General features: G+C 35.3%; 38 protein-coding genes. 6 read left to right on the top strand and 32 right to left on the bottom strand.

Annotated elements, in window-relative coordinates; translation table 11 throughout:
• Window positions 1-314 precede the first annotated feature (314 nt).
• From H8707_RS13930 to H8707_RS13840, 19 genes are all read right to left on the bottom strand, one after another.
• Entirely contained in the window at window positions 315-1391 is a 1077-nt protein-coding gene (locus tag H8707_RS13930; RefSeq protein ID WP_262430758.1) for an NAD/NADP-dependent octopine/nopaline dehydrogenase family protein, read from the bottom strand.
• A gap of 75 nt (window positions 1392-1466) precedes the next feature.
• Complete coding sequence (locus tag H8707_RS13925; protein WP_262430757.1) at window positions 1467-2684, bottom strand: mandelate racemase/muconate lactonizing enzyme family protein; 1218 nt, start codon at window positions 2682-2684, stop codon at window positions 1467-1469.
• Window positions 2685-2753: 69 nt separating this feature from the next.
• Complete coding sequence (locus tag H8707_RS13920; RefSeq protein WP_262430756.1) at window positions 2754-3881, bottom strand: NAD/NADP octopine/nopaline dehydrogenase family protein; 1128 nt, start codon at window positions 3879-3881, stop codon at window positions 2754-2756.
• A gap of 41 nt (window positions 3882-3922) precedes the next feature.
• On the bottom strand, window positions 3923-4504 hold the full coding sequence (locus tag H8707_RS13915; protein WP_262430755.1) for an ABC transporter substrate-binding protein: 582 nt from the start codon (window positions 4502-4504) through the stop codon (window positions 3923-3925).
• Entirely contained in the window at window positions 4470-4658 is a 189-nt protein-coding gene (locus H8707_RS13910) for an ABC transporter substrate-binding protein (protein WP_262430754.1), read from the bottom strand. The genes H8707_RS13915 and H8707_RS13910 overlap by 35 nt, the downstream gene beginning before the upstream one ends.
• Window positions 4659-4961: 303 nt before the next feature.
• Window positions 4962-6089 carry an NAD/NADP-dependent octopine/nopaline dehydrogenase family protein gene (locus tag H8707_RS13905; RefSeq protein ID WP_262430753.1) on the bottom strand — a complete coding sequence of 376 codons (1128 nt, stop codon included), beginning with the start codon at window positions 6087-6089 and terminating at the stop codon, window positions 4962-4964.
• 92 nt (window positions 6090-6181) lie between these two features.
• Window positions 6182-7747, bottom strand: coding sequence for an ABC transporter substrate-binding protein (locus H8707_RS13900; protein WP_262430752.1), 1566 nt, complete (start codon window positions 7745-7747; stop codon window positions 6182-6184).
• A 50-nt stretch (window positions 7748-7797) separates the two neighbouring features.
• Entirely contained in the window at window positions 7798-9468 is a 1671-nt protein-coding gene (locus H8707_RS13895; RefSeq protein ID WP_262430751.1) for a dihydroxy-acid dehydratase, read from the bottom strand.
• Between the two features lie 60 nt (window positions 9469-9528).
• Window positions 9529-10500, bottom strand: a complete 972-nt coding sequence (locus H8707_RS13890) for an ABC transporter ATP-binding protein (RefSeq protein WP_262430750.1) — start codon at window positions 10498-10500, stop codon at window positions 9529-9531.
• 14 nt (window positions 10501-10514) lie between these two features.
• Complete coding sequence (locus H8707_RS13885; protein WP_262430749.1) at window positions 10515-11525, bottom strand: ABC transporter ATP-binding protein; 1011 nt, start codon at window positions 11523-11525, stop codon at window positions 10515-10517.
• 39 nt (window positions 11526-11564) lie between these two features.
• Window positions 11565-12476 carry an ABC transporter permease gene (locus H8707_RS13880; RefSeq protein WP_262430748.1) on the bottom strand — a complete coding sequence of 304 codons (912 nt, stop codon included), beginning with the start codon at window positions 12474-12476 and terminating at the stop codon, window positions 11565-11567.
• A gap of 22 nt (window positions 12477-12498) precedes the next feature.
• Window positions 12499-13437, bottom strand: a complete 939-nt coding sequence (locus H8707_RS13875) for an ABC transporter permease (RefSeq protein ID WP_262430747.1) — start codon at window positions 13435-13437, stop codon at window positions 12499-12501.
• 225 nt (window positions 13438-13662) lie between these two features.
• Complete coding sequence (locus H8707_RS13870) at window positions 13663-14559, bottom strand: dihydrodipicolinate synthase family protein (RefSeq protein ID WP_262430746.1); 897 nt, start codon at window positions 14557-14559, stop codon at window positions 13663-13665.
• Window positions 14560-14606: 47 nt separating this feature from the next.
• Window positions 14607-15968, bottom strand: coding sequence for an FGGY-family carbohydrate kinase (locus tag H8707_RS13865; protein WP_262430745.1), 1362 nt, complete (start codon window positions 15966-15968; stop codon window positions 14607-14609).
• A gap of 42 nt (window positions 15969-16010) precedes the next feature.
• Window positions 16011-16775 (bottom strand): HAD-IA family hydrolase, encoded by a 765-nt coding sequence (locus H8707_RS13860; protein ID WP_262430744.1) that lies wholly within the window; start codon window positions 16773-16775, stop codon window positions 16011-16013.
• Window positions 16776-16810: 35 nt separating this feature from the next.
• Window positions 16811-17665, bottom strand: a complete 855-nt coding sequence (locus H8707_RS13855) for a class II fructose-bisphosphate aldolase (protein ID WP_262430743.1) — start codon at window positions 17663-17665, stop codon at window positions 16811-16813.
• 163 nt (window positions 17666-17828) lie between these two features.
• Entirely contained in the window at window positions 17829-18680 is an 852-nt protein-coding gene (gene panB / locus H8707_RS13850) for a 3-methyl-2-oxobutanoate hydroxymethyltransferase (RefSeq protein WP_262430742.1), read from the bottom strand.
• A 75-nt stretch (window positions 18681-18755) separates the two neighbouring features.
• Window positions 18756-19520, bottom strand: coding sequence for an IclR family transcriptional regulator (locus H8707_RS13845; RefSeq protein ID WP_262430741.1), 765 nt, complete (start codon window positions 19518-19520; stop codon window positions 18756-18758).
• 254 nt (window positions 19521-19774) lie between these two features.
• Entirely contained in the window at window positions 19775-21154 is a 1380-nt protein-coding gene (locus H8707_RS13840) for a hypothetical protein (protein ID WP_262430740.1), read from the bottom strand.
• Window positions 21155-21369: 215 nt separating this feature from the next.
• Between H8707_RS13840 and H8707_RS13835 the strand changes: the two genes are divergently transcribed.
• From H8707_RS13835 to H8707_RS13815, 5 genes are all read left to right on the top strand, one after another.
• Complete coding sequence (locus H8707_RS13835; RefSeq protein ID WP_262430739.1) at window positions 21370-22515, top strand: nucleoside recognition domain-containing protein; 1146 nt, start codon at window positions 21370-21372, stop codon at window positions 22513-22515.
• A 105-nt stretch (window positions 22516-22620) separates the two neighbouring features.
• Window positions 22621-24042: an amidohydrolase gene (locus H8707_RS13830; protein ID WP_262430738.1), complete on the top strand. Its 1422-nt coding sequence runs from the start codon at window positions 22621-22623 to the stop codon at window positions 24040-24042.
• Between the two features lie 28 nt (window positions 24043-24070).
• A complete protein-coding gene (locus tag H8707_RS13825; protein ID WP_262430737.1) occupies window positions 24071-24802 on the top strand; it encodes a DUF5058 family protein in 732 nt (243 codons plus the stop codon).
• Between the two features lie 15 nt (window positions 24803-24817).
• Window positions 24818-25552: a hypothetical protein gene (locus H8707_RS13820; RefSeq protein WP_262430736.1), complete on the top strand. Its 735-nt coding sequence runs from the start codon at window positions 24818-24820 to the stop codon at window positions 25550-25552.
• A gap of 225 nt (window positions 25553-25777) precedes the next feature.
• Entirely contained in the window at window positions 25778-28615 is a 2838-nt protein-coding gene (locus H8707_RS13815) for a phosphodiester glycosidase family protein (RefSeq protein WP_262430735.1), read from the top strand.
• 43 nt (window positions 28616-28658) lie between these two features.
• Here H8707_RS13815 and mreB read toward each other — a convergent pair whose 3' ends face one another.
• The 12 genes from mreB to H8707_RS13755 all read right to left on the bottom strand — a co-directional run bounded on the left by mreB (window position 28659) and on the right by H8707_RS13755 (window position 40401).
• Window positions 28659-29687, bottom strand: a complete 1029-nt coding sequence (gene mreB, locus H8707_RS13810) for a rod shape-determining protein MreB (protein WP_449406489.1) — start codon at window positions 29685-29687, stop codon at window positions 28659-28661.
• 259 nt (window positions 29688-29946) lie between these two features.
• Window positions 29947-30201, bottom strand: coding sequence for a sporulation transcriptional regulator SpoIIID (gene spoIIID / locus H8707_RS13805; RefSeq protein WP_262430734.1), 255 nt, complete (start codon window positions 30199-30201; stop codon window positions 29947-29949).
• Window positions 30202-30250: 49 nt separating this feature from the next.
• Complete coding sequence (locus tag H8707_RS13800) at window positions 30251-31075, bottom strand: M23 family metallopeptidase (RefSeq protein ID WP_262430733.1); 825 nt, start codon at window positions 31073-31075, stop codon at window positions 30251-30253.
• Between the two features lie 75 nt (window positions 31076-31150).
• Window positions 31151-32194, bottom strand: coding sequence for a stage II sporulation protein D (gene spoIID / locus H8707_RS13795; RefSeq protein WP_262430732.1), 1044 nt, complete (start codon window positions 32192-32194; stop codon window positions 31151-31153).
• 203 nt (window positions 32195-32397) lie between these two features.
• Window positions 32398-33654: a UDP-N-acetylglucosamine 1-carboxyvinyltransferase gene (gene murA / locus H8707_RS13790; protein WP_262430731.1), complete on the bottom strand. Its 1257-nt coding sequence runs from the start codon at window positions 33652-33654 to the stop codon at window positions 32398-32400.
• Window positions 33655-33669: 15 nt separating this feature from the next.
• Window positions 33670-34452 (bottom strand): YwmB family TATA-box binding protein, encoded by a 783-nt coding sequence (locus tag H8707_RS13785; protein ID WP_262430730.1) that lies wholly within the window; start codon window positions 34450-34452, stop codon window positions 33670-33672.
• Between the two features lie 148 nt (window positions 34453-34600).
• A complete protein-coding gene (locus tag H8707_RS13780; protein WP_262430729.1) occupies window positions 34601-35260 on the bottom strand; it encodes a 3-oxoacid CoA-transferase subunit B in 660 nt (219 codons plus the stop codon).
• Entirely contained in the window at window positions 35260-35916 is a 657-nt protein-coding gene (gene atoD, locus H8707_RS13775; RefSeq protein WP_262430728.1) for an acetate CoA-transferase subunit alpha, read from the bottom strand. The genes H8707_RS13780 and atoD overlap by 1 nt, the downstream gene beginning before the upstream one ends.
• 64 nt (window positions 35917-35980) lie before the next feature.
• On the bottom strand, window positions 35981-37159 hold the full coding sequence (locus tag H8707_RS13770) for an acetyl-CoA C-acetyltransferase (protein WP_262430727.1): 1179 nt from the start codon (window positions 37157-37159) through the stop codon (window positions 35981-35983).
• A gap of 174 nt (window positions 37160-37333) precedes the next feature.
• Entirely contained in the window at window positions 37334-38245 is a 912-nt protein-coding gene (locus H8707_RS13765) for a fumarylacetoacetate hydrolase family protein (RefSeq protein ID WP_262430726.1), read from the bottom strand.
• A gap of 40 nt (window positions 38246-38285) precedes the next feature.
• The gene (locus H8707_RS13760) at window positions 38286-39563 is read right to left on the bottom strand and encodes an MFS transporter (RefSeq protein WP_262430725.1); all 1278 of its coding nucleotides are present in this window, start codon (window positions 39561-39563) and stop codon (window positions 38286-38288) included.
• A 37-nt stretch (window positions 39564-39600) separates the two neighbouring features.
• Window positions 39601-40401: a cyclase family protein gene (locus tag H8707_RS13755; protein ID WP_262430724.1), complete on the bottom strand. Its 801-nt coding sequence runs from the start codon at window positions 40399-40401 to the stop codon at window positions 39601-39603.
• A gap of 293 nt (window positions 40402-40694) precedes the next feature.
• On the opposite strand from H8707_RS13755, the gene H8707_RS13750 reads away from it, so the two are divergent.
• A complete protein-coding gene (locus tag H8707_RS13750; RefSeq protein ID WP_262430723.1) occupies window positions 40695-41435 on the top strand; it encodes a GntR family transcriptional regulator in 741 nt (246 codons plus the stop codon).
• A 26-nt stretch (window positions 41436-41461) separates the two neighbouring features.
• Here the strand turns inward: H8707_RS13750 and H8707_RS13745 are convergent, their stop codons facing one another.
• Complete coding sequence (locus tag H8707_RS13745; RefSeq protein ID WP_262430722.1) at window positions 41462-42640, bottom strand: acetyl-CoA C-acetyltransferase; 1179 nt, start codon at window positions 42638-42640, stop codon at window positions 41462-41464.
• Between the last annotated feature and the right edge of the window lie 142 nt (window positions 42641-42782).

The raw sequence follows: 42782 nt of genomic DNA, 5'->3' as shown, positions 1-42782 counted from the left end.
TTATCAGCCACAGAAGCATAGTATGTATATCTGTTTCTAGCTTGTGACTCTCCTGCAAATGCCTTCATTAAATTTACTGCTGTTTTTGTCCCCTTTAAGTTTTTCATTGTTTTCCTCCTAATTAAAGTTATTTTTTATTTCTTTAAGCATCTTGGACAGATGCCCTAAAATTAGTAAATTCTTTTTCATATTCGAATAAAACTAATACTACTACTTCTACTATAAGAAGAAAGTATAAATTATTTCCTATACTTCCTTCTTATCTGCATTATTATAGCTTGAACATCTAGTTTATATATACACCGCATAACTATTTATGATACCATCTCACAAATTTCCTCAACGGTTTTCCCTGCAAGTCCAAGTTTCTCTACTGTTCTTCCCTCTTTGTAGTAATTTCTATCACTCACGATACTTGCTATACATATAAATGCATTTAATGTTGGAGTCTTAATTCCAAGTTCTGCACCTAATGAAGCAAGAGGAACCATTCCAGATAAAGTATCCTCATAAAGAAATCTATGATTTATACTCTGAGGCGATTTAGTACCCCTATATGCCTCATTGCTCTGCAATATTTCATATAAACTCCCATCTTTTAATCCATATGATGTTTTTAGCCATTCTGATATAGAAGTTAGCGTTATCCCAAATGCCCTTCCTATATCCAATCTCTCTTTGTCTGCCTGCTCCATAATGTTTGCTATGCTAGGTGTAATCCCTTCCATATAATATTCAAAAGACTGCATCAAATCGATCTTATTTATGTTTAAAAGTGTTGGAATAGGATGTATTATTGATGCCATGTTATCTAAACTAGTATAAAGTACATTGGGTAATGCTTTAAACTGTGGGAATATTGATCCCAAAGTCTCTATTACATAATTTACATCTTTCGCTGGTAAGGTAGCTATTCCCATAACCTTTTTTATTCCTGAAACAAATATATCACCAATACTATTTGTCCTGCATCCATATAATAAATCCTGTGTCTCTGCAATAATTGGAGTTGATACACTATTGTTTTGTTTTAACACATTTTTGAATTCCAGTACACCTCCTGTATGCCCAGGATTTAATATAACCATCTGCTCATCTTTTAAATATGGCATCAACGAAACTGCAACATCCGCATGTGCATTTGTAGTCGTAATTACCATTATAACATCTACACCTTCTACAGCTTCACGTATATCAGTAGTTATTACATCTGGCCTTCCTATCCCAACTATTTTTCCTGATAATTTTATCTCCCCGATTTCCTTGAGTTTTCGAATCTTCTCGTCATCTATATCATAGAGCTTTACTGAATATCCATCTATTGCAAGTTTAGCGGCCATACCTTGTCCACCACTTCCTGCTCCTATAACAGCAAATTTCAATTTTTTCATATTATTCTCCTTTTTACAATCGCCTTTTTATAATCAAATTTATTAATTACATTGAATTCTTTACCCATTATTTATCTAATTTAATATATCCTTAAAATAGGTACGCATATACATTGATGTATAGTAAGGCATTTCTGTTTCCCGTTCAAATCCCTTTTCAAATATTTCTTTTACATAAAATTCATTATATTTTGCAAGACGCTCCTTATCTATAGTAACACCTATGCCAGGCGTTTCTGGCACTTCCATATAAGGAACTTCTTTCATTCTCATTGGTCCATCGGTAATAACATCATCAATCATTCCAGCATATTCCGACATTGAATTTGCCATTGAAAAGTTTGGGCAAGATGCTATTACATGAAGGCTTCCCGCCAAAGCAATACCCAATGTATAGAAAGAGTGATGAGAACATTGAATACCAGCAGCTTCTGCCATACCTGCACTAATACGAACTCCAGTATAACCTGCATCAAATCGACCATCCAACTTTACATAATCTACTGCGTTGCTTTTTATTACATTAATAAGATCATACATCGTCCAGTTGGCTTCATGCCCTAATATAGGTACGTTAACCGAATTTTTTACATCTAGTAACGCATCAATATTATACATTATGACTGGCTGTTCAACCCATTCAATTCCATACTGCTCCATTTTATTAATAGTATTTATTGCAACACCTGTAGACCATGCTTGATTTGCATCTACACGAATTTTAACATCGCGAGATGAAGCTCCTTTTCGTATAGCGGCAACTGCTGCAACATCATCTTCTGGATCCATCCCTATTTTTGTATAAAGTGTCTTATATCCTGCTTTAACCATCTGTGAAGCAACTTCAGTCATACCACTAAGTTCTTGTCTCTCAATTGTACCTTGCATTTCAATTTTCTTTCTGAAAGCTCCGCCCCAAAGTTGATACAAAGGCATATTAGCAGATTGCGCTGCTATATCCCATAAAGCCAATTCAATTCCAGAAAATGCCCAATTAGCTAGATGGATATGTAGATGTGTCAAATTATAACGCACATACAGTTTCTTAATTAGAAGATTAATATTTCTAGGATCTTCTCCAATAAGCAATGCTTTAGTAGAATTTACAATAGCTGTAGAAATATCAAGTCCTAACACGGCTGGAGTCTCTCCTATACCCACATATCCATCGTCTGTATATACTTGAACAATAACTGCAAGAACTACATTTGGTCCCTTACGCATTTTTGATTTTGTCATGGATGGTTTTAGTGGTACTGCAACAGGAGTTGCCTTAATATCTATAATTTTCACATTTATACCTCCTATATAATTCTAGTTCACTCTTAAATTAATACCATAACAAATTTATATATCCAAATCTTATTTCCCAGTCTCAATACGATTGATAATTCCTTCCCTATTTAAACCATCTAAACGTAAATTCTTTAATGATCGTCCGGTTACTCTATATTCTTCTTGATTAGCCTTCGAAGCAACGGTAATAAGTGCATCAATAGTAGGGGTTTCTACACCAACTGCACTTCCTAAAGCAGAAACAGCAACCAAAGCAAAAGGAATATCTTCACTTATATATCTATGTTGTAAATTCTGTGGAGCACTTGGTCCTTCTCCGCCATGTACTTCACTTACGCTAAAGAAATCATATATTGTTTTTCTTTCAGGATGACCATAATAAGCATGGTTTTGTTCTATGAAAGTAGGTAATTTGCATCCAAACTTCTCAGCTACAGCCAATCTCTCTTCATCCACCGCTTCAATATTTCGGCATACCCCCGGAGTAAGTCCTTCCCAATAAAAGTCATAATCTCCTTTGGTAAACTCAATACGTCCCATATTTAACAATGCTCCGGCAGGATGTATAATTAAATTATTGTAGTTTAAACCGGTATAAAGGATATTAGGCATTGCAACAAAACGATCCGGATAAAATTCATTTAATTTGCTTATGCAATGTTTTATTCTATCACTTGGAATGGAAGCTAGTTCCATCTCATTTTTAATAGCGGATATTCTAACTTTAGTAGGTCCAACACGACGACAAGCAAATATGTTTGATGCTCCTTCACAAATAGTAACATCTTCGTTGTTACCATTTTTCCTTAGAGTTTCCAAAAATTCCAGAGATCCCAGAACTTGACCAGGATTCAACATAACAATTTGATTTGCCTTCAAATATGGTGCAATTTGTTCGGCAATTGGTGCTATACCAAAACCCGGTACTACAACCATTATTACTTCTACTCCTTCAATTGCTTTCTGGATATCCGTCGTAACCATTGCAATTTCCCCAAAGCCTTCTTCCTCAGACTTATGCTCGGTCATATTCCCTCCGGCTATGATATCCATACCACCTCTCTCTGCAATCGGATCCAAATTACCTTTAAATCTTTCAGAATCCCAAAGATGAACTTCATGTCCTCTCTTTCCCAAGTATGCAGAATATGCACAACCTCCATTACCAGAACCTAAAATAGCAACTTTTCCCATTATACTTCCTCCTAATGAATTTTATTTATAAATAATAAGCTTTACCAGCTAAACCACTCATAACGATAAAAATTAAGCAGTGCAGCATAGGTCCCTTTCAGGTCCTTATTAACCACACAAGTTGTCGGAGCAAAAAAGCCAGGTAAATTTGGGCAATCATCCCAATAAATTTGTTTCATCTCTTCAAAATATTCTTCTCGCTTCTCCGGATCCAATTCAACTTTCTGTAAAGCATTTAATTCATCAAACCGTTCATTCTTATAAAAAGCACGGTTTGCACCATTTCCTCCCCAATAATGACTGTCATTAGCCATTGCCCAATTTGAACCGTCTAAGATAACATCAGTAGTCTGCTGCCAACCGAGTTGATAGTTCCCGGCAATCATATCATTAATCTGTGCATTTCTTTCCATAACTTCCACTTTGCAATTTACACCTATATCTGCCCAGTTAGCTTGTATTACTTCAGATGCAGGTTTTTGATAATCTCCCTCACGGCATGTTAACGTTACATCCATCCCATTTGGAAAACCTGCCTCAGCTAATAATTTCTTTGCACCTTCAGGATCATAAGTAGGCAATGGATCATCATTCCATTGAGGTGAATATGGAGATTTGTTCACGATTTATAGCCATATTTAAAGCTTTACGTACACGAACATCATCAAATGGAGCTTTCTGATTTTGTACCTGTATATATACAAATAAGGCTGAAGCTGTCTGTTCCCAACGAAGATTTTCATTTTGATCAACAACATCTTTAAAAGTAGGTTTCAAATCACATATAACATCTACTCACTAACAGAAATGAAACAATTGAAATAAGTCTTCTTCTCTTCATTATTGCTACCTCCTATTAATTTATTATATAAATATTAACCTCTTAAGATAGCACCTCTAAAAAATAAATCTATGTAATAGTCATTAAAAACTATATACCAATGTATTTTTATAAAAATATATTTAAATATTATACTAAAATTATCTATAGAGGGAGTCAATGACATTTAGCCACTGACTCCAAAATAATTTTAGTTCACTCTTAAATTAACACTATAAACAAATTTATATATCCAAATCTTATTTCCCAGTCTCAATACGATTGATAATTCCTTCCCTATTTAAACCATCTAAACGTAAATTCTTTAATGATCGTCCGGTTACTCTATATTCTTCTTGATTAGCCTTCGAAGCAACGGTAATAAGTGCATCAATAGTAGGGGTTTCTACACCAACTGCACTTCCTAAAGCAGAAACAGCAACCAAAGCAAAAGGAATATCTTCACTTATATATCTATGTTGTAAATTCTGTGGAGCACTTGGTCCTTCTCCGCCATGTACTTCACTTACGCTAAAGAAATCATATATTGTTTTTCTTTCAGGATGACCATAATAAGCATGGTTTATTTCTATGAAAGTAGGTAATTTGCATCCAAACTTCTCAGCTACAGCCAATCTCTCTTCATCCACTGCTTCAATGTTTCGGCATACCCCCGGAGTAAGTCCTTCCCAATAAAAGTCATAATCTCCTTTGGTAAACTCAATACGTCCCATATTTAACAATGCTCCGGCAGGATGTACAATTAAATTATTATAGTTTAACCCAGTGTAAAGAATATTAGGCATTGCCACAAATCGATCTGGATAAAATTCGTTTAGTTTACTTATACAATGTTCTATTCTATCACTTGGAATTGAAGCGAGTTCCATCTCATTTTTAATAGCAGATATTCTAACTTTAGTGGGTCCAACACGACGACAAGCAAATATATTTGATGCCCCCTCGCAGATGGTAACATCCTCGTTATTACCGCATTTTCTTAGCGTTTCTAGGAATTCTAAAGATCCTAGAACTTGCCCGGGATTCAACATGACAATCTGATTCGACTTCAAATATGGTGCAATTTGCTTAGCAATTGGCGCTATACCAAAACCTGGTACTACAACCATTATTACTTCTACGCCCTCGATTGCTTTCTGAATATCCGTCGTGACCATTGCAATTTTTCCAAAACCTTCTTCCTCAGACTTATGCTCGGCCATATTCCCTCCAGCTATGATATCCATACCGCCTCGTTCTGCAATTGGATCCAAATTATCTTTAAATCTTTCAGAATCCCAAAGATGAACCTCATGCCCTCTCTTTCCCAAGTATGCAGAGTATGTACATCCTGCATTTCCTGAGCCCAAAATAGCTACTTTACCCATTATACTACCTCCCTAATAAATTTTATTATTTAATAATATATAACTTTATTTATAAATGACAAATCATTGTATAAGCTGATCTATTCTGGTTGTTACCAGCTAAACCACTCATAACGATAGAAATTAAGCATTGCAGCATAGGTGCCTTTTAGGTCCTTATTAACCACACAAGTCGTTGGAGCGAAAAAGCCAGGCATATTTGGACAATCATCCCAATAAATCTGTTTCATCTCTTCAAAGTATTCTTTTCGCTTCCCTGGATCCAATTCAATTTTCTGTAAAGCATTTAATTCATCAAACCGTTCATTCTTATAAAAAGCACGGTTTGCACCATTTCCTCCCCAATAGTGGCTGTCATTTGCCATTCCCCATATTGAACCATCTAAGATAACATCAGTAGTCTGTTGCCAACCAAGCTGATAGCTTCCAGCAATCATATCATTAATCTGTGCGTTTCTTTCCATAACTTCCACTTTACAATTTACACCTATATCCGCCCAGTTAGCTTGTACTACTTCAGATGCAGGCTTTTGATAATCTCCCTCGCGACATGTCAACGTTACATCCAGTCCATTTGGGAAACCTGCCTCGGCTAATAACTTCCTTGCAGCCTCAGGATCATAAGCAGGCAGTAGATCATTATCACTCCACTGAGGTGAATACGGAGAAATACCATATGGAGCTAAACTTCCGCCACCACCTAAAGCTACAGCTTGAAGTTGTTCACGATTTATTGCCATATTTAAAGCTTTACGTACACGAACATCATCAAACGGAGCTTTCTGATTTTGTACCTGTATATACACAAACACGGCTGAAGCTGCCTCTTCCCAACGAAGGTTCTCATTCTGAGCAACAACATCCTTAAAGGTTGGCTTCAAATCACATACAACATCTACTTCGCCAGCCTCTAAAGCCATCAATGCAGAATTTGCATCATTAATCATTCGAATAACAAGCGTATCATAAGATGCAGAACCCATAAAGTAATCTTTATTTGTTTTCAAAACTATTCGATCTCCACGAGTCCAGCTCTCAAGAATAAATGGTCCAGTACCAATAGGTTTTTGCTTATATCCATCCACACCAACTTCAGCGATATAGTCTGCAGGCAAAATATTCATTGAATTTTGAGCAAAATATTTCATAAAATTAGGATCTCCCTCTGACCACTTTAAAATGCAATTGTATTCATCTACTATTTCAACGCCTTCGAAGTTAGCAACCCAACGAGAACACCATGGTTGATTAATAGCTTCCTCAAGAGTCCACTTAACGTCCTTAGTAGTTAACGGGTCACCATTACTAAATTTCACTCCTTCTTGAAGCTTAACTTTACATTCCTTATAGTCAGGTGATATTTCCCATTCCTCAGCAAGACACCCAGAAACACTTCCATCCACTGGGCTAATGCGCCACAATGGATCCACTATTTCACAGATTACATTTAGCGCCCAACTATCATCTGTATCCCACTGATAAAGTGATCCTACATCTGATGGAATTACAACAGTTAGAGTATCATGTTCCTGTGATGATTTCGATGATGTTGGTTCAGTATTCTCAAATTCATTACTTCCGCCAGAATTTGCACAACCCGTCAATATACTCAGCACTAGCAGAGACGCAATAATTGAAATAAGCCTTTTTTTCTTCATTATTTACTACCTCCTATTAATTTATTATATTAATAATATTTATATAAATATTAACCTCTTAAAACAGCACCTTTTAAGATAGATCCAACACATTTCTGGTAAATCCCTAAATATCCTTTTTTTGGATAAAGGATAATTTCTGCTGATTCAATTCTTTCCTTTAATTCTTCATCACTCAACTCAATATTAAGTTCACACTTATCAATATCAAAACTTATAATATCACCATCCTTAACAGCACATAAAGGTCCTCTTAGTGCTGCTTCAGGTGAAGCATACTGGAAGCATGCGCCAGCGGCAGCTCCGGACATTCTCCCATCCGTGATAACAGCAACCTTGTCCTTTAGGTGGCTTCCTTTAAGAGCTGAAGCAAATGCATAGGCAGTATTCGGTCCGGCTTTTACACCATGATAACGGATGATAACCACATCTCCTTCAGAAATTTCTTCATTATTTAATGCTTTAATTGCTATATGACTATCATTAAATACCTTAGCAGGTCCGTTGAACTTTATCATAGATTTAGGTACTGCTGAACGCTTTATAAATGCTCCTTCCGGAACAAGGTTTCCCTTACAAAGCACTAAACCCCCACCATCTCCAATTGGATCTGAAATAGGATGAATAACTTTATAATCTTTAATTTTATACATATCGGGATTCAACGACATATTTTCACCTAATGTTTTTCCTGTTACACTCATTGTATCTAAATCAAGCTTATTCTTTAATTCGTTTAATACTGCTCCAAGACCACCTGCATTATCAAACTGAGTCATATTATGCATTGGCATGTTAGGGCGAACACCTACAAGAAGAGGAATCTCGTTACTTGCTTGTGCATAGACAGGACTACATTCAATAGAAAGCTCTGCTTCAGTTGCAATAGCTGGAATATGAGCAATTGTATTTGAAGACCCTCCAACTGCCATACAAACCTTAATAGCATTTGTAATGGATTCATTGGTAATAATATCTCTTGCAGTAATTTCTTGCTCCCATAATTTCATTACTTGTACACCTGCATCATAAGCTATTTGTTTTAACTTAGGAGAAATAGCTGCTGTGGTTGAATTCCCAGGAAAACTCATCCCAATTGTCTCTGCCAAAATATTCATTGTGTTTGCAGTCCCCATCATGCCACAAGCACCTGGTCCCGGACAAGCATGTTCAACAACTTCTTCAAGTTCTTCTTCCGTCACAGTTCCTTCATTAAATTTACTTATAGTCATACCAATATCTATAAAGTCACAGTCATTCCCCTTAATGGAGCCTGTCTGCATATATCCACCAGTTACAATTATAGCCGGTAAATTAAGCCTCCCTGCTGCCATAAGCAGACCGGGAATAATCTTATCACATGTCCCAATTAGAACCATAGCATCCATTTTATTACCTTCAACTAAAAGTTCGATTTCATTTACAAGTAAATCACGACTTGGTAAAACATACCTCGAATCTGCTATACAGTCACAAACTGAAACACAATTAAATTCATAACCCATACCACCAGCAGCATATATACCTTTTTTTACTTCTGCAGCAACATCTCTTAAATGAATATGTCCAGGATTCATTTCACTCCAAGTATTGATAATTGCAACTCTTGGTTTTTTAAGATCTTCATATGAATATCCACATGCTCTAAGTAATGACAAGGCTCCTTGTTTTTCAAGACAATAATCTTCTCCAATTTCACTTCTTAATCTTCTTTTTTCCATAATTTATCCTCTTTTCATTAATTTATTTCTGACTTTATGTCCCTTTAAACTTATTTTCTATCAACTTAAGCTCTTTCCTTCCTCAGCTAATCTGCAAGCTACAAAATGTTTAGGCTTTACTTCTATAAAAGGTATATCCTCTCCCATACAATCTGTCCTAACATATGGACAACGCAATGCAAAACGACAACCGGGTTTAGGGTCTATTGGACTGCTAACCTCTCCTCTTAAAATATGAAGCGGAGTTTTCCTAGATTCAAGCGTTGGTTTAGGAATTGAATTCAAAAGGGCCTTAGTATATGGATGATACTGTTCCTCAAAAAGTTCATCTGATGAAGCAAGTTCTACACAATTTCCCATATACATAACTAAAATCTGATCAGAAATATGCTTAGCCACAGATAAATTATGTGTTATGAACATATATGAATATCCATGTTCATCACTAAGATCCATTAATAGATTTAAAATCTGAGCTTGAATCGAAACATCCAATGCCGACACCGGCTCATCACACACAATGAACTTCGGATTAAGTGCCAATGCTCGTCCAATTCCAATACGCTGTCTACGCCCTCCATCCATCTCATGAGGATACATATTAACGGTTCGATAACTTAGTCCTACAGTCTTCATAATATCGAAAACCTTATCTTCTATCTCAGACTTATTGCTGCAGATTTTATTTACAATTATAGGTTCAGCAATAAGATCCCTAACGGTCATACGAGGATTTAGGCTAGAATAAGGGTCCTGAAAGATAATTTGCATATCCCGACGTATCTTTTTCATTTCCTTATTCATAAACTGTAATATATCTTTTCCTTCAAATAGCACTTTTCCATCTGTTGCTTCATTTAATCGAAGTACCGTACGACCTAAAGTGGTCTTTCCACATCCTGATTCTCCTACTACTCCCAGCGTTTCTCCCTTAGCAATCTTAATATTTACATCATCTACTGCATGTAACATCCCCGATCCGGTTTTAAAATACTTTTTTAATCCTATAGTTTCAATTAATATATCACTCATATCTCATTTACTCCTCAATAATTAGTTTCAATATTTTCAGAACCTTCGGCATATAGATGACACTTTATACTATGCGTTCCATATATGTAAATATCAGGTTCCTGTTTCCTGCAAATCTCCATTGCTTGCGGACATCTATCGTGGAACTTGCATCCTTTTGGCAAATCAGCCGAATCAGGCATAAGTCCAGCAATAGGACTCAGTCTTTTTGTCTTTTTTGTCAAATCTGGAATTGATCCAAATAATCCCACAGTGTAAGGATGGTGATTGCTACCGCTATATATATCCTCGACTGTACCTTTTTCAATGATTTCTCCAGAATACACAATTGCTACCTTATCACATATCATTGCTACAATACCTAAATCATGTGTTATCATTATCATAGATGTCTGCAACTTCTGTTTTAAATCATTCATCATAGCAAGTATCTGTGCTTGAATTGTAACATCCAGTGCAGTAGTAGGTTCGTCTGCAATCAAAAGCGTAGGCTCGCAAGCAAGTGCCATTGCAATAACTACACGCTGTTTCATACCCCCAGAAAACTGATGAGGATACTCAACTTTACGACTGGGTTGAATACCAACAAGCTGTAAAATCTCATCTACTCTATTAGAAGCGTCCTCATTTGAATGATAGTTATGCACTTGCAACACTTCCATGATCTGTTTCTCCACAGTCATGAGCGGATTCAAACTAGTCATAGGGTCTTGAAAAATCATCGAAATTTTTGAGCCACGCAACTTCTGTAGTTCAGGCTCAGGCAATTTACATATATCTCGTTGATTGAAAACTATTTCACCTTCTGTAACAAGGCCTATATCTTTCGGCAATAAACCCATTATACTCAAAGCTAATGTAGTCTTTCCTGCACCTGTCTCTCCCACTAAACCGAGAGTCTCTCCTTGTCCTATCTCTAAAGACATGTTATTCACTGCATGGTACACAGTTTCATCTGTTCTATACTCAACACTCAGATTTTTTATTTTCAGTAGTTCATTCTCTTTTATAACGTTATCAGTCATACTCAGCCCTCCATTCCAGGTACTTTTATTTAATATTGCTTAGTTTTTTAATCTAGGATCTAGTGCATCGCGTAATCCATCCCCCAAAAGATTTAGGGATAATGCAGATAACACAATTGCCAAACCAGGAAACGCTACAAGGTTCATATTCGTACGCATAAAATCTCGGTTCTCAGCTAACAAAGTACCCCATTCAGGTATCGGTGGCTGAACACCCATTCCTACAAAAGATAGACCCGCTGCAGAAATAATTACTGTTGCTACCGCCATAGTAGCTTTTACGATAATTGGTCCGATAGCGTTAGGCAGAATATGTTTAAAAATAATGCGCATATCAGATGTTCCGCATGCTTTAGCTGCCATAACATATTCCTGGTCTACGACTGTAAGAACCGAAGAACGAATCAATCGTGCAAACTGTGGTATATTAGATATTGCCATAGCCATTGCCAAATTAAATGCACCAGAACCCAATGATGCCATAATTGCCAGTGAAAGTAGCAAGTTTGGTATAGACATTAAAGTATCCATAATTCGTGTTATAATAGTATCTACCCAACCACCTGTATATGCAGCTACAGCTCCTAAGAAAATACCAATTACAGATGCTACCCCTATGGCTCCAAAACCTATGGAATATGATACACGTGTACCATGTATAACTCTCGCTAACATATCTCGTCCATAATTATCAGTCCCAAACCAATGTTCAGCACTTGGTAATGCTAGCCTGTTAGTATAATCCTGATAAAGTGCAACATCTTCATAATCAACTATTACATCTGCAAATATAATTAAAAGAAAAAAGAATATCAATACAACTAACCCGAACATAGCAGTTCTGCTCTTTTTCAACCTCTTCCATATAAAAAGAAATTGATTGCGTTTCTTATACTCAGTCCTTGAAAAGTCTTCTCCCATTAATTCAGATTCTACTGCCTTATTTTCCATGATTTCCCTCCTCCCGATAAAATTAATTCTTTACGCTTTTATATTTTGCCTTAATTCGCGGATCAATAAAAGCATAGAGTAAATCAACGATAAGCATTATAATACAAAATGCTATGGATAAAATAAGAATCGTACCTGTTGTCATAGGCACATCCTTTGATTTGACCGCATTAAGGATCAAAGTACCACAACCAGGGATTACATAGACCGTCTCGCTCATAGCACAACTACCAAACAATGTACCAAAAGTCATTCCAACTTGCGTAATAATAGGAAGTAATGAATTTTTCAAGGCATGTTTTATGATGACCTTAGATTCTGGTAATCCTTTGGAACGTGCCGTACGCACGAAATCTGAACGAGTAGATTCTAACATAGATGAACGTGTCAATCTCATTAGTTCAGCTGCTGCAGGAATTCCAACAGTTAAAGTAGGCAGTACATAACTTGCCGGAGTACTGACTCCATTCGTCGGAAACCACCCTAATTTTAATGAAAATGTATAAATTAACATCAAGCCAAACCAAAATGGTGGTACTGCTGCAAAGAACAATCCAATAAATGTACAAATATTATCCAAAATTGAATATTGCTTAATAGCAGTGATAACACCAAGCGGAATCCCAACTAAAACTGCAAAAGTCATTGCATAAAAAGAGAGTTTCAAAGATATAGGAAAACGATCCATAATTTGTTTAAAAACAGGAGTTCCACTGCGATAGGATGTTCCAAAATCCCCACGCAATACATTTCCTATATAAATAACATATCGTTTTATAATATTCTGATTTAGTCCCATTTCTTCACGCAACTCATCAACTGCACTTTGCGGTGCCTCACTCCCAAGAATAGTACGTGCTATATCTCCTGGTGTCAAATTAACTATCATAAATACGATAAATCCAATGCTTAATAATATGGGAATCATCCATAAAATACGCTTTAATATGTATCGTTGCATTTTAACCTTCCTTTCACTTTTAGTTACTTGCTTTAGATACTACCAATAAAATAAGTCTTAAATGGTTAAAATCAGATTTTCACCTCCATCTTTTCTAATCTTATCGTAAAAAATCTTTTACTGTTTTTTTATTATATAATTCCTATCTACATACAATGCTCTTTATATCTTCGTGCATTCATGCATTATACTAAAGCACATTATATACTCTTATCCTAACTAAAATTAAAGCTTATCCAATTCAATATCCTTTAATATTTTCCTTAATTTATTAACTCCTTCTTCTTCAAGAGGCAGAAGAGGTAATCTCGGAGCTCCACCGCAATAACCCTCTATGTCCATGGCAGTCTTTACACCAGCAACTCCATATTCACCTGAAATTACATAATTAGCTCTCAAAATTTTCTTATTAAGTTCCACAGCTTTTTTAATATCACCATCCATAACATATCTATATAACTTGACCACCAAATTCGGCAAACTGTCAGCCAAGGATATTACTCCGCCTGTTGCACCATGAAGCAAAGCACTTAAAAATGTATTTGCTGAGCCAGATAAAACGTCAAAATTTTCAGAATCAATAGATAATATGGTCTTTTCTATATTGCCGGATGAAGAATCCTTTATTCCTACAATATTCGGGTGCTTAGAACATTGCTTAATAACATTCAAGCTGATTGAAACTCCACCTGCAAATTGAGGAGCATTGTACATCAAGCATGGAGTATTTATCGCATCTGCAACATCTGTAAAATATTTTATTAGAATACTATCAGTCATAATACCTTTAAAATATGATGGCGGTAATAGGGTTATAAAATCTGCACCAAGCTCCTCAGATTTTAATGCAAACTCAATAGTGTCACGAGTGGATTCAAAAATACTTCCTACCATGACCACCTGACCGGCTGATTTATTTGCAATTACAGTTTTAATAACTTCTTCTTTTTCATTGCTACTCAAACTTTTATTTTCACCATTTGATCCCAGCACCAAATATCCTGCGATATTTGTAATTGCATACTTTTGAATGTTGAATTCCAATTTTTTTACAGAAAATGCTCCATCTTCATCAAAGGGCGTTGTTATAGGTGCAAACACCCCTTTTAATTTTTCATTCATACACTCACCTCAGTTTCTTATTTTCTTTTATTTGTTTATTTGTATTGTTAGATACTCACATTACTATCAAAAGTAATAGCTTTAAGCGATTCATATGCTAACATTCCACTTCCAATGGCTGTACAATTGTGTTTGACTGTAAAATTATAGTCATTTAGTAACTTCCCTTTTACTTCCATAAATTGATCATTAATCATGCCGCCAGTAAGCTTTATATTTTTGTTTAAATTAAGAAACTTAGAGCTTATATTAAGTGTTTCTAATATGGGTTCATGCATCCCAAGCAATATACCTGCAAGCATATCTTTTCTTGTTGTATCAAGACTCAAACCATTAAAGGCACCTCTCTTTGGTTCCAAGCTTTGTCTGTCCCCGGCGAGATATGGAAGGAAAGTAACTGTTGTATTATCAATATAATTTTGGATAACATCCGGAAGCTCTACATTAAAAAACGTGTTAATATCCATGTCTTTATAAAATTCCTTCCTAAACCAATCAATCGCAAATCCGCCTATTGTAATCGCAAAAATTTGCCATTTACCAGGTGTAATTGCATTCCTTAAATAGTAGTTATCGTTTACAATTGGTTTATCCGATATGATTGATATCATTTCACTGCTACCAGAGATTATCAGTATATCTCCTGCATTTGTGTTACTAACAGCTACTTGTGTAGATGCAGCATCATTTGTGCCTAATGCTACCGGTATCCCTTCATAGAGACCTGTAAGCTCTGATATCTCTTTTGTCAAAGTCCCTGCAATACTACCCGCCGGCATAATAGGAGGCAGTTTATCCATGGGAATCCCAAAAGTTTCACATATCTCTTCTGACCAATTTCCCCACTTAATTGTCTCATACAAACCCATCATAGAAGCATTGGTAGGATCCGATGCCCAAACTCCCGTAAGTTTATGGTATATATATGTATTCAGATGTCCCACCTTGTAAGTTCTGTCTAAAATATCCGGTCTGTTTTCCATCATCCATAATATTGTAGTTATGGAGACGCCTCCAGTAAAAGGTTGGACCCCAGTAATATTTTGGAAGCTATCCTTACCCATTACCTCCATTATCTTTTTAGTTTGTTTTTTACTTCTCCTATCCAGATGAGTTATAATTGGATAAAGCATCTCCCCATCTTTATCCATGAAGGATACAGATGGTGAAAATGTATCAAACCCAATAACTTGAATCTTATCACGATATTTAGACATGATTTTAAGACCTTTTATCATTGCTAAAAACACTTCATCAGGATCTAATTCAACCCAATCGATATTTGAAATTTTATAATTATACTTAATCGAAATAGAATCCAATATATTGTAACTTTCATCCAATATAACCATTTTTACAGAAGATGTACCAATATCAACAGCAAGTATACACATTTTTGCTCCTTTCAAATTCCAACGCGGATTTTATATGCCATTTGTCTTGTATTAACCCTATAAAATAAAATTTAAATCATCTATTGAAATATATTCCGCATCCTTTATTAGATTTGAACCTTTGATTATTCTTATTTTAGAAGTATTAGGATCTCCTAGGCACGAAACTACAACATCAGCCTCGCTAAAATCTTCATCTATTGTATAAAAGCTTGGAGTTACGATACAATGCATACCTGCTCTCTTTGCAGCTAATAAGCCATTTCTACTATCTTCAATAACAATGCAATCACTACCTTTTAGACCATATTTGCTTTTCACAAGATTATATATCTCTGGAGAAGGTTTTTTTCTCTTTACAATATCTCCACAAAAAAGTTCCGTAAAATAATCCATGTTTTCTTCTCCTAAATTTACCTTAAGAAGCGAGCGTACACTATTCAAGTGGGATGTGGAGCATACAAACAATAGTATCTTCCTATCATAAGCCTCTTTTATAATACGCTTAATTCCAGTTCTAAACTGCAGCTTATTCGACATTAACATATCTATAAAAATAGATGTCTTACACTCATAAAGTTTTTGTATATATTCATCATTAAACTGTTCAATAGGAAAACGAGCTGTATCCTCTGAAAAATAAGCCTTCATCCTTTCCTTCCCGCCTGAAATTTTTACTAGCTTAGCATACTCTAAAGTATCCCACTCAGCATCAATACCATACTCTTTAAATGCTTGATTGTATGCTACCCTATGACCATCTCTCTCTGTTTCTGCAAGAACCCCATCACAATCAAAAATTAAAGCTTTAATCTTCTCCATATCTTCTTTCACCTGCCTCCTTGCATATAATCTAATTATCTTGTAACACTATCAACCGAGTTAAATGTAATAATATGCTTCTTTACAACTTCATATATTTTTGATTCAACATATGCATCAAGCTTTAGTGGATTATACTCCTCATTATTTGTTTGTATATATTCACGACATGCATCAATATATGCATGTTTTAACGCTGTGGATATATTTATTTTTGTTGCTCCGTTTCTTATTAATCTTTTAAAAACATCATCTTCCAGACCTGTACCCCCATGAATAACTACTGGACAGTCAATATTTTTACTAATCTTTTTGACTAAATCATAATTTATGGAAACAGCTCCCTTATACAAGCCATGTGCTGTCCCTACAGCAGGTGCAATAGCATCTATGCCTGTGGCATTTAAATATTCCACAACTTCTGAATATTTTGTAGTTTTTTCCTCATCGACAATAATTTCCTCTTCAACTCCTCTAATTACTCCTAGTTCCCCTTCTACAGTGACATTCTTTTTTTCGGCATAACATTTGACTTCAAGGGTTGTATCTATATTTTCAATTAATGATTTTTCTGAAGCATCAATCATTACTGAATCCCATCCCTTATCAATGCATTCTTTTGCAAGGGAAACATCTTTACAATGATCAAGATGGACTATTACAGGTACTTTTGTATCACTTCTTAAAATATTAAGCATTTCTATCAGCTGAGAAGCGCCAATTTGCTTCACAGTTCCAACCGATGTCTGCAAAATTAAGAAAGAATTTAAATCCTCTGCAGCCTTTATTGCTGCCTTCGCTGAAATATAGTTAAATATATTAAATGCACCAATAGCATACTGCCCCTCTTTTGCTTTTAATAGCATCTGTCCCATATTAATACCAGTCATTTTACAAATCTCCTCTCCTGATTATCTTTCCACAACCCATAAACGCTATATATACGTTGTCAAAGCGACAATATCGACGATACCAATATAAAATAATTTGCAACAACAAAGTTCCATACTATTACCAATATTATGATATCGTTGCCACGTGGAATATAATTCTTTACTCAAATTCCTTAAATAGAACCTCAAATTCTTCCATACTATCTTTTATATTATAAACATGCCCATCATCAGGAAATCTTTCATTTTTTACATCATCTATATATTCTTTAAATGCATTTATAATAACATCAGCTACATTTGCATATCTTTTTACAAACTTTGGGGTAAAAGCTTGGAATTGTCCCAACATATCCCCACAAATAATTAATTGTCCATCGCATGGAAGTCCTGCCCCAATTGAATACACTGGTATAGTTAATCTTTTGGATATAAACTCTGATACTTCAGGAGGAACAGCTTCTAAAAGTAAAGCCAAAGCTCCAGCTTCTTCAACTGCTATTGCATCTTTTATCAATTCTCGTGCACTATCTACAGTTCTTCCTTGTGCTTTAAATCCGCCTAATTGACCAGAACTTTGCGGAGTTAATCCAATATGCCCAAATACAACAATTCCTGCTTCAGAAATAGATTTAATTTTATCCATTACCCTTCTGCCGCCTTCTAACTTAATTGCATCCACATCAGCTTCTTTTAAAAATCTACATGCATTCTTTACCGCATCTTCATTAGACGTCTGATATGAACCAAAAGGCATGTCTCCAATTACATAAGTGTTTGGTGCTCCTCTTCTTACAGCCTGACAATGTGATATACAATCATCCATAGTAACCGGAATAGTCCCATCATATCCTAGGACAACCATTCCAAGAGAATCACCTACTAAAATCATATCCATACCAGCTTGCTCAGCAAATGAAGCAGTAGGAAAATCATAAGCAGTTATCCAAGCAACCTTGTCCTTCCTCCTTTTCATCTCATAGAAATCTAATATTGTCTTTTTTTTTACCATAAAAATTCCTCCCTTTAAGCTAAAATATTTTTATTTTTAAAATATTTTTAATAACGATTTCATTTATTCCAATATTTATCTTACATATCCAAGTTTTTCAGAAATTTCTTGTGCTAATTTGACTAAAGTATTACCTATTTCCATACATATGCTATCATTCATCCTAGTTACAGGACCCGATACACTTATTGCCGCAAAAGGAATTTTATACTGATTAAATATTGGAGCTGCAATACAATGTAAACCAATCTCTAATTCTTCATGATCTTCTGCGTATCCTTTTTTTCTAACCCCTTCCAAAGATTTTAATAAGGATTCTTTATTTTGTATTGTATTATAGGTATATTTCTTAAATTCAATTTTATTTAATAATTCATCCAATATGCTATGAGGAAGATATGCAATCATAGCCTTTCCTACTGCTGTGCAATATAGAGGTTTATCTCCACCTACTAAAGTACTAATCCGCATAGAATGTGAGCTTTCTACTTTTTCTAGATATACGACAGATGTATTTTGCAATATAACTAAGTTAGCAGTCTCTTCATAAGTACTAACCAGCTGTTCCAAATACCTGTAAGCGATTTCCCTGATTGAAAAATTTACTTTTGTACCTAACTGATAAAGTTTAAGACCTAATCTATACTTTCCAGTATTATCATCTTTCTCAAGAATGTTATTAGCACTAAGTGTAGATATTAAGCCATATGTAGTACTTTTATGCAAATCCAACATCTTAGATATCTCTGTAACACCTAACTCCTCATAATTATTAAAACACTCTAATATTTGAAATGCCTTATCAACAGATTGAATTATTTTTTTACCTTTATCATTCAATTACTTCACTCCAAAATAAAATTATAGTTTTGTTCTTCATTGTAGTACAATGTACTACTCTTCAGCACAAAAAAAATTATAACATACCAAATGCAAATTAGCAATAATATTTTTATTTTTATTTTTCACCTATAGTTGTAAACTTATCGGTTGATTATCCCATGGGTAGAACTGACAATCCAAAACTAAATAGGTAAATAAAAACTGACTTAAATTTTTCAAGTCAGTTTTTATTATTTCCATTCATATAAAAATCACGCAAAAGCCAGGCAGTCTAAAACCTTTACTTGTTCATCGCTTAATATGCTGTGGATATATTGATATCTACCGCAATATTCAAGCTCAAGAATTAGCATATCTTCACATATTTCATATGCATCCGATGCGGTAAAATGTAATACACCTTGCGGGCAGAGCTTATCTGTCAACTGCTGTTCAAGAAATAAACGCATAAAAAGAATATGTGATAACATTTCTATTATTTCTTTCCTTGAAAAATAATTAGTCAAAAACAACAAATCATTTGGAAGGGCGACATCATAAAAAATCTCCTCAATATCATAAATTCTCTCATAAAAATTCATAACATCTTCAAAAGATAATTTTGTATTTGTAATTAAGATATCCCGAACTTCCCCGGATTCTTTAGAATATATTGGCGCCAACCCGGCTTTCGGGCGAATAAATATCACATGAAAATCATCTATTTTCAATACTTTGATCCCAACATCCTTATATGAAGTAAAAAGTGCTTCCTGATTGACTAATTCGTTTATATCATAATTTGGAAATAGTTTCATCAATTCTCTTATGCCCATTTTTGCGATGAATCGATGCTTATGAACATTGATTTTCTCAATATAGCAAATATCAAGGTCATTGAATACATGTACAATATTTGCATTATCAGAAAAATTAAGCTCCTTCAATTTTGAATCGCTGAAATTATAGTGAAGAGGGATTCCCCGCTGATCGGTCATTATAGTTGCAATACCATTGCCCGACTCTGAAAGTGCTCTTGAAACATGGGTTGAGACGATATATATTAACCTAAAATCATCATTCTCTTTAAGATAAAAATAATTAGAAATAATACCTGGATGCACATATGGAGTTCCTTTAAGCAATCGAAATGCATCAATTATAGTATCTTTTGTAATTCTATCAGAGTTATAAATAAAATATTTACTAAGGAAGTGAAAAAAATCATTTCTACTGTCAAATGCATAATAAGCACAAATGGCAAAAATAGCAGTTACTGATAACTGAGGCAAAGCTTTATAAGAAGCAAGGTTTTCTAAAAATCTGCGCATGCTCGTCATATCGAATATCTTATATAAGAGGAATGTTTCCCCATACTTCTTCATTGGCAGCAATTCCAGTAAATCTTTCGGTAAATAAAGATATTTGTCATCTTCCATTGCTTTAGCTAATTTACAAGCCCTCTCATAATCAACCTTTTCTTCACGTCCTAAGTTTGCTACAACCACTTGTCTTGATTTGCCATTTTCATATATTGTCTTAATTAATTGCAAATATGTTACGGGAATGCCCCCACTGACACTTCTTGTTCTTTTAATCCACATGATAATCAATCCCCTATTAAAATAATTGCCACTACATACAAAGTTCATAAACAGAGTTATATAGATTTCAGAATAATCAAAACTATCATAAATCTATTTCAATTGAAAAAACTTGTCATATGTTAATTGCCACTATAACATGAAAATCCCATTATTCTGCCCATTGCTTCTACCAAAGGTCATGTTATAATTATAATTATTACTATTATAATTTTTTATATGGATTTTGACAACACAAGTTTTTATTTTAGGGAGAGATTAATTTGGACACAAAAAGTAATTGGAAAAAAACCGTCGGAGGATATATCTGGCTTGCTATTTTAATAGCATATTTTTCAGGTATCTTCTCTAAATCAGAAGGTATTTTGAGCATTTTTAATTTTCAAACGCTTATCGGATCCTTTGGAACCATAGGAGACGCAAGCAGAGCAGGAATCATAGGAGAAGGAGGGTTTGGAGCCAGTGATGCTGTCTTTCAATCCGTCAATATGTTACCTGCTATTATGGTAGTTTTAGCTATTCTTGAGTTGGCTGACAACTATGGTGGACTTATAGCAGCTCAAAAACTCCTTGCACCTGTATTAAAGATTTTGATGGGTGTTTCCGGGAAGTCCACCAGTGTTATTATTACAAATTGGCAAAGCAGCGATGCTTCTGCTGTAACAGCAGCCGAACTTTATAATGACAATCAAATCACCAGTCGGGAACGGGATATTTTAGCGACCTATTGTTTCGTTGCTGCGGCAACAATTGGCGTATATTACAGCAACGGCTCTATACTTTTTCCGTATATAACAGTCGATGCAGGAGTTGGATTAGCTGTTATCATGATTATGAAAATAATTGCTGCTAATTTTATGCGTCTTTACAACTTTATATTTGAAAAAAATCAGCCTGCTTTTGTGACTAAATCTTCATCGGAACAGATTCAAAGCGCAACACAAGAGCCGCAGCAAAATAAAAGCAATGGATTTATCAATATATTTCTTAATGGCTGCCAACGCGGACTGAAAATGTGGGCACTAAACATCCTTCCCGGAACAGTTCTTGGATTTGTTATTATGCAGGTCCTTCAGGTAAGCGGAATTTTAAACATTTTATCAATTATATTTACACCATTGATGAAACCTCTTCAATTACCAGGTGAAGCTATAAGTGCATGGATCACTGCCTTTTTATCACTGCCGGGCGGTTGCGCCGCTCTTATTACTCTAAATGCTCAAGGACTGTTAACTACAAGGCAAATCACTATAATGCTGCCAATGCTATTTTGTGTAGCTGGTCAAATACCTTATATAGGAAGAATCTTAACTGTATTCAAAGTTAAAGAAAAAAAATATCCTGTAGTTTTTTGTATAAGCATTATCGTTTCAATTCTTTCAGGTATTATCATGAACATGATTATATAAATTATCAATATTAAAGGAGGCGAAATCTTCAGCATAATATTTTCGGTATAATTAAATTTTTTATTTAACCACTGCAATTTAATTTAAGAAAGGAGTTATCAATTTATGAATTTAGACATGGATCAAGCACAAAAAATTTTAATGGATTGGTTTGAAAAAAATCAACAAGTAGCAATTGATACGAGTAAGAAAATTTGGGACTTAGCAGAAATTCAATTTGAAGAATTTGAATCTTCTGCACTCCTATCAAACTGGTTGGAATCTGAAGGATTTACCATTGAGCGAGGAGTAGCAAATATGCCTACAGCTTTTGTTGCTACTTATTCAACAGCTGATAAACCTGTTATTGGAATTATAGCGGAATATGACGCTTTGGAAGGTTTAGGCTGTGAAATTGCTGATACCCATATCCCTACCGGTAAGAATGGTCATGCATGCGGACACAACTTGTTCGGAACAGCCAGCACTTCTGCAGCCATAGCAATAAAAACTGCTATGGAAGAACTTGGCATCAAAGGTACACTTAAACTATTTGGATGCCCTGCAGAAGAAGGAGGATCCGCTAAGGTATTCATGGTAAGAGATGGCGTATTTGACGGATTAGACGCTATGATTGCATGGCATCCTGCTAATGCTACTATGTGTACAATGGCATCATCTTTAGCTATATATGGCGTAAAATTTGCATTCCATGGGATAGCTGCCCATGCAGGAGTAACACCTCATTTAGGCAGAAGCGCATTAGATGGTGCTATCTTAATGGATGTAGGAGTAAATTATCTTCGAGAACATATGACAACAAGCTGCCGTATACATTCAGTTATCACTAATGGAGGAATCGCTCCTAATATAGTTCCGTCAGAAGCAGAAATCTACTATTATTTACGAGCACCACAACGAAGTGAAGTAGATGATCTTTTTGAAAGAGTTAAAGATATCGCTAAGGGCGCAGCTTTGATGACAGGCACTACAGTAGATTACAAGATAGTAAGTGCATCATCCAACAGCATTTCCAGCAAAGCAATTTCTGAAGTTGCTTTAAAGAACCTTCTTAAAGTCGGAGGACCTAAATTTACACCGGAAGAATATGAATTTGCGGCTAAATTAAATGTTGATGTAAAATTACAAGACAAGCTTGAAAATATGATGTTTATGTATCATATTTCAGACGAACACTGTAAAGATGATCTCTATGAAGGCATTGGAGAATCCATGCTTGAAGGCACGACAGCACCGTATTCCGGTGATAGCGGAGATGTAAGTTGGCAAGTTCCTTTCGCTTCATATAATGTTGCTTGTCAAACAGTAGGAACAGGAAACCACAGCTGGCAGCAAACAGTATGCGCAGGTATGGGAATTGGTCAAAAAGGAATGCTGGTAGCGGCAAAAGCTTTATCCCTAACAGGCGTAGAACTTATGACTTCACCGGATATTCTTGAAGCAGCTAAAAAAGAGCTTGATGATAAATTAAAAAATTATCCCTATACTTCTCCACTTCCTGATGGCGCAACACCTTTTGATAATTAATTTAAAATAAAATTAGGAGGTCGAATTAATGAATCTAAACGAAACTTTAAAACTTGCAAATAGTTTGTCAATGTGGCTATGCATCCTACCTCTTTTATCCCTTGTTTTCTTTCAAGCATGGAAATTTTGGAGAATAGGAATGAAATATAAAAATGAATTTTCTATCTCTTCAGAAGATGTCAGAGCATCTATGCGTTCAGGAATTATAGCAACCTTGGGGCCTGCACTTTCGATTTTTGCTGTCGGTCTCGGGCTTATGGTTCAAATCGGAGCCCCATTGACACTTTCACGGTTGAGCATTATAGGAAATGCTATGTATGAAAGCTTCGCTGCACAGTTTGCAGCATCAGCAATGGGAACTACACTTGGAGCAGAAAACTTCACATATGCTGTATTTACCTGCTGTGTATTTGTCATGAATCTGGGAGGTATTGCAATGCTTATACTTCCTTTGATTTCTATCCGCCCCGTATCTTATGCTACTCAGAAGGCAACGAAAAAAGGCGGTATATTGGGAAGAGTTATCGGTACAAGTGCAGCATTAGCTTCCTTCGGTTATACCTCATTAAACTATTTTAGCGGATCTAAATATACATTATTGAGCGGTATTGACGCCAAATATACTATTTCTGTTCTCGTCGGCGCAGGGAGCATGCTATTTTTCTCTCTATTTGGAAAGAAAAAGAAGATAAGTTGGATGAGAGAATGGTCTTTAGCCTTCTCAATCATTCTGGGCGCTGTATCTACAATACTATTTTAGGAAGGAAGTGAAAAAATGGAAAATAAAGAAAATAAAGTTGATAATACTACATTTGAAAATGCAGCAAAATCTTATTATAAATCAGTTCATTTTTGGGGGCAGCTTACTCTTGTTCTCGGTATAATCTTTAGTTGCGTAGCAGCGGTTTATCTTGGATTCATAAAAGGTTATTTTCCCGGCTGGAAGCCTATAATTACAGCATTCCTTTCAATATTTGGAGTTATGGGTTTTGTATTTTTAGACCTTCCCAGCGTTATCACAAACAATATTCTTATGGGACCTGCCGCACAATATATGTCATCTCTTACAGGTAATGTAGCTAATATGCGTCTACCAAGTGCATTAAGCGCAAAAGCAGCTGTTGATTGCGGACCTGTAGGAGGTCCTAAGGAGCATATAATCGCTTCTATAGGAGTTGTTGCTTCTACCATAGTCAATACGAGTTTCCTTATAATCATGGTTGTTGCCGGAACATTTATTATTAAGATTCTTCCGGAGAATATCCAAAATATGTTAAATTATATTCTTCCTGCCTTATTTGGAGCTATATTTATTCAATTTGCACTTATGGACTGGAAAGCTTCAATAGTGGCACTTGCTGTATCTGTTTTGATGTTGACTGTACTTGCATCTGTAATTCCTACTAGTTATCAAGCATTCTTAACAGTCGTTGCATGTATCATTATTAACGTTTTATGGACCAATGCTACTATAAAGAAAAACGAAGCCGCAGATAGCACAGAAAATTAAAGCCAAAATAAAATATAATTAAAAGTTTTTGAAAATTGTGTCTTTTAAAATTGTCATCTTCAATATATTGGGGATGACAATTTTTTCAATTGTGAATTGTGAATTGTGAATTGTGAACTGTGAATTGTCTATGAATTAATCCTTTTGTAATGCATTTGTAACCTAAATGAGATACTTAAACTATATAATAGGAAATAAATACATAATATTATGAGAGGTGAAGTTATGAAGAAAGTTATAAAGAAAACATGTTTATCACTATTAGCTGCAGGAATGATTTTCGCAGCCCAAATCCCAGCATATGCGAATCCAATTACAGTTAATATGCCCGCTAAAATATATGAAACTATAAATACTGAAAATATTTCTTCCGGCGTTAAGCATGAAAATATTTTAAGATTTACCACCCAAGGATGGTGGAATATCAATGTATTAAGGATTGATTTAAATGACAATTATACTGAGCTGAAGGGATTATTCAATAAGAATGGGCTCCCAAATAGGGATAAAGTAAGCTCTATGGTCGAAAAAAGTGGTGCTGTAGCAGGTGTCAATGGAGACTATTTCGACTACCAACCCCTACCTTCTTCACTTGGAACGTTGATCAATGACGGAGAGTTGATTTCCTCTCCTATTGGAAAGCCTTATACACTACCCAGCGTTTATGTTACAAACCAAAATAAAGCAGGCATAGAATATCTTGACAGAAGAATGGTAGTTACTAATAGGAATAATGGTAAACAGGTCATACTCAATTCAGTAAATAAAGTATCACAAAATTTTGATACTGTAACGCTGCTTAATAAAAATTGGGGTGCTAAATCCATAGGCAATAGATTCCATAATGATTTAGTAGAAGTTTTAATTCTCGATGGTATTGTTTCGGATATCCGAACAGGCGGAGAGGCATTTGACATTCCCAATAGCGATAATAGCTATGTTTTGGCAGTTAGAGGGACAGGCTTACAAGATTTAACCATTGGAGATCAAGTAGATCTTGAGCTTTCTACAGTCCCTAATGTTGAGGAAATAAAATTCGCCATAGGCGGAGGAAGCATTATCCTTAAAAATGGTGAATTGGCATTAACAAATATTAACAGTGCAGGAAATGAACCAAGAACAGGAGTAGGCATCAATCAGGATCAAACAGAGCTAATATTGGTAACAATAGATGGCAGAGACTCTTCTTTTAAGGGTGTAAGTCAAGAAATGTTTGGTGCAATACTAAAAGAACTTGGTGCATACAATGGTCTAAACCTTGATGGCGGCGGTTCCAGTACAATGGCAATAAAGCCTATTGGCGAGGATAAAGCAGCTGTCGTAAACAAACCGTCAGATGGAGGCGAAAGATCAGTTGTCAACGGAGTTGGTGTATTTTCTAATGCCCCACAAGGTGAATTATCCTATTTAAAATTAAAAACTGATGATAATAAAATGTTTTTAAATACAACAAGAGCATTTTCAGTAAAAGGTTATGACGAGTACCATAATCCGGTAGATATTAATGAAAGTCAAATAACATATTCAGTTGAAGGAATAAGCGGAGAGTTTAATGGAAATAAGTTTAAAGCTACATCCTCCGGTCAAGGAAAGATTGTTGTAAATTTAAATGGTGCTGTCGGTAGTCTTGATATCAATGTATTGGGTGAAATTGTTGAGTTAAATTCCAAACAGAATGATCTAAATATTGATATAAATAGTGAACAAAAGCTGTCTTCTTTCAATGGAAAAGATAAAAACGGAACGCAGAGTGTAGTTTATTTAGATGATATTCAATTTGATGTAATAGGTGATATCGGCGAAGTTAGAAGCGGCACATTCTATAGCAGTTCCGAATCAACAAGCGGTGCAATAACCGCAAGGGCAGGCAGCGGTATTTCAAATATACTGGTTTCTGTCGGGTCCAAGGGAACTTTGGTAGACGGATTTGAAACCATAGATAAATATAGCTTTAGTGCTTCATCCGAAAATATTAACGGAAGTATAAATTTAAGCAATGAAGCGCGTGACGGTATTTCAAGTTTAAGCCTTAACTATGATTTTTCACAAGGCGACAATACCAGAGCTGCATATCTAAACTTCAATAATGGATTAAAATTCAGTGGATACCCAAAGAAATTAGGTTTTTGGGTTAAAGGAGACGGAAGCGGAACATGGTTAAGAGGAACACTAAAAGATAATGCAGGAAATACCCATACCATAGATTTCAAGAAGTCTCTTGACTTTTCAGATTGGCAATATGTTTCATCAAGTATTCCGGCAAATGTTAGCTATCCAATAAGCTTGCAAAGAATATATGTGGCTGAAACCGATAGCGTTAAAAAACCAAAAGGATCAATTTTGATAGATGGACTTACAGCATACTACCCAACATCAATAGGCAATATTGTTCTACCTACGCCCACCACTGTTAAAGATAATTTAGCAACAAAGAAGGCACTTAATGCAGATGGTTTCTCATTTATAGTTGCTGCGGAACCAAAAGGTCTGGACAAGCTTGTAGGATACGATGCAAGTTCAAAGCTCAAAGCAAGAATTTCTTCAAATAAAATAGGCGTAATGCTAAACAGCATAACACCGGAATTTAACAAGGGATTAAATAATTATGTTCTGATAGATGCTTCTAAACCATATAAAATGAATAAACATAATGATGTAATATTCTTTAATCTTGATTCTTCAAAAGGTGGAATCAGAGCATCAAATTCATCACAATGGATGCAGTTTATCAAGGATTTAGATAGCAGGCAGGAAAGTAATTTTGCGATTTGCTTGCCAACGCCAGTATTTGGAGCAGGTGGTTTTTCGGATACTTTAGAAGCGGATTTATTCCATGAAAAACTAGTTGAAGCCAGCAATAAAGGAAAAAACATATTTGTTGTACAGGGAGGAAACGAAACAAAATCTGAACTTATTGACGGCGTAAGATATATTCAGTTGAATACAAAAGCTTTAACAAAGCCGGAAGATATTTACAATATTTCTGTTGTAGAATTTGTCGTTAACGGCAATGATATATCCTATGAAATTTCAAAGGTCTATCAGCAACCTAAAGTACAATAAGATGAACAAATTAAAAGATTTAGGGTTATTCCCTAAATCTTTTTTATCTATATCTGGATTGATCGCCTTGAGTCATACTCTTTTCTAAAAATTCAATAGACTCCAAAGACTTCCCTGTACCTATTGCAACACTTTCTATAGGGTTTTTTGCTAGATTTGCTGATATGCCTGTCTTTTCATTAAGCAGCTTGTCCAGCCCTTTAAGCAATGCTCCTCCTCCGGTCATAAGTATGCCGCGATTGCTAATGTCTGCTGCCAACTCAGGAGGTGTACGTTCCAACACTTCGTGTACTGCTTCAACGATTTCTGTAACAGGCTCTCTTAAAGCTTCTAACATATCTGTAGACGAAACTTCAACATTCATAGGTAATCCGGTAAGCAAGTTTCTACCCTTTATTTCCATATATTTTTCCTCTTCGAAGGGATATGCGCATCCGATAGAAACTTTTAAATCCTCAGAAGACCTTTCGCCTATCATCATATTATATTTCTTTCTTATATATTTAATAATAGCTTCGTCGCATTCATCACCGGCTACTTTTATGGATCTGCTGACAACTATCCCTCCCAATGATATAACTGCAACATCTGTTGTTCCTCCGCCAATGTCTACTATCATATTTCCGTTAGGCTCTGTAATATCAACTCCTGCACCTATTGCAGCAGCTATCGGTTCTTCTATTAAATATGTTTTCAAAGCGCCTGCTTCATCACTTGCTTCTATAACCGCCCTTTTTTCGACTTCCGTTACACCACTGGGTACACATATGATAACTCTAGGTTTTAAAAACATGCGACCTAAGGATTTTTGTATAAAATACTTTAACATTCGTTCCGTAATATTATAATCTGATATAACGCCATCTTTTAGCGGTCTTATTGCAACAATATTTCCCGGAGTTCTACCCAACATTTTTCTTGCGTCTTCGCCTACGGCCAAAAATTTATTTGTATATTGATCTAAGGCAATAACCGAAGGTTCCTGCAAGACTATGCCCTTACCTTTTACATATACTAATGTAGTAGCTGTTCCTAAATCTACTCCCACATCTGCTCTAAAAGCCAAACCCACAACCTCCTTTATATATGATTATCAAAGACTATATTCTACAAAAATCTTAAAAATCCTTCCTTTATTTATGTATCTAAAAAACATTTACATAATCATATATTATCAAATATATCTATATAAAACAATAATAACATGGCATTGAATGTATTTATTTTTGAATTGTCTTAATATTTAAAACAAATTTTTTGATGAAATTTGACATATATATTCAAATTAAAAACCACAGGTAAATTAAAAGGTCTCAAATAATTTGAGACCTTTAAGCTTTTACTGACTTATATTTTAATTTTGTAGCTTTTCCTCCTCTGATATGCCTTTCAGCTTTGTTCGTTTCAAGAACTTGCTTTACCATTGCTGCAATAAGAGGGTTTATCTTTGGGAGACGCTCAGTCACATCTTTGTGGACGGTACTTTTACTGACACCAAAAATCCCAGCAGCTTGCCTTACTGTCGCACCTTCTCTTAATATGTACTTTGCAATCTCTAAAGCTCTTTCCTCTATATAATCTTTCACATAATTAACCCCCTTTGATTTGGGACTTTTAATTAATATTTATGCTTTCCTACTTACTAATAGAACGAGGATCTATTATTTTACCGTTTTTTCTTATCTCATAATGTATATGCGGCTCTAACTCCATTTCAATATCTGCCGTTTTACCTATTGTGCTTATATGATCCCCGCGATTTACCTTTAGACCCGGTTTTACCATTTCCTTTGTTCCCAGATTGGTAAGCTTTGTTTCCAAACCATCCCCATGGTCGATTACTATAACTATCCCCCATAATTCATCTTCGTATACATCTTTTACTATTCCATCTAAAGGTGCCTTTACTTTTGAGCCTTCATTAGCTTTAATATCTATTCCATTATGGCTTCTCCATTCCTCTAATGTCTTAGAATAAATTAAAGTATCTTTAGTGAAATCTGTAATTATTTCTCCTTCTACCGGAAGGATAGCACCTTTGGGATTTTCAGTTACGAGCTCCACATCTTCATCAACTTTTTCATTATCGTCATCATCTTCATCATCTACAAATTCTAAATCATCTAAATTATCAAGCACAGGTATGTCAGGTTCCGAATCAATATTGGTTTCATCCTTTGATTCAAGCTCTTCTGATTTTTCGTCTGTTTTGCTACCTGTCCAAACTTCCTCACCACCCAATTGCTCATTATGTTCATCTTTTGTGATTACATCTTGAATATCACTTGACTTTTCCCCATTTTCATCTAAAATAATTAGGTCATCTAATTTGCCTTTATCTTGAGCTTTAAAATCTCTAGTAGAAACGTATATGGTCCCTGCTGCTACAACGCATACACAAATAAAAAGAAAGAGTAAAAATCCATTTTTCTTTAAAAATTTAATTAATCTTTGCTTCATCTTTTCACCTCCATCTGTATTATTTCCACATTTTAGAAATCCATACATTGAATACAAAAAAAGATAGGAAAATTCCTATCTTATTTCAATATCCGTATAATAATGTTTTAATATATCAATATAGGTGCTCCCCCGCTTTGCCATTCCATTTGCACCCCATTGACTCATTCCGACGCCATGACCATATCCATAGGTCACTATATCAATAATATTTAATCCTTGATCATAAGTAATAGTAAAATTTGTAGAATTAAGATTAAATAATTCTCTTAAATCACTTCCTTCTATTACAGTTTTATCGATTGCCAGTTTTTTTATTCTACCGCTGGATGTCCTTTCAATTAATCTCATCTTTTCATAAAAATTGTCTTTATCTATTTTAGCATCAGGATATTTGCTTTTAACTTTATTTATAAATTCGTCTCCGGTTATTGTTGTGACGGTTTTATACTTAGGAGCTTCCTCTTCATATGGACTTATAACACCTTTTAAATATGGAGTATCTGAAGCAAAAACATTGATAGCATCCTCTGTCATTCCACCACTTGTAGAATGATATAATGGTTCTATTATTTTTCCTTCATAGTACATCAAAATACCCTTAGTTGAATCAACTGCCTCCTCTATTTTATCCCAGTAATTTTCAATCCAATTTTCACCCTTAACTTCTCTCAATTCTTCCATAGATAAATAAGCCTGACAATGAACTGCTTTACATAATGGTGCTGCCTTGTGATCGGGGTGTCCATCGCTAAATTTTTGCATCCTACTCATGGCATAAGTCCTTGCTGCAATAGCCTGAGCCTTCAATGCTTCGATATGGAACTCAGCAGGCATTTCTGCTGCTACTACTCCCTTTACATATTCTTCAAGCGGGATTTCACTTACGGTATCAGTATATGGATTATAAAGGCTTATGTACTCGACGGATTTTTTCTCTATAAGATTTGACCTTTTTATTAGATTTAATTTTTCTTTCCTACCCGCAGTAAGTTCATTATCAAAACCCTGTCCCACTACCTGATCTCTGGGTACAAAACTAAAGGTCTTAACAATAACCGCAGGTAAAATAATAGTTATTATCAAGACCATGATTGAATAAGCTCCTAATCTTTTCATCAAATCCCCTCGTCTCGTTAGTATAATTAATACTTATGAAAGGCGAAGAAATATTAGAACTAAAATATATTCAATTCACAACTTAAATCAATTCACAACTCACAATTCACAGTTTACAATGAAAAGATAGCGAAGAACTAAGAACTAAGAGTTAAGAAAGAAGCATTTCACTTATAGAACATTTATGGCTTTAGAGGCAGATTCTAAAATTCTTGCCTCCAAATTTTAGCTCCCAAATTGGCGAACTTTTCTTCAATACCATCATATCCTCTGTCAATATGATAGATATTATCTATTTCTGTAACTCCTTCTGCCACCAGACCAGCTAATACAAGAGCAGCCCCTGCCCTCAAATCTGAAGCCTTTACAGGAGCCCCGGTCAAATTTTTGACACCTTGAATTATAGCTGATCTTCCATCTATTTTAATATCCGCACCCATTCTCTTCAATTCATCCACATGCATAAATCTATTCTCAAAAACTGTTTCTACAGCAACACTTGTCCCTTCGCAAAGGGTCATTAAAGCCATAAATTGAGCCTGCATATCTGTCGGAAATCCCGGATATGGTAGAGTTTTAACATCTATTGCATTTAACTTTTCTGTACCTATTACCCTTATACTGTCACCATTTTCATAAACCCGACAACCTGCTTCTTTAAGCTTAGCAATAATAGGCTTAATATGATTTGATATTACATTTTCAATGATTATGTCTCCCCCGGTAATGGCAGCAGCTACCATAAAGGTTCCTGCCTCAATTCTATCCGGTATTATCAAATGTCTGGCGCCTCCTAATTTTTTTACGCCTTTTATTCTTATAGTTGATGTACCTGCACCTCTAATATCTGCCCCTAATTTATTTAAAAAATTTGATAAGTCCGTGATTTCAGGCTCCATAGCAGCATTATCTATAATAGTTTCTCCTTCGGCCATAACAGCAGCCATCATTATATTCTCAGTAGCTCCGACAGAAGGAAAATCCAGATAAATTCTATCTCCAACCAGCCTATCGGCATAAGCGCTTATATTACCGTGATCAACATCTATTGTAGCTCCCAACGCTCTAAAGCCCTTTAGATGTAAGTCAATAGGTCTGGTGCCAATTGCACAACCTCCGGGTAATGAATTCTTGGTTTTACCCAGTCTGGTTAGCAACGGCCCCATAACTAAAAATGATGCTCTCATTTTACTCATCAGCTCATAACTGGTCTCATATTTATGTATGTCAGCTGAATTTATCTTAATAACATTTCTATCTAAATATTCAACTTTTGCACCTAAAGATGAAAGTACCTCACACATTATCTCAACATCTTTTAGCTTTGGTACATCTTCTAATATAATATCTTCAGTACCCAATAAAGAAGCCGCCAATAAGGGAAGTGCAGCATTTTTAGCACCATTGATTTTAACTCTTCCCTTTAGTTTCGGGCTCTTCTCTACCATTATTTTTTCCAAATATATCTCCTCCTGTTAATATCCATTAGCTATTATAGGTGTTCCAATCCATATCAATGTTTTATCGTCATACTCATTATATCTTAAAGCTACGTTAAGATTAATTTTATCTTCCCCGGCAAATATATTATTTTCGATATAATCCGTATATGCCGTATAGGAAATAAGATTGTCTTCAGTATATTTATCCACAACTATACCGTTAAATCGATTGATAACAGCGTCGAATTTGTTTTCAACTATTCTCTTATTAAATTTACCATCAAAACCGCCAATTATACAAGTTGTAATTTCCATTGGCTGATTGAATTCATTGAATACATTTTCTGCTAACTGTATTATATCATTATTTGCTGAAAATTTCTCTCTTTTAATCAAATTTATAAAAAGATAAGTTTCTCCTTTTTTACTTGATTCATTTAAATAAGAACTAATTATAATGGCAAGTGGATTTCTATTTGAATCAAAGCCAAAATAATTTATTTGTTCATAGCCCTCATCTGAGACTTTCTCTTTTATATAATATTCTTTACCATTGATATCAACATAATCCGCCACTTCTTTCCCTATTATACCCAATTTTTTGACAGTCTCATCACCTAGCTTATCCAATTCATCATGATTAATAAACCCCTCTTTAATCAATCCATTAATACTTATATCCCCTTCTTCAAATTCTCCGTCTAATGAATTCAATAATGAAAAAAGAATTTCTTCTTGATTATACTTTTTTTCAGCCTGTGTTAATATTGGAATTAAAAAAGATAAAATAATTACAAACAAAATAATTTTTTTCATAATAACAACCCTCCCACTTTTAATTAAGGAAAAGGCCTCTTTCATTAAAAATGTAAAGGGGGACAAAACATTTCAAAAATAAAAGGTACCCTTTCCTTATTAGTAAAAGTATTACCAAAGAAGGGTACCTTTTATACCTGTTTCTAATTTATATTTCCATTTTAGTTAAACTTTCAGAGATGGTTAATTCTGCCTCAGTTGCTTTTTGCACATCTTCTATAGTAAAATTGGGATTAATCTCCATTAAAAACAAGCCATTCTGAGTAACTTCGATTACACCCATTTCAGTTATTATCAAATTCACTTCATTAGCAGCTGTCAATGGCAATTTACATTCTTTTAAAATTTTATGATTACCTTTTGCAGTATGTTCCATAGCAATTATTACTTTTTTTGCTCCTACTACCAAATCCATAGCTCCACCCATACCCGGAACCATTTTGCCTGGAATCATCCAATTTGCCAAATTGCCTTTTTCATCTACTTCCAACGCTCCAAGCACTGTAACATCTACATGCCCACCACGTATTATTCCAAAAGATATGGCGCTATCAAAAAACACTCCTCCAGGTAAAACAGTTACACATTGGCCACCAGCATTTACAATGTTTGGATCTTCATTACTCTCTAACGGAGCAGGACCCAACCCAATAAAGCCATTCTCAGATTGGAATAAGACATTCATGCCTTCTGGTACATAGTTTGCTACCATTGTAGGTAGTCCTATACCCAAGTTCACAACATCTCCATCTTTTAATTCCTTTGCTACTCTTTTAGCAATAAATTCTTTGATTATATTTCTATCCATCAATTGCCACCTCCATTAACTATATGGTCTATGAAAATACCTGGTGTAACAACTGAATTTGGATCTAAGTCTCCAATTTCAACAATCTTTTCAGTTTCAATAATTACTAAATCTGCAGCAGTTGCCATTAAGTGGTTGAAGTTTCTTGTTGCTCCATGGTAAACTACATTACCAAATTGATCTACAGTCTCTCCAGCAATCAAAGCTATATCTGCCCTTAGAGGTAATTCTAGCAGGTATACCCTTTCATCAATTGTAATCTTTTGTTTGCCTTCTTCGGCCACTGTCCCAACTCCTGTAGGTGTAAGAAACCCACCTAAGCCTGCTCCACCTGCTCTTACCTGTTCAGCGAGAGTTCCTTGCGGAACAAGTATTACTTCCATTTCACCAGAATTCATCTGTCTTCCGGTTTCCGGATTTGTACCTACGTGAGAAGCAATAAGTTTTTTAACGCACTTTTTTACTATTAGTTTTCCCACACCCATGTCTGGGAAACTTGAATCATTGCAAATCAATGTTAAATTTTTTACATCTTTTTCTACTAATGCATCAATCAATCTATGTGGATTCCCACATCCTAAAAATCCACCAATCATTATGGTCATACCATCCTTTACTTTATCAACCGCTTGATCTAATGTGATAATTTTATCCATAAATGCCCCCCTTAATTTAGTGAATAATCAATAGTAAATGGTAGAATTTTGATTGTTAAGGGATTTATCGCTTAACAATCATGGTAATCCCTTGCCCACCACCAATACACAATGTAGCTAGACCATTATGCACATCTCTCTTTACCATTTCATGAAGCAATGTAACCAATATTCTCGCTCCCGAAGCTCCTATTGGATGTCCTAAGCTTATAGCACCGCCATTTACATTTGTTTTCTCTAAATTTAAATTCAATCCTTTTATAACCGAAAGTGCTTGCGATGCAAAAGCTTCATTGCCTTCTATCAATTCTATATCTTCTATTGCTAAATTTGCTTTTTCTAATGCTTTCCTTGATGCAGGTATCGGCCCTGTACCCATCACTGTAGGCTCTACTCCCGCTGACGCATAGGATACTATTGTGGCTAGAGGGGTAATACCCAATTCTTCCGCTTTATCTCTGCTCATAATGACTAAGGCTGCTGCTCCATCGTTTATCCCTGAAGCATTCCCTGCTGTTACTGTCCCGTCTTTCTTAAATGCCGGTCTTAGCTTTGATAAGGATTCTATTGTAACATTGAATCTTGGATATTCATCTGTGTCAACTACTATAGGATCTCCCTTCCTTTGAGGAATTGACACCGGAACTATTTCATCTTTGAACCTCCCCGATTTAATAGCTGCCTCTGCTCTATTTTGACTTACCACTGCTAAATTATCTTGTTCTTCTCTGGTAATTCCATATTGTTCTGCTATGTTTTCTGCTGTTATTCCCATATGATAATTGTTGAAAATATCTGAGAGTCCATCATGTACCATATAGTCTATTAGCTCCATGTTTCCCATTCTCTGTCCCCATCTGGTACTTTTGGCAAGATGAGGAGCCTGACTCATGTTTTCTGTCCCTCCTGCAACGATTATATCGGCATCTCCTGCTTTAATGGCTTGAGCTGCAAGAGATACTGCTTTTAATCCTGATCCGCATACCTTATTTATGGTATATGAGGATACATTTGATGGAATGCCTGCATGAATCGCTATTTGTCTTGCGACATTTTGGCCTAATCCTGCTTGAAGAACATTTCCAAAGATAAGCTCATCTACTAATTTTAAGTCAAGATTTGCTCTTTTTAATGCTTCTTTTACTGCTATTGTCCCTAATTCTACTGCAGATACATCTTTGAAACTTCCCCCAAATGAGCCTATGGGTGTCCTAACTGCAGAAACGATGACAACTTCTTTCATGTAAAAACCCCCTTTTAAATTTATGGATGTTCTATATCATGTTCAAGACAACTTTCACTAAATCCCCTATTATTTTTCCATAAGGAAAACTTGCATTAGATGGGGTACATACACCCCATCTAATGTATAGTTGCACTTATATTTTAATTTGGATATGTTTCTAAGGTATAGGTGTTATCCTACAATATTTTTCAAAACTCCAATACCTTGTACTTCCATATCAATCGTATCTCCTTTTTGTAAAAATGGAATATCGCCATGATATTCGATAATAGTCCCTCCACCAATAGTACCTGAACCCAATACTTCACCTGGATAGAGAGTTACATCCATTGAAGCTCTCTCAATCATTTTAGCAAAAGAATGTTCAATAACCTTTGTATTGTTTTCTCTTATAACTTTTCCATTGAGTGTAAGCTTCGTTTCCAAATCATATTTTGCTTTTTTAGGATCATTTTTATCTAAAAATGCATCCAGCTCATCTTTTGTAACAATTACAGGACCCATAGAAGTTGCATAATCTTTGCCCTTAGCCGGACCAAGCAATCCTCTCATCTCATGATACTGTAAATCCCTAGCACTCCAATCATTGAGTATGGTAAATCCAAAGATATATTCACCTGCATCAGCTTCGCTGATATCGCTTCCTTCCTTACCAATGATAATACCTATCTCGAACTCGAAGTCTCGATTTTCAGAGTGTGGCTGTGCCGGAATAATTTCTCCTGAACCCCTAAACACATTTGGATTGGAAAAATAAAAAATTGGAATCTCATAATATACTTCAGGAACCTTAGTATTTGATTGCTTATAAGAGCTAGCAAAATGCTCCTCAAAACACATAAAGTCCCTAAATGTTGGGGGCTTAGGTATAGGAGATAGATACTCCACCTCTTTCATTGCACACAACCGACTGGCATTTCCCAATCCCTCATCAACAATCTTTTTATAATCTACATATCCTTTAATAAAATCAAGCATATCGTTAGGAATTTCCGCGGATATACTTTGAAACGGGACAAAATCTTCCACTCTAACAACACCCGCGTAAACCTTATCATTGTAACGTATAGTAGCTAGTTTCATTATAAATTCTCCTTCCTAACCTTATTTAATTTAGTTTAATTTAATTTTCAGTGACAGGCTCCAATTTCATTTCTGTCGGTTTTTTTGCAAAAGTTATCATAATTAATATCAAACTCAAGGCACAGAATCCTATACAAGCAAGCCACATTGCTGTATATCCACTGGCATCACTTAACATTGTCATTAATGTAGGTGTGAATACGTTGACTAAATTACTTAACTGTGTGAATCGAGAATATATTTTCCCATATTCCTTATATCCAAACATCTCACTAACTATTAATGGATTCACAAGTGTACTGTCTGCAATCCCAATTCCAAGAAAGGCTATTAGACCCCATACAAATGCTATATTATACGGCACTAAAAGAGCACATATAAATGCTAAAACACGACTGAAAATTCCAAGTACCATGACAAACTTTAATCCTTTTTTGTCTACTAAAATACCTAGAACTACCTTTCCAACCATCATGGCAATAGAATATGAAGACAACATCAATCCAACTTGAGTAGCTTGCAATCCTAAACCTACTAAAAAGCTAGAATTGTTAAAATTCCACACTACACCAACAACCCCAGCAAAAGAAATTGCTAAAAGTCCTATCCAAAATGCAGGGCTATGCATAGCTTCCTTTTCCGTTAGCCCATTAAATGCTAATTGGCTAGGCTGTATATTTTCAACTGCTCCAATCATCGTAAGTCCCTTTTCTTCAGGTCTCGTGAAGTAAAATAACATAATTATCGGAATCATGAAAAAGCTCAATCCGCCAAATAATAAATGAACACTACGCCATCCATGATTTGCTACTAACTGTGCACAAATGGGATTTAATATCATCGCACAAGTGCCAGTTCCTAATGTAACGAACCCCATGGCACGGCCGCGTACTTTAGGTCCAAACCAGTTATTTGTAACAATTCCTACCGGTATTACTGAAGTTGTTCCGGAAATCAACCCTCTAATAACCCCTAGCACATATAATTGTGATACAGAAGTCACAAACTGAGAACCTATATATGTTAGCCCTGTTATAAATAAACTAATCGACATGACTTTACGCAGATTATACTTTTCAAATAATTTACCTACAAAGGTCAAGCTTACAATATTTGCAATTCCAGAAAGAGTATACATCATAGTGATGTCACCTCTACTTACACCAAGTTCCTCAGCAGCAGGAGCCACTATAAAACCTGTTAGCGTTATTCCAGTACCGAAAATCACGCCCATAAGCAAAAATCCAACTATAATAATAATCCAACCCCAAGATCCAAAACTTGTATTACTTGTATTGTTTTTTAAAGGTTCGCTCATAATATTCCCCTCCGTTATTTTAAATTGGGATTCCCAATTAATCCTCGATCATGGCAACAGCGCGTATCCATCCAGCACTAGCATTCTTTATAGGAATAGGGAATGCAAAGAATTTAGCACCGGTTACAGGTATTTTGTCTAAATTTGTTAACTTTTCAATTTGAACATAAGCCCTTAGACGTCCTGCTTTATGCCCTTGCCATGCAAGTTTTGGATCTAATTTACCTTCTTCAATCAATTTTCTTTGATGTAATAAAGGAATATCCCAACTCCAAGCATCGGTTCCAACACAGCGAACCCCTTGTTCAGTCAACCACAGTGTCCCCTCCTCACCAACACCGCATCCAGCTACCCAATATTCGGGTTGCCCAAATATTTCAGTTGCATTGGTTTGTAACAAAACACAATCACCGGGTTTTAACGTATAGTTGATTTTTTTAAAATATTCAATAAAGTCATTTTTGGTCAATTCATATCCTGTCGGTTTGTCCCTCACATCAACAACTACTGCATCCCCCATACACCATTCAAGTGGAACCTGATCAATAGTCCATGAAGGTTCTCCGCCTTCCTTTTCCAAGTGGTTCATTGTAGAATGAAAATGATATGGGGCATCCATATGTGTACCACTATGTGTACCTATAGTAACCTTTTCCACTGCCCAACCCTCTCCATCAATAAGATCTTCATCTTTTAGACCAAATGTTTCTAAATATCCACCTTTGCCAACTGGATCCTTATGGGAATAGTACTCAACTGCAGGAGCATTACCGGGAGAATCTGAGTGAACTTTATCTCCTCTATCTTGTATCTTGATACTTAAATCAACCAATTTCATAATATTACCTCCTCATGTATTTTTTATATAGAATACACGCTAGACTTAGATGCAACTTCCCAGGAAAATTTTTGAATCGATCGATCATATGTATGCACATGTATTCATTAATTTTGATTATAATACATTTATTGTCGTTATGTCAACATATATTTGTTATTTATAGGTGATATTTATGAAATGTAGTGAATTTAGATATCCTTATGTATACATATAATACATAATTTGATTTTCATCTTAAAATATGTTAATCTATTATAAAAATACACATGTGTACAGAAATGGAGACGAATATGGGAACTTTAAAAAACATTGATATTTCACAATATAATAACATTCAACCCCTAAGCGAAAGGGTTTACGTTGCTATAAAATCTGCAATTTTATCTGGAGAGCTTAGCCCGGGTGAACAACTACTTGAAGTTTCAGTTGGAAAACACTTCGGTGTTAGTCGAACTCCTGTAAGAAATGCTCTCTTACGACTTGAAGATGAAGTATTTATTGAAGCAATCCCTCGAAAAGGCTTAGTAGTCAGAAACATTAGAGCAATTGACGGCTATTACATCTATGATTTAGCTATTGCATTAGAAACTAGATCTACATTTCTTGCAGCTAATAATAGAAATAAGATGCAATTAGATAAAATCAAACATTATTGTGAGAAAATTGAAGCTATAGATGTTTCTGAAAATATGCATATTGCAGATATTGAGTACAGGAAGCTAAACCTAGAATTTCACGTTGCTATTGCTGAGGCTAGTGACAATCATTATTTAATTAATAGTATCAAAGATGTTCGAGAAAAGCTTTTAATGTTTAACACCCTACAGTACAATTTGGATACAGAATCTCAATTTATTCGAGAATTAACGGATAATTTGGTGAGTCACCGTAATATCTATAATGCTATCGTTTTGCAAGATGGTGAATTAGCAAGTATATTAATGGAAAAACATCTATCTTACAGTCAGAAAAATTTTAACCAAATTACCAATGATTATACTAATGCTCAGCCATCGGAACTAGAAACATGACATTATGTTAATTGATAGTAAAACGTCTAGCGTTTTACTATCATAGCCATCCCTTGCCCGCCTCCAATACATAATGTAGCTAGACCATTATGCACATCTCTTTTTGCCATCTCATGAAGCAATGTAACCAATATTCTCGCTCCCGAAGCTCCTATTGGATGCCCTAAGCTTATAGCACCGCCATTTACATTCGTCTTTTCCAGATCAAATTCCAATTCTTTTGCTACAGAAAGTGCTTGAGATGCAAAGGCTTCATTGCCTTCTATCAATTCTATATCTTCTATTGTTAAATTTGCTTTTTCTAATGCTTTCCTTGATGCAGGTATCGGCCCTGTACCCATCACTGTAGGCTCTACTCCCGCTGACGCATAGGATACTATTGTGGCTAGAGGGGTAATACCCAATTCTTCCGCTTTATCTCTGCTCATAATGACTAAGGCTGCTGCTCCATCGTTTATCCCTGAAGCATTCCCTGCTGTTACTGTCCCGTCTTTCTTAAATGCCGGTCTTAGCTTTGATAAGGATTCTATTGTAACATTGAATCTTGGATATTCATCTGTGTCAACTACTATAGGATCTCCCTTCCTTTGAGGAATTGACACCGGAACTATTTCATCTTTGAACCTCCCCGATTTAATAGCTGCCTCTGCTCTATTTTGACTTACCACTGCTAAATTATCTTGTTCTTCTCTGGTAATTCCATATTGTTCTGCTATGTTTTCTGCTGTTATTCCCATATGATAATTGTTGAAAATATCTGAGAGTCCATCATGTACCATATAGTCTATTAGCTCCATGTTTCCCATTCTCTGTCCCCATCTGGTACTTTTGGCAAGATGAGGAGCCTGACTCATGTTTTCTGTCCCTCCTGCAACGATTATATCGGCATCTCCTGCTTTAATGGCTTGAGCTGCAAGAGATACTGCTTTTAATCCTGATCCGCATACCTTATTTATGGTATATGAGGATACATTTGATGGAATGCCTGCATGAATCGCTATTTGTCTTGCGACATTTTGGCCTAATCCTGCTTGAAGAACATTTCCAAAGATAAGCTCATCTACTAATTTTAAGTCAAGATTTGCTCTTTTTAATGCTTCTTTTACTGCTATTGTCCCCAATTCTACTGCAGATACATCTTTGAAACTTCCCCCAAATGAGCCTATGGGTGTCCTAACTGCAGAAACAATAACAACTTCTTTCATTTAAAAACCCCCTTTAATTTAATGGTAGTGTCAATAAGACACCCCTCTTTTTTTATTAAAGCCTTATATTATCAAGGGTTACAGAGTTTTTTATAAAATAAAAACAATGACCCCCTATTTTCTGTTATAATTTGAGTTACTA

The sequence above is a fragment of the Paratissierella segnis genome (assembly GCF_014385195.1).
Classification (GTDB): domain Bacteria; phylum Bacillota; class Clostridia; order Tissierellales; family Tissierellaceae; genus Paratissierella; species Paratissierella segnis.
This window is presented reverse-complemented; position numbering and strand designations above follow the sequence as displayed.

Bases quoted from the DNA above. Each gene is read 5' to 3' on its own strand.
- H8707_RS13895 (WP_262430751.1), bottom strand. From the start codon at position 9,468: ATGGAAAAAAGAAGATTAAGAAGTGAAATTGGAGAAGATTATTGTCTT.
- H8707_RS13880 (WP_262430748.1), bottom strand. From the start codon at position 12,476: ATGGAAAATAAGGCAGTAGAATCTGAATTAATGGGAGAAGACTTTTCA.
- spoIID (WP_262430732.1), bottom strand. From the start codon at position 32,194: ATGAAAAGATTAGGAGCTTATTCAATCATGGTCTTGATAATAACTATT.
- H8707_RS13855 (WP_262430743.1), bottom strand. From the start codon at position 17,665: ATGACTGGTATTAATATGGGACAGATGCTATTAAAAGCAAAAGAGGGG.
- H8707_RS13885 (WP_262430749.1), bottom strand. From the start codon at position 11,525: ATGACTGATAACGTTATAAAAGAGAATGAACTACTGAAAATAAAAAAT.
- H8707_RS13920 (WP_262430756.1), bottom strand. From the start codon at position 3,881: ATGGGAAAAGTTGCTATTTTAGGTTCTGGTAATGGAGGTTGTGCATAT.
- H8707_RS13875 (WP_262430747.1), bottom strand. From the start codon at position 13,437: ATGCAACGATACATATTAAAGCGTATTTTATGGATGATTCCCATATTA.
- H8707_RS13860 (WP_262430744.1), bottom strand. From the start codon at position 16,775: ATGGAGAAGATTAAAGCTTTAATTTTTGATTGTGATGGGGTTCTTGCA.
- atoD (WP_262430728.1), bottom strand. From the start codon at position 35,916: ATGGATAAAATTATCACATTAGATCAAGCGGTTGATAAAGTAAAGGAT.
- H8707_RS13770 (WP_262430727.1), bottom strand. From the start codon at position 37,159: ATGAAAGAAGTTGTCATCGTTTCTGCAGTTAGGACACCCATAGGCTCA.
- H8707_RS13890 (WP_262430750.1), bottom strand. From the start codon at position 10,500: ATGAGTGATATATTAATTGAAACTATAGGATTAAAAAAGTATTTTAAA.
- H8707_RS13760 (WP_262430725.1), bottom strand. From the start codon at position 39,563: ATGAGCGAACCTTTAAAAAACAATACAAGTAATACAAGTTTTGGATCT.
- H8707_RS13905 (WP_262430753.1), bottom strand. From the start codon at position 6,089: ATGGGTAAAGTAGCTATTTTGGGCTCAGGAAATGCAGGATGTACATAC.
- H8707_RS13820 (WP_262430736.1), top strand. From the start codon at position 24,818: ATGGAAAATAAAGAAAATAAAGTTGATAATACTACATTTGAAAATGCA.
- H8707_RS13750 (WP_262430723.1), top strand. From the start codon at position 40,695: ATGGGAACTTTAAAAAACATTGATATTTCACAATATAATAACATTCAA.
- H8707_RS13785 (WP_262430730.1), bottom strand. From the start codon at position 34,452: ATGAAAAAAATTATTTTGTTTGTAATTATTTTATCTTTTTTAATTCCA.
- H8707_RS13830 (WP_262430738.1), top strand. From the start codon at position 22,621: ATGAATTTAGACATGGATCAAGCACAAAAAATTTTAATGGATTGGTTT.
- H8707_RS13825 (WP_262430737.1), top strand. From the start codon at position 24,071: ATGAATCTAAACGAAACTTTAAAACTTGCAAATAGTTTGTCAATGTGG.
- H8707_RS13930 (WP_262430758.1), bottom strand. From the start codon at position 1,391: ATGAAAAAATTGAAATTTGCTGTTATAGGAGCAGGAAGTGGTGGACAA.
- panB (WP_262430742.1), bottom strand. From the start codon at position 18,680: ATGGTAAAAAAAAAGACAATATTAGATTTCTATGAGATGAAAAGGAGG.
- H8707_RS13765 (WP_262430726.1), bottom strand. From the start codon at position 38,245: ATGAAACTAGCTACTATACGTTACAATGATAAGGTTTACGCGGGTGTT.
- H8707_RS13755 (WP_262430724.1), bottom strand. From the start codon at position 40,401: ATGAAATTGGTTGATTTAAGTATCAAGATACAAGATAGAGGAGATAAA.
- H8707_RS13900 (WP_262430752.1), bottom strand. From the start codon at position 7,747: ATGAAGAAAAAAAGGCTTATTTCAATTATTGCGTCTCTGCTAGTGCTG.
- H8707_RS13745 (WP_262430722.1), bottom strand. From the start codon at position 42,640: ATGAAAGAAGTTGTTATTGTTTCTGCAGTTAGGACACCCATAGGCTCA.
- H8707_RS13815 (WP_262430735.1), top strand. From the start codon at position 25,778: ATGAAGAAAGTTATAAAGAAAACATGTTTATCACTATTAGCTGCAGGA.
- H8707_RS13780 (WP_262430729.1), bottom strand. From the start codon at position 35,260: ATGGATAGAAATATAATCAAAGAATTTATTGCTAAAAGAGTAGCAAAG.
- H8707_RS13800 (WP_262430733.1), bottom strand. From the start codon at position 31,075: ATGAAGCAAAGATTAATTAAATTTTTAAAGAAAAATGGATTTTTACTC.
- H8707_RS13870 (WP_262430746.1), bottom strand. From the start codon at position 14,559: ATGAATGAAAAATTAAAAGGGGTGTTTGCACCTATAACAACGCCCTTT.
- H8707_RS13840 (WP_262430740.1), bottom strand. From the start codon at position 21,154: ATGAACTTTGTATGTAGTGGCAATTATTTTAATAGGGGATTGATTATC.